54 protein-coding genes (1 of these 54 cut by a window edge) are annotated in these 55,933 nt (G+C 65.9%); 27 read left to right on the forward strand and 27 right to left on the reverse strand.

Annotated features, from left to right (window positions below; genetic code table 11):
• The 3 genes from ACTIF6_RS08475 to rsxB all read left to right on the forward strand — a co-directional run.
• Positions 1 to 429 (forward strand): ATP-binding protein (locus ACTIF6_RS08475; RefSeq protein ID WP_439587528.1); only part of this gene is annotated, 429 nt, incomplete at its 5' end.
• 72 nt (positions 430 to 501) lie between these two features.
• Positions 502 to 699, forward strand: a complete 198-nt coding sequence (locus tag ACTIF6_RS08480) for a hypothetical protein (protein ID WP_439587529.1) — start codon at positions 502 to 504, stop codon at positions 697 to 699.
• Positions 700 to 746: 47 nt separating this feature from the next.
• The gene (gene rsxB / locus ACTIF6_RS08485) at positions 747 to 1,403 is read left to right on the forward strand and encodes an electron transport complex subunit RsxB (protein ID WP_439587530.1); all 657 of its coding nucleotides are present in this window, start codon (positions 747 to 749) and stop codon (positions 1,401 to 1,403) included.
• Here the strand turns inward: rsxB and ACTIF6_RS08490 are convergent.
• The 8 genes from ACTIF6_RS08490 to scpA all read right to left on the reverse strand — a co-directional run bounded on the left by ACTIF6_RS08490 (position 1,400) and on the right by scpA (position 11,321).
• A complete protein-coding gene (locus ACTIF6_RS08490; RefSeq protein WP_439587531.1) occupies positions 1,400 to 2,911 on the reverse strand; it encodes a methyl-accepting chemotaxis protein in 1,512 nt (503 codons plus the stop codon). The genes rsxB and ACTIF6_RS08490 overlap by 4 nt on opposite strands.
• 28 nt (positions 2,912 to 2,939) lie before the next feature.
• Positions 2,940 to 3,227 carry a hypothetical protein gene (locus ACTIF6_RS08495; RefSeq protein ID WP_439587532.1) on the reverse strand — a complete coding sequence of 96 codons (288 nt, stop codon included), beginning with the start codon at positions 3,225 to 3,227 and terminating at the stop codon, positions 2,940 to 2,942.
• Positions 3,228 to 3,359: 132 nt separating this feature from the next.
• Complete coding sequence (locus tag ACTIF6_RS08500) at positions 3,360 to 3,860, reverse strand: VOC family protein (protein WP_439587533.1); 501 nt, start codon at positions 3,858 to 3,860, stop codon at positions 3,360 to 3,362.
• A gap of 3 nt (positions 3,861 to 3,863) precedes the next feature.
• Positions 3,864 to 4,400 (reverse strand): class I SAM-dependent methyltransferase, encoded by a 537-nt coding sequence (locus tag ACTIF6_RS08505; protein ID WP_439587534.1) that lies wholly within the window; start codon positions 4,398 to 4,400, stop codon positions 3,864 to 3,866.
• Between the two features lie 134 nt (positions 4,401 to 4,534).
• Complete coding sequence (locus tag ACTIF6_RS08510) at positions 4,535 to 6,583, reverse strand: acetyl-CoA carboxylase biotin carboxylase subunit (RefSeq protein ID WP_439587535.1); 2,049 nt, start codon at positions 6,581 to 6,583, stop codon at positions 4,535 to 4,537.
• Between the two features lie 19 nt (positions 6,584 to 6,602).
• Positions 6,603 to 8,135 (reverse strand): acyl-CoA carboxylase subunit beta, encoded by a 1,533-nt coding sequence (locus ACTIF6_RS08515; RefSeq protein ID WP_439587536.1) that lies wholly within the window; start codon positions 8,133 to 8,135, stop codon positions 6,603 to 6,605.
• Positions 8,136 to 8,163: 28 nt separating this feature from the next.
• Positions 8,164 to 9,168 carry a methylmalonyl Co-A mutase-associated GTPase MeaB gene (meaB, locus tag ACTIF6_RS08520; RefSeq protein ID WP_439587537.1) on the reverse strand — a complete coding sequence of 335 codons (1,005 nt, stop codon included), beginning with the start codon at positions 9,166 to 9,168 and terminating at the stop codon, positions 8,164 to 8,166.
• Positions 9,165 to 11,321: a methylmalonyl-CoA mutase gene (gene scpA, locus ACTIF6_RS08525; RefSeq protein ID WP_439587538.1), complete on the reverse strand. Its 2,157-nt coding sequence runs from the start codon at positions 11,319 to 11,321 to the stop codon at positions 9,165 to 9,167. The genes meaB and scpA overlap by 4 nt, the downstream gene beginning before the upstream one ends.
• Positions 11,322 to 11,415: 94 nt before the next feature.
• Here scpA and ACTIF6_RS08530 point away from each other — a divergent pair, with 94 nt between their 5' ends.
• Positions 11,416 to 12,051 carry a GntR family transcriptional regulator gene (locus tag ACTIF6_RS08530; protein WP_439587539.1) on the forward strand — a complete coding sequence of 212 codons (636 nt, stop codon included), beginning with the start codon at positions 11,416 to 11,418 and terminating at the stop codon, positions 12,049 to 12,051.
• 9 nt (positions 12,052 to 12,060) lie between these two features.
• Here the strand turns inward: ACTIF6_RS08530 and ACTIF6_RS08535 are convergent, their stop codons facing one another.
• From ACTIF6_RS08535 to phaC, 6 genes are all read right to left on the reverse strand, one after another.
• Positions 12,061 to 13,764 carry an alkaline phosphatase D family protein gene (locus ACTIF6_RS08535; RefSeq protein ID WP_439587540.1) on the reverse strand — a complete coding sequence of 568 codons (1,704 nt, stop codon included), beginning with the start codon at positions 13,762 to 13,764 and terminating at the stop codon, positions 12,061 to 12,063.
• Positions 13,765 to 13,864: 100 nt separating this feature from the next.
• On the reverse strand, positions 13,865 to 14,869 hold the full coding sequence (gene dusA / locus ACTIF6_RS08540) for a tRNA dihydrouridine(20/20a) synthase DusA (protein ID WP_439587541.1): 1,005 nt from the start codon (positions 14,867 to 14,869) through the stop codon (positions 13,865 to 13,867).
• Between the two features lie 11 nt (positions 14,870 to 14,880).
• The gene (ybaL, locus tag ACTIF6_RS08545) at positions 14,881 to 16,593 is read right to left on the reverse strand and encodes a YbaL family putative K(+) efflux transporter (RefSeq protein ID WP_439587542.1); all 1,713 of its coding nucleotides are present in this window, start codon (positions 16,591 to 16,593) and stop codon (positions 14,881 to 14,883) included.
• Between the two features lie 89 nt (positions 16,594 to 16,682).
• On the reverse strand, positions 16,683 to 17,420 hold the full coding sequence (gene phbB / locus ACTIF6_RS08550; protein WP_439587543.1) for an acetoacetyl-CoA reductase: 738 nt from the start codon (positions 17,418 to 17,420) through the stop codon (positions 16,683 to 16,685).
• A gap of 62 nt (positions 17,421 to 17,482) precedes the next feature.
• Positions 17,483 to 18,661 carry an acetyl-CoA C-acetyltransferase gene (locus ACTIF6_RS08555; RefSeq protein WP_439587544.1) on the reverse strand — a complete coding sequence of 393 codons (1,179 nt, stop codon included), beginning with the start codon at positions 18,659 to 18,661 and terminating at the stop codon, positions 17,483 to 17,485.
• Positions 18,662 to 18,696: 35 nt separating this feature from the next.
• Positions 18,697 to 20,490 (reverse strand): class I poly(R)-hydroxyalkanoic acid synthase, encoded by a 1,794-nt coding sequence (gene phaC, locus ACTIF6_RS08560; RefSeq protein ID WP_439587545.1) that lies wholly within the window; start codon positions 20,488 to 20,490, stop codon positions 18,697 to 18,699.
• Between the two features lie 61 nt (positions 20,491 to 20,551).
• Between phaC and ACTIF6_RS08565 the strand changes: the two genes are divergently transcribed.
• The gene (locus tag ACTIF6_RS08565; RefSeq protein ID WP_439587546.1) at positions 20,552 to 20,845 is read left to right on the forward strand and encodes a hypothetical protein; all 294 of its coding nucleotides are present in this window, start codon (positions 20,552 to 20,554) and stop codon (positions 20,843 to 20,845) included.
• Here ACTIF6_RS08565 and pgeF read toward each other — a convergent pair.
• Genes pgeF through ACTIF6_RS08590 form a run of 5 tightly spaced genes read right to left on the reverse strand, consistent with a single transcriptional unit; the run spans position 20,765 to position 24,988 of the window.
• The gene (gene pgeF / locus ACTIF6_RS08570) at positions 20,765 to 21,535 is read right to left on the reverse strand and encodes a peptidoglycan editing factor PgeF (protein WP_439587547.1); all 771 of its coding nucleotides are present in this window, start codon (positions 21,533 to 21,535) and stop codon (positions 20,765 to 20,767) included. The genes ACTIF6_RS08565 and pgeF overlap by 81 nt on opposite strands.
• Positions 21,535 to 22,176, reverse strand: coding sequence for a maleylacetoacetate isomerase (gene maiA / locus ACTIF6_RS08575; RefSeq protein WP_439587548.1), 642 nt, complete (start codon positions 22,174 to 22,176; stop codon positions 21,535 to 21,537). Before maiA ends, pgeF begins: the two co-directional genes overlap by 1 nt.
• 31 nt (positions 22,177 to 22,207) lie before the next feature.
• On the reverse strand, positions 22,208 to 23,314 hold the full coding sequence (locus ACTIF6_RS08580) for an alkene reductase (protein WP_439587549.1): 1,107 nt from the start codon (positions 23,312 to 23,314) through the stop codon (positions 22,208 to 22,210).
• Between the two features lie 18 nt (positions 23,315 to 23,332).
• Positions 23,333 to 24,241 (reverse strand): ribose-phosphate diphosphokinase, encoded by a 909-nt coding sequence (locus ACTIF6_RS08585; protein WP_439587550.1) that lies wholly within the window; start codon positions 24,239 to 24,241, stop codon positions 23,333 to 23,335.
• A 27-nt stretch (positions 24,242 to 24,268) separates the two neighbouring features.
• A complete protein-coding gene (locus ACTIF6_RS08590) occupies positions 24,269 to 24,988 on the reverse strand; it encodes a GntR family transcriptional regulator (protein ID WP_439587551.1) in 720 nt (239 codons plus the stop codon).
• 73 nt (positions 24,989 to 25,061) lie between these two features.
• Here ACTIF6_RS08590 and ACTIF6_RS08595 point away from each other — a divergent pair, with 73 nt between their 5' ends.
• The 7 genes from ACTIF6_RS08595 (at position 25,062) to ACTIF6_RS08625 (ending at position 31,955) form a co-directional block, all read left to right on the forward strand.
• Positions 25,062 to 26,435: a Rieske 2Fe-2S domain-containing protein gene (locus ACTIF6_RS08595; RefSeq protein ID WP_439587552.1), complete on the forward strand. Its 1,374-nt coding sequence runs from the start codon at positions 25,062 to 25,064 to the stop codon at positions 26,433 to 26,435.
• A complete protein-coding gene (locus ACTIF6_RS08600) occupies positions 26,432 to 27,910 on the forward strand; it encodes a glutamine synthetase family protein (protein WP_439587553.1) in 1,479 nt (492 codons plus the stop codon). Before ACTIF6_RS08595 ends, ACTIF6_RS08600 begins: the two co-directional genes overlap by 4 nt.
• Before the next feature lie 12 nt (positions 27,911 to 27,922).
• Positions 27,923 to 28,246 carry a 2Fe-2S iron-sulfur cluster-binding protein gene (locus ACTIF6_RS08605; protein WP_439587554.1) on the forward strand — a complete coding sequence of 108 codons (324 nt, stop codon included), beginning with the start codon at positions 27,923 to 27,925 and terminating at the stop codon, positions 28,244 to 28,246.
• A gap of 35 nt (positions 28,247 to 28,281) precedes the next feature.
• A complete protein-coding gene (locus ACTIF6_RS08610) occupies positions 28,282 to 28,986 on the forward strand; it encodes a fumarylacetoacetate hydrolase family protein (protein ID WP_439587555.1) in 705 nt (234 codons plus the stop codon).
• A 102-nt stretch (positions 28,987 to 29,088) separates the two neighbouring features.
• Positions 29,089 to 30,135 carry a TRAP transporter substrate-binding protein gene (locus ACTIF6_RS08615; protein WP_439587556.1) on the forward strand — a complete coding sequence of 349 codons (1,047 nt, stop codon included), beginning with the start codon at positions 29,089 to 29,091 and terminating at the stop codon, positions 30,133 to 30,135.
• Positions 30,136 to 30,199: 64 nt separating this feature from the next.
• Positions 30,200 to 30,754: an NUDIX hydrolase gene (locus ACTIF6_RS08620; RefSeq protein ID WP_439587557.1), complete on the forward strand. Its 555-nt coding sequence runs from the start codon at positions 30,200 to 30,202 to the stop codon at positions 30,752 to 30,754.
• 22 nt (positions 30,755 to 30,776) lie between these two features.
• Positions 30,777 to 31,955: an MFS transporter gene (locus tag ACTIF6_RS08625; RefSeq protein WP_439587558.1), complete on the forward strand. Its 1,179-nt coding sequence runs from the start codon at positions 30,777 to 30,779 to the stop codon at positions 31,953 to 31,955.
• On the opposite strand, the gene ACTIF6_RS08630 is transcribed toward ACTIF6_RS08625, so the two are convergent.
• From ACTIF6_RS08630 to ACTIF6_RS08640, 3 genes are read right to left on the reverse strand one after another with little or no spacing between them, the layout of a single operon-like run.
• A complete protein-coding gene (locus ACTIF6_RS08630; protein ID WP_439587559.1) occupies positions 31,956 to 32,270 on the reverse strand; it encodes an ATPase with chaperone activity in 315 nt (104 codons plus the stop codon).
• A complete protein-coding gene (locus ACTIF6_RS08635) occupies positions 32,152 to 32,895 on the reverse strand; it encodes an AAA family ATPase (protein ID WP_439587560.1) in 744 nt (247 codons plus the stop codon). Before ACTIF6_RS08635 ends, ACTIF6_RS08630 begins: the two co-directional genes overlap by 119 nt.
• Positions 32,892 to 33,236 carry a TA system antitoxin ParD family protein gene (locus ACTIF6_RS08640; protein ID WP_439587561.1) on the reverse strand — a complete coding sequence of 115 codons (345 nt, stop codon included), beginning with the start codon at positions 33,234 to 33,236 and terminating at the stop codon, positions 32,892 to 32,894. Before ACTIF6_RS08640 ends, ACTIF6_RS08635 begins: the two co-directional genes overlap by 4 nt.
• Before the next feature lie 97 nt (positions 33,237 to 33,333).
• Here ACTIF6_RS08640 and ACTIF6_RS08645 point away from each other — a divergent pair, with 97 nt between their 5' ends.
• Positions 33,334 to 34,011, forward strand: a complete 678-nt coding sequence (locus tag ACTIF6_RS08645; RefSeq protein ID WP_439587562.1) for a DUF1294 domain-containing protein — start codon at positions 33,334 to 33,336, stop codon at positions 34,009 to 34,011.
• A gap of 84 nt (positions 34,012 to 34,095) precedes the next feature.
• Here the strand turns inward: ACTIF6_RS08645 and ACTIF6_RS08650 are convergent, their stop codons facing one another.
• From ACTIF6_RS08650 to ACTIF6_RS08665, 4 genes are all read right to left on the reverse strand, one after another.
• Positions 34,096 to 36,429 (reverse strand): YgiQ family radical SAM protein, encoded by a 2,334-nt coding sequence (locus ACTIF6_RS08650; RefSeq protein ID WP_439587563.1) that lies wholly within the window; start codon positions 36,427 to 36,429, stop codon positions 34,096 to 34,098.
• Positions 36,430 to 36,511: 82 nt separating this feature from the next.
• Positions 36,512 to 36,970 (reverse strand): MarR family winged helix-turn-helix transcriptional regulator, encoded by a 459-nt coding sequence (locus ACTIF6_RS08655; RefSeq protein WP_439587564.1) that lies wholly within the window; start codon positions 36,968 to 36,970, stop codon positions 36,512 to 36,514.
• Positions 36,967 to 37,155: a hypothetical protein gene (locus ACTIF6_RS08660; protein WP_439587565.1), complete on the reverse strand. Its 189-nt coding sequence runs from the start codon at positions 37,153 to 37,155 to the stop codon at positions 36,967 to 36,969. Before ACTIF6_RS08660 ends, ACTIF6_RS08655 begins: the two co-directional genes overlap by 4 nt.
• Positions 37,152 to 38,717, reverse strand: a complete 1,566-nt coding sequence (locus ACTIF6_RS08665) for an FAD-dependent monooxygenase (RefSeq protein ID WP_439587566.1) — start codon at positions 38,715 to 38,717, stop codon at positions 37,152 to 37,154. The genes ACTIF6_RS08660 and ACTIF6_RS08665 overlap by 4 nt, the downstream gene beginning before the upstream one ends.
• A 152-nt stretch (positions 38,718 to 38,869) precedes the next feature.
• On the opposite strand from ACTIF6_RS08665, the gene ACTIF6_RS08670 reads away from it, so the two are divergent.
• The 6 genes from ACTIF6_RS08670 (at position 38,870) to ACTIF6_RS08695 (ending at position 44,631) form a co-directional block, all read left to right on the forward strand.
• A complete protein-coding gene (locus ACTIF6_RS08670) occupies positions 38,870 to 39,784 on the forward strand; it encodes a crotonase/enoyl-CoA hydratase family protein (protein ID WP_439587567.1) in 915 nt (304 codons plus the stop codon).
• A 102-nt stretch (positions 39,785 to 39,886) separates the two neighbouring features.
• The gene (locus ACTIF6_RS08675; RefSeq protein ID WP_439587568.1) at positions 39,887 to 40,450 is read left to right on the forward strand and encodes a bactofilin family protein; all 564 of its coding nucleotides are present in this window, start codon (positions 39,887 to 39,889) and stop codon (positions 40,448 to 40,450) included.
• An 82-nt stretch (positions 40,451 to 40,532) separates the two neighbouring features.
• A complete protein-coding gene (locus ACTIF6_RS08680; protein ID WP_439587569.1) occupies positions 40,533 to 42,224 on the forward strand; it encodes an ExeA family protein in 1,692 nt (563 codons plus the stop codon).
• Between the two features lie 15 nt (positions 42,225 to 42,239).
• Positions 42,240 to 42,899: a general secretion pathway protein GspB gene (locus ACTIF6_RS08685; RefSeq protein ID WP_439587570.1), complete on the forward strand. Its 660-nt coding sequence runs from the start codon at positions 42,240 to 42,242 to the stop codon at positions 42,897 to 42,899.
• Position 42,900: 1 nt separating this feature from the next.
• The gene (locus ACTIF6_RS08690) at positions 42,901 to 43,530 is read left to right on the forward strand and encodes an ABC transporter ATP-binding protein (protein ID WP_439587571.1); all 630 of its coding nucleotides are present in this window, start codon (positions 42,901 to 42,903) and stop codon (positions 43,528 to 43,530) included.
• A 93-nt stretch (positions 43,531 to 43,623) separates the two neighbouring features.
• The gene (locus ACTIF6_RS08695; RefSeq protein WP_439587572.1) at positions 43,624 to 44,631 is read left to right on the forward strand and encodes a catalase family peroxidase; all 1,008 of its coding nucleotides are present in this window, start codon (positions 43,624 to 43,626) and stop codon (positions 44,629 to 44,631) included.
• A 24-nt stretch (positions 44,632 to 44,655) separates the two neighbouring features.
• Here the strand turns inward: ACTIF6_RS08695 and ACTIF6_RS08700 are convergent, their stop codons facing one another.
• Positions 44,656 to 45,819, reverse strand: a complete 1,164-nt coding sequence (locus tag ACTIF6_RS08700; protein ID WP_439587573.1) for an acyl-CoA dehydrogenase family protein — start codon at positions 45,817 to 45,819, stop codon at positions 44,656 to 44,658.
• Between the two features lie 103 nt (positions 45,820 to 45,922).
• Between ACTIF6_RS08700 and ACTIF6_RS08705 the strand changes: the two genes are divergently transcribed.
• The 8 genes from ACTIF6_RS08705 to ACTIF6_RS08740 all read left to right on the forward strand — a co-directional run.
• On the forward strand, positions 45,923 to 47,128 hold the full coding sequence (locus ACTIF6_RS08705) for an acetyl-CoA C-acetyltransferase (protein WP_439587574.1): 1,206 nt from the start codon (positions 45,923 to 45,925) through the stop codon (positions 47,126 to 47,128).
• A 118-nt stretch (positions 47,129 to 47,246) separates the two neighbouring features.
• The gene (locus tag ACTIF6_RS08710) at positions 47,247 to 49,400 is read left to right on the forward strand and encodes a 3-hydroxyacyl-CoA dehydrogenase NAD-binding domain-containing protein (protein ID WP_439587575.1); all 2,154 of its coding nucleotides are present in this window, start codon (positions 47,247 to 47,249) and stop codon (positions 49,398 to 49,400) included.
• 126 nt (positions 49,401 to 49,526) lie between these two features.
• Entirely contained in the window at positions 49,527 to 50,270 is a 744-nt protein-coding gene (gene fabG, locus ACTIF6_RS08715; RefSeq protein WP_439587576.1) for a 3-oxoacyl-ACP reductase FabG, read from the forward strand.
• Between the two features lie 17 nt (positions 50,271 to 50,287).
• Positions 50,288 to 51,124: an IclR family transcriptional regulator gene (locus ACTIF6_RS08720; RefSeq protein ID WP_439587577.1), complete on the forward strand. Its 837-nt coding sequence runs from the start codon at positions 50,288 to 50,290 to the stop codon at positions 51,122 to 51,124.
• 103 nt (positions 51,125 to 51,227) lie between these two features.
• Positions 51,228 to 52,574, forward strand: a complete 1,347-nt coding sequence (locus tag ACTIF6_RS08725; protein WP_439587578.1) for an FAD-dependent oxidoreductase — start codon at positions 51,228 to 51,230, stop codon at positions 52,572 to 52,574.
• Between the two features lie 42 nt (positions 52,575 to 52,616).
• Positions 52,617 to 53,588: a Bug family tripartite tricarboxylate transporter substrate binding protein gene (locus tag ACTIF6_RS08730; protein ID WP_439587579.1), complete on the forward strand. Its 972-nt coding sequence runs from the start codon at positions 52,617 to 52,619 to the stop codon at positions 53,586 to 53,588.
• A 16-nt stretch (positions 53,589 to 53,604) separates the two neighbouring features.
• Positions 53,605 to 55,026 (forward strand): FAD-dependent oxidoreductase, encoded by a 1,422-nt coding sequence (locus tag ACTIF6_RS08735; protein WP_439587580.1) that lies wholly within the window; start codon positions 53,605 to 53,607, stop codon positions 55,024 to 55,026.
• Positions 55,027 to 55,068: 42 nt separating this feature from the next.
• Positions 55,069 to 55,933, forward strand: the 5' portion of a protein-coding gene (locus ACTIF6_RS08740; RefSeq protein ID WP_439587581.1) for an FAD-dependent oxidoreductase. 515 nt of this gene lie beyond the right edge of the window; 865 of the gene's 1,380 nt are visible here — the first part of the coding sequence; its start codon is at positions 55,069 to 55,071; its stop codon lies beyond the right edge, outside the window.

Consider the following 55,933-nt stretch of genomic DNA (forward strand, 5'->3'; position numbering starts at 1 on the left):
TTCTTCTCCACGGTGGAACTGGTCAACGCCCTGGAACTGGAGAAGGCGCAGAACAAGGCCGGTCAACTGGCACACCGGCTGATGTACGTCGATCTGATGATCCTGGATGAGTTGGGCTACTTGCCGTTCACGCAGTCGGGCGGTGCCATGCTGTTCCATCTGCTCTCCAAGCTCTATGAGAGAACGAGCGTGGTGATCACCACCAACCTCACCTTCTCGGAATGGAGCAGCGTCTTTGGCGACGCCAAGATGACCACCGCCTTGCTCGACCGCCTCACGCACCACTGCCACATCGTGGAGACCGGCAACGAGAGCTGGCGCTTCAAGCATTCCAGTGCCGCCGCCGCGGCACCACCAAGGCAACGAAACAAGGCTCAGAAAGGAGATCGAAAAACAGCCGACCCGATAGACTTATCCACACCCGAGTAGCCAGAAAACCCATCAACCCAGTGGCTCAATATTCGACGTGATCACTGGCTCAGTTGTGCTGATGAATCAACAGTGAAGACCTTCATCCTCGCGCATCAGCCGGCCACCACCGGGGCCAAAGCATCGCCCCGGCCTGCCGCCAAGGCGCCGCTGCGCGCCGCGAGCAAGGCAGCACCGGTGAAGAAGCCGGCCCCGGCGAAGCGGGCCAGCACGAAAACCAAGGTTGTGGCCAAGCCGGCCGCCAAGAGCCGCAAGCCCATCAAGGCCTGAGCTCACGACGCGGCCATGGCCGCAGCGCCACCGGTATATTCGCGGGCATGAACGAACTGGCCCGGCGCATCGATGCCGCTCTGCCGCAAACGCAGTGCACCCGCTGCGGTTACCCCGACTGCGCCGGCTATGCGCAAGCCATTGCCGCGGGTGAAGCCGGCATCAACCAGTGCCCGCCGGGCGGTGCCGAAGGCATCGAACGCCTCGCAGCCCTCACCGGCCAGCCCCCTGTTTCGCTGGATCACAAGTTCGGCATCGAAGGCCCGCTGACCGTGGCGGTGATCGACGAGGCCTGGTGCATCGGCTGCACGCTGTGCATCGAGGCTTGTCCTACGGATGCCATCCTGGGTACGAACAAGCGCATGCACACCGTGGTGGAGCCCTACTGCACTGGCTGCGAGCTCTGCCTGCCGGTATGCCCGGTGGACTGCATCTCGCTGGAGGTCGTGAGTGGCGAACGCACCGGCTGGCAGGCCTGGACGCCCGAACAGGCGCGCCAGGGGCGCGAGCGCTACGCGAGCCGCCAGTTGCGCCTGGTGCGCGAAAAGCAGGAACACGAAAAGAGGCTGGAGGCCAAGGCGCGGGAGAAACTGAGCGATCTGGCCGAGCATTCGCAAATCACCGACCCGGCCCTGCTGGACAAAAAGCGCGCCGTGATCGAAGCCGCACTGACCAGGGCGCGCGCTCGGCGAACGGAGCCCTAAGCCAGGCGAGCCGCCACCGTCTTGTACACGCCGCAGCCCACGTAGAGGTCGTCGACCTTCACCACGTAGGACATCTTCCCCTGTATCGCACCAGTGACCGGGTTGGCAATGTCGTATTCCACCCAGCCTGCGGCGGCCTCGGCCTGATCCACGATGGCATTCAGCAAGGCCCCGCCATCGACACCCGGGATGTCCTGCACGCGGCTGCCCACCTTTTCAGGCTTGCCACCGAAGGCCCGGTACACGCCGTCGCGGTCGAGGGCGAACACGTACATGTCGCGATCGTGGAAGCCGCTGGTGGGCTCGGTGATTTCGCGCACGAAAGCTTCGCGGCCGCGCTGAAGGCGCAGGGCCTGCGCACGATCCACCAGCGCCATGGCTTCCTCGGCCGTGCCCTGCTGGAGCATGAAGGAGGACACCGCGCGCGAGAGGTGTGCCGCGCGCTGCTCGAGCTGATCGGCCTGCGCCACTGCCCGCTCCACCATCTGCGCGTTGCGCTGGGTGATGGCATCGAGCTGCGTCACGGCAGACGAGATTTCCTTCAGGCCCGAGCTCTGTTCCGCGCTCGACGCGGAAATGAGTGACATGTTGGCGGCCACGCCACGCACGCCGCTGACGATCTGGCCCATGCTGCTGCCCGCGGTGCGCATGCGTTCCACACTGGTTTCCACCTGTGTGCGCGAGGCCTCGATGAGTTCGCGGATTTCACGTGCCGAGGACGACGAGCGTTGCGCGAGTGTGCGGACTTCGTTGGCCACCACGGCGAAGCCACGGCCCTGCTCCCCGGCCCGCGCAGCCTCCACCGCCGCGTTCAGGGCCAGAATGTTGGTCTGGAATGCGATGCTGTCGATCACGCCGATGATCTCGTTCATCTGCTGGGCACCTTTCTGGATGCCCTCGACGGAATCCACCGCGCGGCCCATGGACTGAGCGCCGGACTCGGCCACATCGCGCACTTGCGCCGCCTGTTGGTCGGATTCGCCAGCGGTGTGGGCGTTCTGCTGGACGGTGCTGGAGAGTTGCTGCACGCTCGCAGCCGTTTGCTCCAGGTTGGCGGCCTGCTGTTCGGTGCGGTCGGCCAGATCCCGGTTGCCTGCCGCTAGGCTGCGACCGGCATGCGCCACCAGCGCCGAATTGCTGCGCACTTCCGCCACCATGGACGAAAGGTTGGTGGCAACGCGCTCGACCAGATGCCCGAGATCGGTCAGTTCATCACGCCCCAGAATCTGCACCGAGGAACGCAGGTTGCCGCCAGCGGTCTGCTCCATCGCATGCCGGACTTTGTGGAAATCGGCCATGAAACTGACGTGAAAGGCCAGCAGGAGATAGGCCAGAACCGCCAGCCCGCCCCCAGCGATCAGCATCACACCCAACCCTTGCGGGCCGACCAGCAACATCGTCTTCAGCGGCCATGCCGCTGCGACCGCCAGCACCAGCAGCTTGCTGCCCAGGCGCAGCCGGCGCATCAGCCAGATGCCGGGAAAAAGCAGGAATTGAAACGCGGACATGCGGGTCGGCTCCTCGTTGGATGGTCGCTCAGTGGACGCCAGCTATGCCGGATCGCTGGCTGACGAAATGCCGGAACAGTTCAACGGCCATGGTCCGCAAGCGGTCGTCGGCCATGTTGTGGCCGTGCGAAATCTGCTCCAGCGCGTAGCGACGGTCGCAGAGCATGAGTGCGCGGCTCACGCACATCCCCTGGCTGGCCATGCGCAGGCAGAAGTTTTCGAGCAAGGCCTCGGGCCAGGGCTCGGCCTGACCGATGCTGCGCCAGCGGGACGCAGCAGTCTGGTCGGTTGACAGTGGCTTGGCGGATGCTTCCATGGCACGCTCCTGCGGCAGGGTGGTAGAGCCCTGCGCACGGCATGGCCCTGAAGCCACAAGCGTAAGTTGCCCGAAAAAGCCGCAATGCGACAAAAAAGCCTGGAAAAGCCGCCCTGCTCCGCGCTTGCGAGATCAGGCTGGCTGGCTCTCCAGCCGGGCAAAAGCGGCCACCACCTCGGGCGGCGCCTGAACCAGCTCCACCAGGACGCCCTCACCAGCGATGGGGAATTCGTCGTTCGCCTTGGGGTGCAGGAAGCAGATGTCAAAGCCGGCGGCGCCCTTGCGGATGCCCCCTGGGGCAAAACGCACACCCTGGGCGCCCAGCCATTCCACCGCTTGGGGAAGCCGGTCGATCCACAGGCCCACGTGATTGAGCGGCGTGGTGTGCACCGCCGGCTTCTTCTCGCGATCCAGCGGCTGCATCAGGTCCACCTCGACCTTGAAGGGACCGCTGCCCATGGCGCAGATGTCTTCGTCGACGTTTTCCTTTTCGCTGCGGAAAGTACCGGTCACTTCCAGGCCCAGCATGTCCACCCAGAGTTTCCGCAGGCGTTGCTTGTCGGGTCCACCGATGGCGATCTGCTGGATGCCAAGGACTTTGAAAGGACGTTGTGAAGACTGCGTCTGGGCCATCGGTCAATGAATTCCGTTGATGATTCCCGGAGTGCGTTCCAGCGACCAGACGGTGGCCGGGGGCAGATTGGCCCAGACCGACGCCGCGCGGCGCCAGTGCCAGCCCGGGGGGATGTGGTTGAAAGGCCGCAGGTGCGGCGCCGCGTAGGTGTACTGGATCAACCTGGAGCCGGGCCGGCGCGCAATGAGCGAGAACATGGCATCGATGCACTTCTTTGCTTCGTCGCGCGGCATCGACAGCAAGGGCAGCGAGGAGACCAGGGTCACCGGTGAGAGCGCTTCAATGGGCAGGGAGCGCAGGTTGGAGGCACAGTGGTTGAGCACCTCCAGCGAGGGGAAGGCCAGCCGCAGCAGGCGGGCAAAATCGGCGTCGCGCTCGATCACCACGAACCGTTCGGGTGTGATTTGTGAGGCCGCCAGCGCCCGGGTGATGGCACCGGTGCCGGCGCCGACTTCGATCAGCACTGAGGGTTGGTCTCGCTGGACTTCATCGGCAATGGCTCGGGCCAGCGCCCTGGAAGCCGGTGCGATGGCACCCATGCGGCGCGGATCGCGCAAACACCCCAGGGCAAAAGCCAGACCATGCCGCATAGACACCCTTCGAAGCCGCAATGGATCGAAGGGTATCCCATTTCGGACACGGCGTCCGTTTCGGGATGTGCCTTGAAAACGCTTCACGCGAACTCGACAATAGGCTGATCCACCACGAGCGAGTCTCCCTTGGCGGCCAGCACCTTGGAGACCACGCCATCGGCTGCCGCAAAGAGCACGTTTTCCATCTTCATGGCCTCGATGACGGCCACGCGCTCGCCGGCCTGCACCTTCTGGCCGGGCTGCACCGCCACGTCGACCAGCAGGCCAGGCATGGGCGAGAGCACGTATTTGCTCATGTCGGCGGGCGCCTTGAACGGCATGAGCGCGTGCAACTCACCCATGCGCGTGGAGACCACCATGGTCTCGATGCGCGTGCCGTTGTGCTGCACCACCAGGGCTAGCGGGTTGCGCGGCGTGCCACGCTCGACCTGGACCGTGAAAGGCTCGGCATTGCAGATACCGGTGACACAGATGTCGTTCAGGCGCGAAGGGCTGGAGATGGCGTAACGCTTGCCGTCCACCATGACCACGGCAGAACCGAGTTGCCCGACCACCTCGTCGACGTGCACCGCGCGGTAGGCGTGCTGGCCGTTCGCATCGAGCACGATCACGCAGTAATCGTGGCCGACCTTCACTCCGTAGCCGGGCAACTGGCCTGAGAGACCCGCAGCGCGTTCGCGCGACTTGCGCCGCACGAAGGCGGCCAGTGCCACGAGGAAATCGGGGTCGCTGTGCGGCACGTCCTCCGCGCGAAAGCCCTGGGCGTAATGCTCGGCGATGAAGCCCGTGTTGAAGTCACCGGCGATGAACTTCGGATGCGCCAGCAACGCGGCCTGGAAGGGAATGTTGCTGCTGATGCCGCGGATCACGAAACCATTGAGCGCCTCGCGCATCTTGCCGATCGCCTCCGTGCGGTCCTTGCCGTGCACGATCAGCTTGGCGATCATCGAGTCGTAGAACATGGGGATCTCGCCACCATCCTGCACACCGGTGTCGACACGAACGCCGTACAGAGCCTCCGCATTGGACTGGAACATGGTCTGCGCCGGTGGCGAGAAGCGCACCAGGCGCCCCGTGCTGGGCAGGAAATTGCGGAACGGGTCTTCCGCATTGATGCGGCATTCGATGGCCCAGCCATCGCGCTTCACGTCGGCCTGCGTCAGCGGCAGCTTCTCGCCCGCCGCCACGCGAATCATCAACTCCACCAGGTCCAGGCCGGTGATGCATTCGGTCACCGGGTGTTCCACCTGCAGGCGGGTGTTCATCTCCAGGAAGTAAAAGTCCTGGTCCTTGCCGACCACGAACTCCACCGTGCCCGCGCTCTGGTATTTCACGGCCTTCGCCAGCGCCACGGCCTGCTCGCCCATGGCCTGGCGTGTGGCATCGCTGATGAAGGGCGATGGCGCTTCCTCGATCACCTTCTGGTGGCGGCGCTGGATGGAGCACTCCCGCTCGTTCAGGTAGATCACGTTGCCGTGCGAATCGCCCAGGATCTGGATCTCGATGTGGCGCGGCTCCTGCACGAACTTCTCGATGAAGATGCGGTCGTCGCCGAAGCTGTTCCTGGCTTCGTTCTGGCAAGCGGTAAAACCTTCGAGCGCCTCCTTGTCGTTGTACGCCACGCGCAGGCCCTTGCCGCCGCCGCCCGCGCTCGCCTTGATCATCACGGGGTAGCCGATGTCCTTGGCGATCTGCACCGCGCGCTCGGCGGATTCGATGGCGTCGTTCCAGCCCGGGATGGTGTTGACCTTGGCCTCGTTGGCCAGCTTCTTCGAAGCGATCTTGTCGCCCATGGCGGCGATGCTGAAGTGGCGCGGACCGATGAAGGCCATGCCTTCGTCTTCCACACGCTTGGCGAAGGCCTCGTTCTCCGACAGGAAGCCGTAGCCCGGGTGGATGGCCTGCGCGCCGGTCTTCTTCGCGGCCTCGATGATCTTGTCGGCCACCAGGTAAGACTCGCGCGACGGCGCCGGACCCAGCAGCACGGCCTCGTCGGCGAGTTGCACATGACGCGCTTCCTTGTCGGCCTCGGAATACACGGCCACGGTGGCAATGCCCATCTTCTTCGCCGTGGCGATCACGCGGCAGGCGATTTCGCCACGGTTGGCAATCAGGATCTTGGTAAACATCTTGTTGTTCTCCTCGGGCTCAGAGTGGGATGTTCCCGTGCTTGCGCCACGGGTTTTCCAGCTTCTTGTCTTTCAGCATCACCAGCGAACGGCAGATGCGCTTGCGCGTCTCGTGCGGCAGGATCACGTCGTCGATGAAGCCGCGCGCACCCGCCACGAAGGGGTTGGCGAAACGCGCCTTGTATTCGGCCTCGCGTTGGGCCAGCTTGGCAGGGTCCTTCTTCTCCTCGCGGAAGATGATCTCTACCGCGCCCTTGGCACCCATCACCGCGATCTCGGCGTTGGGCCAGGCGAAGTTCACGTCGCCGCGCAAGTGTTTGGAGCTCATCACGTCGTAGGCGCCGCCATAGGCCTTGCGCGTGATCACGGTGATCTTGGGCACGGTGCACTCCGCGTACGCGTAGAGCAACTTGGCACCGTGCTTGATGATGCCGCCGTATTCCTGAGAGGTGCCGGGCATGAAGCCGGGCACGTCGACGAAGGTGACCACGGGGATGTTGAACGCATCGCAGAAGCGCACGAAGCGCGCGGCCTTGATGGAGCTCTTGATGTCCAGGCAACCCGCCAGCACCAGCGGCTGGTTGGCCACGATGCCCACCGTTTGACCGCCCATGCGCGCAAAGCCGATCAGGATGTTCTTCGCGTACTCGGGCTGCAGTTCGAAGAAATCGCCATCGTCCACCGTCTTGACGATCAGCTCCTTCATGTCGTAGGGCTTGTTGGGGTTCTCGGGCACCAGCGTGTCCAGGCTCATCTCCATGCGGTCGATCGGATCGCCACTGGGCCGCACCGGCGCCTTCTCGCGGTTGTTCAGGGGCAGGTAGTTGTAGAGGCGACGCAGCATCAACAACGCTTCCACGTCGTTCTCGAAAGCGAGATCGGCCACACCGCTGCGCGTGGTGTGGGTGATGGCCCCGCCCAGTTCCTCAGCCGTCACCTCTTCGTGGGTCACCGTCTTCACGACTTCAGGGCCGGTCACGAACATGTAGGCCGAGTCCTTCACCATGAAGATGAAGTCGGTCATGGCCGGCGAATACACCGCGCCACCGGCCGATGGGCCCATGATCATGCTGATCTGCGGCACCACGCCGCTGGCCATCACGTTGCGCTGGAACACGTCGGCATAGCCGCCGAGCGAGGCCACGCCTTCCTGAATGCGCGCACCGCCCGAGTCGTTGAGGCCGATCACGGGCGCGCCGACCTTCATGGCCTGGTCCATCACCTTGCAGATCTTCTCGGCGTGCGCCTCTGACAGCGCACCACCGAACACCGTGAAATCCTGGCTGAAAACGAACACCAGGCGGCCATTGATCATGCCGTAGCCCGTGACCACGCCATCGCCGGGGATCTTGTTGTCCTGCATGCCGAAGTCGGTGCATCGGTGCTCGACGAACATGTCCCACTCTTCGAAGGTGCCTTCGTCCAGCAGCACCTCCAGGCGCTCGCGCGCACTCAGCTTTCCTTTGGCGTGCTGTGCGGCAATGCGCTTCTCGCCCCCGCCCAGCCGGGCGGCGGCGCGCTTCTTCTCCAGTTGTTCCAGGATGTCCTGCATGGTTGTTTGCTCCAGAAGGGAAAGGGGTTCAATCAAAAAGATCGAGCAGGCGGCGCGCGGCGGTGGAAGCGGGCAACTGCCCTGCCAGTACCTGCTGGGTGATGCCATCGAGCTCAGCGCGCACCTGCGGGTGCGCACGAAAACGTTGCTTCAAACCGGCGTCGATGCGCTCCCACATCCAGGCTCGAGCCTGCTGCTGTCGGCGTGACGTGAGCCGGCCAGCGTCGGTCTGCAGCTTTCGAAAGCGCGACACCTCGGTCCAGAATGCGTCCACGCCACGGCCCAGCAGCGCACTGAGCTGGATCACCTGCGGGTGCCAGAGCGTCTCGTTGTGGTGGGCGTGTTCAGGATGGCCCTGCAAGCCCAGCAGGCGCAGCGACGAAGTGATCTGCGCGCGAGCACGTGTGGCGGCGTCGGGATCCAGGTCGGCCTTGTTGATGACCACGAGGTCGGCCAGTTCCATCACGCCCTTCTTGATCGCCTGCAGATCGTCGCCCGCATTCGGCAACTGCATCAGCACGAACATGTCAGTCATGCCGCTCACCGCCGTTTCGCTCTGGCCCACCCCCACGGTTTCGACGATCACGATGTCGTAGCCTGCGGCCTCGCAGACCAGCATGGCTTCGCGCGTCTTCTCGGCCACGCCGCCCAGCGTGCCGCTGGAAGGGCTGGGGCGAATGTAGGCCTGCTCGTGCACCGAGAGCTTTTCCATGCGCGTCTTGTCGCCCAGGATGGAACCACCCGATACCGTGCTGGACGGGTCGACGGTGAGCACCGCCACACGGTGGCCCTTGTCGATCAGGTACAGGCCCAGCGCCTCGATGAAGGTGCTCTTGCCCACGCCCGGCACTCCGCTGATGCCCAGGCGGAACGCGTTGCCGGTGTGGGGCAGCAAGGCGGTAAGCAACCCATCGCCTTCCGCTCGGTGATCCGCTCGGGTGGACTCCAGCAGCGTGATGGCCTTGGCCATGGCGCGGCGCTGCCCGGCGGGCTCGCCGTGCAGGATGCCGTCCAGCAACTCCGAAGGAATCACCCGATCGCTTTCTTGATCTGTTCCAGCACGTCCTTGGCGCTGGCCGGAATGGGGGTGCCCGGGCCGTAGATGCCCTTCACACCAGCTTCGTAGAGCATGTCGTAGTCCTGCCGGGGAATCACGCCGCCCACGAACACGATGATGTCGTCGGCGCCCTGCTTCTTCAGCTCGGCAATGATGGCCGGTACCAACGTCTTGTGGCCAGCAGCCAGCGTGCTCACGCCCACCGCGTGCACGTCGTTCTCGATGGCCTGGCGGGCACATTCCTCGGGCGTCTGGAACAGTGGCCCCATGTCGACGTCAAAGCCCAGGTCGGCGAAGGCCGTTGCCACCACCTTGGCACCCCGGTCATGACCATCCTGGCCGAGCTTGCTGATCATCACGCGGGGCCGGCGGCCCTGGGTTTCAGCAAAGGCGTTGATCTCGGTCTTGAGGGCATCCCAGCCCTCGGCAGAATCGTAGGCAGCAGCGTACACACCAGTCACCTTTTGCGTATCGGCGCGGTGGCGCCCGTAAACCTTTTCCAGCGCATCGCTCACTTCACCCACCGTGGCGCGCAAGCGAATGGCCTGGATCGACAGATCGAGCAGATTGCCTTCGCCGCTCTCGGCGGCGGCCGTGAGCGCGTCCAGCGCAGCCTGGACCTTGGCCGTGTCGCGCGTGGCCTTGATGTTCTGCAGGCGCGCAATCTGCCCATCGCGCACGGCCACATTGTCGATGTCGCGGGCCTCGATCGGGTCTTCCTTGGCCAGCTTGTACTTGTTGACGCCGACGATCACGTCCTTGCCGGAATCGATGCGCGCCTGCTTCTCGGCGGCAGCGGCCTCGATCTTGAGCTTGGCCCAGCCGCTGTCCACGGCCTTGGTCATGCCGCCCATGGCCTCGACCTCTTCGATGATGGCCCAGGCCTTGTCGGCCATTTCCTGGGTCAGGGTCTCCATCATGTACGAGCCCGCCCACGGGTCCACCACGTTGGTGATGTGCGTCTCTTCCTGAATGATCAGTTGCGTGTTGCGCGCGATGCGGGCGCTGAACTCGGTGGGCAGTGCGATGGCTTCGTCGAACGAGTTGGTGTGCAGGCTCTGCGTGCCGCCAAACACCGCCGCCATGGCCTCGATGGCGGTGCGCACCACGTTGTTGTAGGGATCCTGTTCGGTGAGGGACCAGCCCGAAGTCTGGCAGTGCGTGCGCAGCATCAGGCTCTTGGGGTTCTTGGCGCTGAAGCCTTTCATGATGCGCGTCCACAGCAGGCGTGCCGCGCGCATCTTGGCGATCTCCAGGTAGAAGTTCATGCCGATCGCCCAGAAGAAGCTCAGGCGCCCGGCGAAGTCGTCCACATCCATGCCCTTGGCGGTCGCTGTCTTCACGTACTCCTTGCCATCGGCCAGCGTGAAAGCCAGTTCCAGCGCCTGGTTGGCGCCGGCTTCCTGCATGTGGTAGCCCGAGATCGAGATCGAGTTGAACTTCGGCATGTGCTTTGCCGTGTACTCGATGATGTCGCCGATGATCTTCATCGACGGCTCGGGCGGGAAGATGTAGGTGTTGCGGACCATGAACTCCTTGAGGATGTCGTTCTGGATGGTCCCGCTGAGCTTGTCCTGCCCCACGCCCTGCTCTTCGGCCGCCACCACGTAGCCCGCGAGCACCGGCAGCACCGCGCCGTTCATGGTCATGGACACGCTCACCTTGTCCAGTGGGATCTGGTCGAACAGGATCTTCATGTCCTCCACGCTGTCGATCGCCACACCGGCCTTGCCCACGTCCCCGGTCACGCGCGGGTGGTCGCTGTCGTAGCCGCGGTGCGTGGCCAGGTCGAACGCCACGCTCACGCCCTGCCCGCCAGCCGCCAGGGCCTTGCGGTAGAAGGCGTTGCTTTCCTCGGCGGTGGAGAAGCCGGCGTACTGGCGGATCGTCCACGGTCGCACCGCATACATGGTGGCCTGCGGGCCACGAATGAACGGCTCGAAGCCGGGCAGCGTGTCGGTGTGCGGCAGCTCGGCGGTGTCTTGCGCGGTGTAGAGCGGCTTGACGCGGATGCCGTCGGGCGTGACCCAGTCCAGCGCGCCCACATCGCCCCCCGGTGCGGACTTGCGGGCCGCCTGTGCCCAGGCGTCCAAGGTGGCGGGGGTGAATTCGGGCTGTTTCTGGCTCATGGCGGGCGGTAGGAGGGTATTCAGAACGGTGGCGATTTTACATCATTCATAATTATTGATGCAGAATATTCCGTCTGACTTACAATAAGCGCCCATGTCCGCCCTGTCGCTTTCCCCCCGCGCCCTCTATGAGGAAGTTGCCGAACTGCTGCGCCAGCGCATTTTCAGCCGCGAGCTCGAGCCGGGCAGCTGGATCGACGAACTCAAGATTGCCGAGGAATACGGCATCAGCCGCACGCCATTGCGCGAAGCATTGAAGGTCCTGGCGGCCGAAGGCCTGGTCACCATGAAGGTGCGGCGGGGGGCCTACGTGACCGAGGTGTCCGAAAAGGACCTGGCCGATGTGTACCACCTGCTCTCCCTGCTCGAATCCGATGCCGGCGGCGTGGTGGCTGAACGCGCGAGCGACGAGGAAATCGCTTCGCTGCAGGCCTTGCATGCCGAACTGGAGGCCGCGGTAAGCGAGCGCGACCGTTTCTTCGCCATCAACGAACAGTTTCACATGCGTGTGCTCGAACTCGCGCGCAACCGCTGGCGCGAACAGATGGTGGCCGACCTGCGCAAGGTGATGAAGCTGAACCGCCACAACTCGCTGCTGAAGACGGGCCGGATCGAAGAATCCCTGGCCGAACACCGCGCCATCGTGGCCGCCCTGGCCCAGCGCGACCCTGCACTGACCGTGCAGCGCATGCGCGAACACTTCCAGAACGGCCTGGAAGCCGCTGCCTGAGCGCTGGCCTCAGGCGGCAGCCACCGCCGTGTGCCCGAGCGCCACGGTGTGGGTCGAGGACTTCACCGTGTCGACGAAGTACCAGTCACCCTGGACCGCCTGCGCCGTGAAACTCATCAAGAGGAAGCCGCGCCGCTCGGTGTTGACGAAGTTCAGCATGTCGACCACGTCCGTGAAGATATCGGCCACCACGGTGGGCGACAGCGACCCCAGGTACGCCTCGAAACCTGGTGAAGTGACGCTGGGCGCGGCGAACTCCTGCCCAACCACGGTGCCGTCGGCCAGGCTCAGGTCGCTCTGCCAGGCGTTGTGCGTGTCCCCGGCCAGCGACACCAGGCGCTTGCCCAGACCTGCCGCGGAGGACAGCACCGCCTCGCGGGCGGCCGGATAGCCGTCCCACGCATCGAGGTTGTAGCCGATCTTCGGGTTCTGCACCGGGTCCACCAGCGCCAGTTGTTCGGGTGTCATCAACTGCGGCGCAGAAACCTCCAGTTCCCTGGCCAGCAGGTAATCCGCCACCGCAGCAGCGCCCGCCACGGGATCGGTCGCCGGGTCGATCGACGCCAGCACCGAAGCAGGAAACATCATCCGCGCCATCAGAACCTGTTGGCCCAGAACCTGCCAGGTCGCACTCGACGCCGTCATCTGTTGCGTGAGCCAACCGGTCTGCTCCGCGCCGAGCATCTGGCGTGTGGGCGAATTCAGCGCGGCGAGTGCACTGGCCGAGGTGGCGGGGGCCGTCAACTCGGCGATGGTCAGCGCCGGTTCACGCGCCAGCAGGCGCGTCTCCAGCATGTGCAGAGACAGGAGGCTGCCGAAGTCGAAGCTGCGGTAGGCGCGGCGCAGGTTGCTGCTGTCGGGCGTGCGGATCGGCAACCACTCGTGGTACGCCTGGGCGGCTGCCGCGGCGCGTGCGCTGAATGTTCCCTCGGCACCTTCGGTGTGGTTGATCGAGCCGCTGGCGCTGGCGTTCTCGGCGATCTCGTGGTCGTCCCAGATGGCGATCATGGGCAAGGTCGCGTGCAGCTGCTTCAAGTCCGGGTCGCTGCGGTACTGAGCGTAACGGGCGCGGTAGTCGGCGAGCGTCAGGCATTCATTGGCGGGCACGGACACGCGACCCAGCGTCACCGCGTCCTCGGAAGCGTAGCCGCCGGCCTCGTACTCGTAGATGTAGTCGCCCAGGTGCACCGCGTACTCGGCGCCCACCGACAAGGCGCCACTGTAGGCATGGAAAAAACCGGCGGGATAGTTGGCGCAGCTGAACACGGCCAGTTTCACGCTGGTCGCGCTCATGGCCGGCAACGTGCGCGTGCGGCCCACAGGCGAGATGTGCTCGCCCGCGCGGAAGCGGAAGAAGTAGCCCTGGCCAGCCTGCAAGCCTGCGGCATCCACCTTCGCGGTGTGGCCAGCATCAGGTGATGCCTGGGTCTGGCCGGTGGACACCACCTGCGCGAAGCCGGCGTCGAGGGCGACCTCCCACGTCAAGGCAACCGGGTTCGCATCACCCCGCGTGGCGTGTGTCCACAGGATCACCCGGTCCGCCAAGGGGTCGCCACTGGCGACACCGAAGTCGAACCGCGCCGGCGCCTGTGTGTCAGGAACTGCGTCATCGCCGCCTCCACCGCCGCAGGCCGAGAGCACACCGCCTGCCGACACGGCAGCGGAAACGGACACAAGGCGCACGATGAATGTGCGGCGGCTGGATGTGGTCATCGGGTTCCTTCAGGCAGATCGAGTTGCTGCCCGGGCACCGTATCCCGATGGTCCGGCTGGCGTCGGTGCGGCATCGCACCCTGGGCGGGAGCGGGCCCGGTCAGGCCGAGGTGGCTTCGGCTTCTTCCAGCGCGTGCACACGTGCCATCGCCCAGACCTCGCGCGGTGGCAGAGGCTTCAAGCGGTGATCGCTCCACACCTGGCGCCACTTGCGCGCCCCTCGCAGGCCATGGCGCAAGCCCAGCATGTGCCGCGCAATCGCGTACCAGGGGCAACCATCTTCCAGGAATGCCCGCTCCATGTAGGCCACCATCTGCTCCTCCACCGCTTCGCGTGAGGCGTTGGAGGGCGCGGCACCGAAGAACGCCTCGTCCCAGGTCGTGAGCAACCAGGGGTTGTGGTACGCCTCACGGCCCACCATCGCACCATCGACGTGCTGCAGGTGTTCCGCGATCTGCTCGTTGGTGGTGATGCCACCGTTCACCGCAATGGTGAGCGATGGGAAGTCGCGCTTGAGCTGGTAGGCAAGCGAATAGCGCAGCGGTGGAATCTCGCGGTTCTCCTTTGGCGAAAGTCCTTCCAGCCACGCATTGCGCGCATGCACCAGAAACACCGAACAACCGGCCTCGCTCACCGTGCCCACGAAGTCGCGCACGAAGTCGTAGCTCTCCACCCGGTCAATGCCGATGCGGTGCTTGATCGTGACCGGGATCGATACCGCATCCCGCATGGCCTTCACGCCATCGGCCACCGTCTGCGGCTCCGCCATGAGGCAGGCGCCAAAAGCGCCGCGTTGCACGCGCTCGCTCGGGCAACCGCAGTTGAGATTGATTTCGTCGTACCCCCACTGCTCGCCCAGGCGCGCGGCATTCGCCAGGTCGTCCGGTTCACTGCCGCCCAGTTGCAAGGCCACCGGATGCTCTTCGGCGTTGAAACGCAGGTGGCGCTGCACACTGCCGTGCATCAACGCGCCGGTGGTCACCATCTCGGTGTACAGCAGCGTGTGCCTTGACAGCAGGCGGTGCAGATATCGACAGTGGCGATCGGTCCAGTCCATCATCGGGGCGACGGACAGGCGCCAGGGTGACAGCGCGGTCGCAGACATGCTCGGAGCCTTCAGGCGGGGGCGCGCGCCACGCCGGCCGCCCGTGAGTGTTCGATCACGTAGCGCGTCATCGATTGCGCCAGCTCTTCTTCGCCGATGAAGATCTTTCCGGCGATTTCCTTCTCCAGCAGGCCGGCCTCTTCCTCGCTGTGGGTCCGGATCACGGTCTGGATCTCCGGGTTCAGGGTGCGGGCGATGCCGATCATCTGGCGCACGTCCAGGGTGTCGGGCGTGGCAATCACCAGCATGCCCGCCCGCGCGATGTGGGCCTGGATGAGCACGGCCGGGTCGGCCGCATCGCCAAAAACCGCCGGAATGCCTTGTGCGCGCAAGCGCTCCACGATGTCGCGGTTCTGCTCCGCCACCACATAAGGCAGGCGCTGTTCCTCGAGCGCGGCGGCAATGCGCCGCCCCACCCGGCCATAACCCACCAGCACCACCTGGCGCGAAAGGTACTTCTCGTGGGTGGTCACGGGCAGTTCTGCCAGCGGGTCGTCGCGAGCCTCAAGCCTGCGGGCGAACTCGGAGTTTCTGCGCAGCCACTCCTGCAAGGGATTGATCGCCTTGAACAGCACGGGATTCAAGGCGATGGAGATCAGCGCCCCAGCCAGCACCAGGCTGGTGCCTTCCGGCGGCAACAGGCCCAGCGACGCGCCAAGCCCCACCAGGATGAACGAAAACTCGCCAATCTGCGCGAGGCTTGCGGACACCGTCAATGCCGTGTTGAGCGGATAGCGCATGGCCACCACCAGCGCGGCCGCCGCCACCGACTTGCCGACGATGATGATGGCCACGACGCCGAGCACATGCAGGGGTCGCTCCACCAGGATGGACGGGTTGAACAGCATGCCCACCGAGACAAAGAACAGCACCGCGAAAGCATCGCGCAAGGGCAGCGATTCTTCCGCTGCACGGTGGCTGAACTCGGACTCGCGCAGCACCATGCCGGCAAAGAAGGCACCGAGCGCAAACGAAACACCAAACAATGCCGCAGAAGCGAAAGCGATGCTCACGGCTGCAGCCACCACGCACAGCGTGAAAAGTTCGCGCGAGCCCGTGCGTGTGACTTGCCAGAGCACCCAGGGGAACAGACGCCGCCCCACGACGAGCATCAGGGCCACGAAGCCGCCCACCTGCATCAGGGTGAAGCCCAAGGTGCGCCAGATGGAATCGAGGTCTTCATCGGCGCCCTTGCCCCCCAGGAAGCCCGCGAGCGGCGGCAGCAGCACGAGCACCAGCACCATCGCTAGGTCTTCCACCACCAGCCAGCCCACGGCGATGCGGCCCGTGAAAGAGTCCAGAATGCCCAGGCTCTCCAGCGCACGCAACAGCACCACGGTGCTGGCCACGGAGAGCGACACGCCGAAAACCAGCGCAGCGCCTGGCGTCCAGCCCCACCACAGGGCCAGCCCCATGCCCATGAGCGTGGCCACCGCCATCTGCACCACCGCACCGGGCAGGGCAATCCTGCGCACGGAGAGCAGGTCGGCCAGCGAAAAATGCAGCCCGACCCCGAACATCAGCAGCATCACCCCGATCTCGGCCAGCTGCGCAGCGATGCCTGCGTCGGCAACAAAGCCGGGCGTGTAGGGACCGATGATCACGCCGGCCAGCAGGTACCCCACCAGCGCAGGCAGGCGCACCTTCGCCGCCAGGAAACCCAGCACCAGTGCCAGGCCGAGACCGGCGGCGATGGTATTGATCAGTGAAACGCTGTGGGGCATCGGTCGAATTTACACCACGACCTTGTCCCCAGCGGTCCGACAACAAAAAACCCGCCGAAGCGGGTTGCGGGAACTCAAGGAGCTCACGCTCAACCCATGTGCAGGCCGCCATTCACCGAGAAGTCCGCGCCGGTGGCATAACCGCCTTCTTCGCTGGCCAGCCAGGCAATGATGGAAGCGATCTCGCTGGGTTCACCCAGGCGCTTGACCGGCACGGTGGCAACGATCTTCTCCAGCACATCGGGCCGGATGGCCTTGACCATGTCGGTGCCGATGTAGCCCGGGCTCACGGTGTTGACGGTCACGCCCTTGGTGGCGAGTTCCTGTGCCAGCGCCATCGAGAAACCATGCATGCCCGCCTTGGCAGCGGAGTAGTTGGTCTGCCCGGCCTGGCCCTTCTCACCGTTCACCGACGAGATGTTGACGATGCGGCCCCAGCCCTTTTCCACCATGTCGGCCACGACCTGCTTGGTCACGTTGAACATGGAGTTCAGGTTGGTCTCGATCACGGCGTCCCAGTCTTCACGCGACATCTTCAGGAACATGCGGTCCCGCGTGATGCCGGCGTTGTTCACGAGCACGTCGATGGTGCCGTGTTCCGCTTTGGTCTTGGTGAAGGCTTCCACGGTGGAATCCCAATCACCCACGTTGCCCACCGAGGCGTGGAAGTTGTAGCCCTGAGCCTTCTGCTCATCGAGCCACTTCTTGAAATCCCGCGTGGGGCCACAGCCTGCGATGACCTTGAAACCTTCCTTGTGCAGACGCTGGCAGATGGCGGTACCGATGCCGCCCATGCCGCCCGTGACGTACGCTACTTTTTGACTCATTGTGTGTGCTCCTCTGGGATGTTTTTGCGAATTGCAATGACGGGATGATTAGACCCAATATTTCAGCGTTCGACCGCGAGGGAAACCCCCATGCCGCCGCCAATGCACAGCGCGGCCAGGCCTTTCTTCGCATCGCGTCGCTGCATCTCGTGCAGCAGCGTGACCAGGATGCGGCAGCCGGATGCACCGATCGGGTGCCCGATGGCGATGGCGCCACCATTCACGTTCACGCGCGCAGGGTCGATGTCGAGCGCCTTGTTGACCGCACAGGCCTGGGCGGCAAAGGCTTCGTTGAGTTCGAACAGATCCACGTCACCCGCCTTCCAGCCCGCGCGGGCCAGGGCTTTCTGCGAGGCCGGCACCGGGCCCATGCCCATGGTCGCCGGATCCAGGCCGCTGGTGCCGAACGCGGCGATGCGCGCCAGCGGCTTCAGACCCAGCGCGGCGGCCTTTTTCGCACTCATCACCACCACGCCCGCGGCGCCGTCGTTGATGCCCGAGGCATTGCCCGCCGTGACCGAACCGGCCTTGTCGAACGCGGGCCGCAGGCCGGCCAGGGCTTCGGCGTTGGTTTTCTTGTTGATGAACTCGTCGGCATCGAACACGATGGGGTCACCCTTGCGCTGCGGAATGCTCACGCCGACAATCTCTTCCTTGAACTTGCCGGCGTCCTGCGCGGCGCTCGCCTTTTGCTGGCTGCCCAGGGCCAGAGCGTCCTGCGCTTCGCGGCTGATGCCGTGTGCCTTGGCCACGTTCTCGGCCGTGATGCCCATGTGGTACTGGTTGTAGACGTCCCACAGACCGTCCACGATCATGGTGTCGGTCATCTTCCAGTCGCCCATGCGCTGGCCGTCGCGACTGCCATTGAGCACGTGCGGCGACGCGCTCATGTTTTCCTGGCCACCGGCAATCACGATCTCGCTGTCGCCCCAGGCCACGGCCTGCGCGGCCAGCATCACGGCCTTGAGTCCGGAGCCGCACACGGCGTTGATGGTGAGCGCCGGCGTTTCCTTGGCCACGCCAGCCTTCATCATGGCCTGGCGGGCCGGGTTCTGGCCCACGCCAGCAGCCAGCACCTGGCCCATGATCACTTCACCGATCGCATCCACCGGCAAACCAGTGCGCGCGAGCAGTTCCTTGATGACGATGCTGCCCAGCTCGGTGGCGGGCGTCTTGGCAAGCGAGCCGCCGAACTTGCCCACGGCGGTGCGGGTGGCGGCGACGATGACGATGTCTTCCATGTGAGGTCTCCAGAGAGGTCAAGAAAAAAAATGGTTCAGGCTTTGGCCTTGACGTAACGACCCGGTGCAGGCTCGATCGCGGTGTAGGTCTTGCCCTTGCCATAGGCCTTGGGCGCGGTGATCTGCTTGCCAGCCTGCGGCTTGAGCCACGCGGCCCAGTCGGTCCACCAGCTGCCGGGGTGTTCGGTGGCGCTGTCGATCCATTCCTTCACGTCCTTCGGGAACTTGCCCGCAGGTCCGATCCAGTGGCTGCGCTTGTTCTTGCTGGCGGGGTTGATCACGCCCGCGATGTGGCCCGATGCGCCCATGACGAAGCGCTTCTTGCCGGGGAAGAGTTGCGTGCTGCCGTAGGCACCACCGATCGGCACGATGTGGTCTTCACGCGAACCATAGATGTAGACCGGCAACTTGACCTGGCGGAAGTCGATCTTCTCGCCGCAGACCTTGACCTTGCCCGGCTTGACGAGGTTGTTCTCCAGGTACATCTGGCGCAGGTACCACGCGTAATACGGTCCAGGCAGGTTGGTGCTGTCGGAGTTCCAGTACAGCAGGTCGAACGGCGGCGGCGTCTCGCCCTTGAGGTAGTTGCCCACCACGTAGTTCCACACCAGGTCGTTCGGGCGCAGGAAGCTGAAGGTGGTGGCCAGGTCGCGCCCGGGCATGAGGCCGCCGTCGTTGAACTGCATCTCGCGGTACTTGACGAAGTTCTCGTCGATGAACACGTCGAGGATGCCGGTGTCGGTGAAGTCCAGCAGCGTGGTGAGGAAGGTGGCGCAGTTCACGGGCTCCTCGCCGCGTGCGGCCAGCACCGCCAGCGCGGTGCCCAGCATGGTGCCGCCCACGCAGAAGCCCAAGGCGTTGATGGTCTCGGCACCGGTGATGTCCTGCGTGACACCGATGGCCTTGATCACGGCGTTTTCGATGTACTCGTCCCAGGTCTTCTTCGCCAGCGATTCGTCGGGGTTGCGCCAGCTCACCACGAACGTGCGGTGGCCTTGCTCCACGCAGTAGCGGATCAGCGAGTTCTCGGGCTGCAGGTCGAGGATGTAGAACTTGTTGATGCACGGCGGCACCAGCAGGAACGGCCGTTCGTAGACCTTGGCGGTCAGGGGCTTGTATTCGATGAGCTGGAACAGCTCGTTCTCGAACACCACGGCGCCTTCGGTGGTGGCCACGTTCTTGCCCACCTCGAACACGCTCTCGTCCGTCATCGACACGTGGCCCTGCTTCATGTCGTGCAGCAGGTTGGCCACACCTTTGGCGATGCTCTCGCCCTGCGTTTCAATGGCCTTCTTCTGCGCCTCGGCATTGAAGGCGAGGAAGTTGCTGGGCGCGCTGGCGTCGATCCACTGCTGCACCGCGAAGCGCACGCGGCTGCGGGTCTTGGCGTCGCCCTGCACTGCTTCGGCCATGGCCATGAGCGTGCGCGCGTTGAGAAGATAAAACGCCGCCGCAAAGGCCGCCACCGGGTTGCCCGCCCAGGCATCCGACGCAAAGCGCCGGTCACCGGCGGGTTTGACATTCGGACCCTGATTCCACAGGCCCGAGACGTCCTTGAGGTACTCGTTCTGGATTTCGAGCAGCCTGGCCGGATCGAAGCTCACGCCCTGTCCCGCCACCTGGGTAAACATGTCACCGATGCCGGCCACGCCTGGCACGGCGGACGGCATGCCCATGGCGCCAGGCATCGGCATGGCGAACGGATTGGATGCCCCAGCGGCGGCGCCCGGCATGGCTTGCGCCAGCTGGGTCCATTGGCTGATGAGGTTTTGCTGGAACTGCTGGGCGGACTCCAGCCAGTTGGGAGGGTTGTTCTTGCCCGATGTCATGCTGGTCTCCGTGGATGTGGCCTGCGGCCTATGATGGCCTTTTCAAACTGCGGGGACGGCCGTGTATCTGGTGGTGATCGGGTGGATGTATGTGGTGCTGATGATGTCGGTGGCCGAGGCGACCAACACCAATGGCACCGTGCTTGGGGCCATTGTGACCTTTTTTCTTTACGGTTTGCTGCCGGTCGCACTGGTGGTTTACCTGATGCGCACGCCCCAGCGGCGCAAGGCCATCAAAGCGCGCGAAGCGGCCGAACTGCGCCAGGCGCAGGCATCACTCGATCCAGACGCAGGCAGCCATGCGCCCGGTGCTGCCGAGGCGGGCGGCATCGCGCCGGTGCGAAAAGAACCTTGAGGCATCGGCCACGGTGCACCAGGCTTCGCTGCCGTCGTTGCCGTGCAGGTCGGTGACGCCTGCAGACCGAAGCATGCGCCGCGCCAGCGCGGGCAGATTGGCCAGGAACTTGCCCTCGCCGCTGGGCCAGAAGTGCGCCACAGCATCGGGGTCCACGCTCACGAAGGCATCACACACTTCGGGACCCACCTCGAACGCCTGCGGCCCGATGCAGGGTCCCAGCCAGGCCATCACCTCGCCCTCACCCGCCGTCTCGCGCAAGGCCTGGGCAGTGGCCTGGATCACCCCGGCGGCCAGGCCGCGCCATCCCGCATGCGCGGCCGCCACGGCCGTGCCCGAGGCATGTGCAAACAGCACGGGAAGGCAGTCGGCCACCATGATGGTGGCGGCCACGCCGCGCCCGTTCACCACGCAGCCATCGGCTTCGGTGCCGTCTGGCGTGTCAGGCGCCAGGCGAACCACCCGCGTGCCGTGCACCTGCTGCAGGAACACCGGGCGTGCGGGCGCGGTGAATGCGGCCAGGCGCTCGCGGTTGGCCACCACGGCCAGAGGCTCGTCGCGCACGTGATCGCCCAGGTTGAAACTGTCGAAAGGCGCCACCGACACACCGCCTGATCGGATCGTGCAGACGGAGCGCACGCCCGGCGGCGCAGGCCAGTCAGGCACGATGCCGTCGGCGGCCAGCAGCATCAGGCCTCGGCGTCGGGGCAGGCCGACGGTTGGGACTTCTGGAAGGCCTCCAGCTTCATGCAGGCTTCGAACGCCGCCATGGTGCGTGGCAGGCCACTGAAGTCGGTGTTGAAGCGCTGGCCGTTGAAGATCTGTGGCACCAGGCAACAGTCGGCCAGCGTGGGCGTATCGCCAAAGCTGTAGGTGGACGCGGGCAGTTGCGCAAGCTGGCCTTCATACGCCTGCAGCCCGGCGCGAACCCAATGGCGGTACCAGACGTTCTTCGGCTCCTCTTCCACTTTCAGTTCTCGCGTGAGGTACTTGAGGATGCGCAGGTTGTTCACCGGATGGATCTCGCAGGCCACGATCTGCGCCAGCGCCCGCACGCGCGCACGGTCGATGAGATTGGCTGGCACCAGCGACGGCGTGGGGTGCACCTCGTCGAGGTACTCGATGATCGCCATCGACTGCGTCAGCCGCGTGCCGTCGTCCAGTTCAAGCACCGGCACCAGCCCTTCGACCGAGATGTCGCCGAACGCGGGCAGCTTGTGATCGCCACGCGCGATGTGCACGGGCACGTAGTCGTAGGGCATGCCCTTGAGCGCGAGCGCGATGCGCACGCGAAAGGAAGCGGAGGAGCGGAAGTAGTTGTAGAGCTTCATGGGCACCGAGGATAAACCGGTACGTCCCGATTCACGAGGTCGCCAGCACGGGGTAGTCGGTGTAGCCCTTTTCACCACCGCCGTAGAAGGTGGCGCGATCGGGTTCGTTGAACGGGCCGCCCCGCTTCAAGCGCTGCACCAGATCGGGGTTGGCGATGAACAGCTTGCCGAAAGCCACGAGGTCGGCCCCTTCGCGCAGCGATTTCTCGGCCAGCGCCCGGTCGTAGCCGTTGTTCGCCATCCAGGCTGCGCGGCCACCGGCGGCGCGGTAAGCCTCCTGCAAGGCGGCGTAGTCGAACGGACGATCGGGAATCTCGCGCGAGCCCCCGGTGGCGCCCTCGATGAAATGCACGTAGGCCAGGTCCAGCGGGGCGAGCTGGCGCATCACGTGCTCGAACAGTGGTTGCGGGTCGGCATCGAGCGCGTCGTTGGCGGGTGTCACCGGAGACAGCCGGATGCCGGTGCGCTCGCCACCAATGGCACCCACCACCGCCTTCGTCACCTCCAGCAGAAGGCGCGCCCGGTTCTCGATGGCGCCGCCGTAGATGTCGGTCCTCTGGTTGCTGCCGGTCTTGAGGAACTGGTCGATCAGGTAGCCGTTCGCGGCGTGGATTTCCACGCCATCGAAACCGGCCTCGATCGCTGCGAGCGCGGCGCGCCGGTAGTCCTCGACGATGCCGGGCAGTTCACCCAGCGCCAGCGCGCGCGGTTCGGATGTCTCCACGAAGGTCGGCACGCCGTTCTTGATGAGCACGGTCTTGGTCCTGGCGCGAATGGCCGAGGGCGCTACCGGTGCGCCACCAGCGGGCTGCAGCTCCGTGTGCGAGACGCGGCCCACGTGCCAGAGCTGCACCACGATCTTGCCGCCGGCGTCGTGCACGGCCTGGGTGACGCGTTTCCAGCCCGCGATCTGCTCGGGTGCATACAGGCCAGGCACGTCGGCATAACCCTGGCCCTGGTGGCTGATGGCGGTGGCTTCGGTGATCAGCAGGCCGGCGCTGGCGCGTTGCCGGTAGTAGGTGGCCATCAGGGGCGTGGGCACGGCGCCGGGGGCCCGGTTGCGCGTGAGCGGCGCCATGACGATGCGGTTGGCCAGTTGCAGGCTGCCCGCGGAGGTGGGTTCGAAGAGGGTGTTCATGCCCCCATTGTGCGCAGCTCAGGGTTTACCCGTGACCAGCGAGCGCAATGTCCCCGCCACCACGGGGACGATGCTCACCGCGTTGCTCGCGTGCGCAATGCAGTCGGTGCTCCATATCTCGCGCACACCGGCCGCGCGCACAAGCTGCACAGCCCCGGGCGCAAACAGCGCATGCGTCACCGCCACATCCACCGACGCAGCGCCCGCGGCAAGCAGCTGTTGCGCGGCGCGCGCCAGCGTCTGGCCCGAGCTGGCCACATCGTCTATCAGCACCACGGCGCGGCCGCCCACCGGCAGGACCGGCAGCGAGATGTCGACGTCGCGGTCTCCATGGCGCGTCTTGCGGCACACGGCGTGATCCCAGCCTTTGCGCCGCGCTGCGAGCGCCACCCACTGCAGGGCTTCCTCGTCGGGTCCGATGAGCAATGCGTCGACGCGCTGCGAGGCGATGTGGTCGGCAAGCAGTGGTGCCCCGCTGAGCGCAATCGCGTGCTCGAGCGGAATCGCCTCGCTCAGGGTGTCGATGCGGTGCAGGTGAGGGTCCATGGTGATCACGGCGTCGAACAGGCTGGCCAGGAAGCCGCCCACGATGCGCTGGCTCACCGCCTCGCCCGGATTGAAGGCCATGTCTTGCCGCATGTAGGCCAGATAAGGCGCCACCAGCGTGAGGTGCCTGGCGCCGAGCTCGCGCGCAGCGCGGGCCGCAATCAGCAGTTCGACCAGTTTCTCGTTGGGCTGGTGCAGGCTGCGCCAGAGCACGACGCGCTCGGGCAGCAACTCCGGCAGGCGCAAGCGCCATTCGCCATCGGGAAAACGGTGGCGCTCGATCACCGCCACCGAGAGTCCAGACGCCTCGGCGGCGGCCCGGGCAATGGCCTCTTCGTCGTCAAAGCACAGCAGGATGCCCTGCCCGGTTCCGTTGTTCATGCCCGGCACGATACACCGGGCGAACGGTCACCCCACCACGAGCCGGATGGCGGGCAGCACGCGTTCGGAGTCTGCGCGGCGCTCCAGAGCCAGGCGCATGTTCATCTGCGCCACTTCGGTGTGCTCCACTGCCAGCGCTTGCGCGCGGGCGCCCTCGCCCCGCACCAGCGCATCGAAAAGCATGTGGTGCTGGCGGTGGGCATAGAGCATCCAGTCGCGATCCATGGCGAGCGTGCCCTGCATGGGCAGCATGGCGGAGGCCGGCGCAAAGGGCAGCTTGTCATTCAGGGCCACCGCACGCTGCAGGGCCCGGTTGCCGCAGGCTTCGAGCAGCAAGGCATGGAAGCGGTCATTCATCACCGAGTAGGCCGCATAGCTCTCGATGTTCAGCGGGTTGTCGGCCAGCAGGCGGTCGCCTTCTTCCAGGCAGGCCTGCAGATGACCCTGCAACTGCCGCGAGACCCCATGCTCGGCCACGAGGCGTGCCGCCATGCCTTCGAGGTGGCCCCGGACGGCGATGGCATCGCGCACCTCCTGCGCCGTGAATTGCCGTACCAGGTATTTGCCGGTGTCGTTGGCCTCGACCAGGCCTTCCTGCTCGAGCGTGACCAGCGCAGCACGCACGGGCGTGCGCGAAGCGCCCAACCGTTCGGCCAGTTGCTGCTCGGCCAGGCGCTGGCCTGGTTCGAACCCGCCGCTCAGGATCAGGTCGCGCAATTGCATCAAAACGGTTTCTTGCAAGCTCATGCCGCAAACTGTACACTGAAAATAGAAAACGGTATACCGTTTGAGATTCTCATCCCACATTGGAGCCCCGCACATGAAAGCCGAACTCAATCAACGCCTCACTCAGGTAGGCCCTGGCACCCCGGGTGGCGAAATGTTGCGCCGCTACTGGCAACCGGTCGCGCTGCTCGACGAGTTCGACCCCGCGCTGGACCCACGCATGGGGGTGCGCCCGGTCAAGGCGGTGCGTTTGCTGGGACAGCATTTCGTGCTGTTCCGCGATGCACAGGGTCAATACGGCCTGCTCGACCGCGATTGCCCGCACCGGGGCGCCGACCTCGCCTTCGGCCGCAACGAGGGCGACGGCCTGCGTTGCCCCTTCCACGGCTGGAAGTTCGACACCACCGGCCAGTGCATCGAAACGCCGGCCGAGCCTGCGGGCAGCACCCTGTGCACCCGCATCCGCCAGCGCAGTTACCCACTGCAGGTCGCCAGCGGTGTGCTGTTCGCCTGGCTCGGGCCCGAAGGCCAGACGCCGCCACCGCTCCCGGCACTGGATTGCTTCACCGCGCCAGGCTCGCACACCTTCGCTTTCAAGGGCTTGTGGCACTGCAACTGGCTGCAGTCCTTCGAAGTGGGCATCGACCCGGCGCACGCGTCCTACCTTCACCGGTTTTTCAACGATGCCTCGCTGGAAGACAGCTACGGCAAGCAGTTCCGCGGCGCCAGCGCGGGCGACGTGGGCGGCGAGCGCTGGCCCATGACACGGGTGATGCGCGAGTTCGGCCAGCCGCATATCTCGTTTGAGTCCAGACCGTATGGCCTGCAACTCACCGCGCTGCGCCCCATGACGGACGAACTCACGCACGTGCGCATCACCAACGCGGTGTTTCCACAGACCTTCGTGATCCCGTTGTCGGAGACCATGACCATCACCCAGATGCACGTGCCCGTGGACGACACGCACAACTACTGGTACGCGTTTTTCACCAGCTTCGACGGCCCGGTGGACAAGGAGGCGATGCGCAACCAGCGCCTGCCCGCCGTCACCCTGCCCGACTACATCCCGAAGTCCGGCCGCGGCAACAACTGGGGGTTCAATGCCGAGGAGCAGCAGACACGCACCTACCTGGGCATGGGCGAGGACGACATCAACGTGCACGATCAATGGGCCTGCGAGAGCATGGGCCCCATCCAGGACCGCACGCGCGAGCACCTGGGCACCACCGACCGCGTGATCATGGCCAACCGGCGCCTGCTGCAACAGGCCATCGACACGGTGGAGCAAGGTGGCACACCGCCCGGCATCGCCGACGCGGCCCTGCATGGCGCGATTCACGGCCCCGACACGGTCGACGGCATTGCGCCCGCGAAAGACTGGCAAACCTGGTGGCACGACAGCATGCGCACCAGGCGCGAGAAGGCGCCCTGGCAGGCGAAACACGACGAGACGGCGGGCGCGAAATGAAGCATTTCGCCGAACGCTGCGGCCTCCACAGCGCCGCACGCGAGGAAGCCTGCCTGCGCCTGGCCCGCGTGATCGAAGCCAGCGGCATCGAACTGGTGCGATTCGGCTGGTGCGACACGCACGGCATGCTGCGCGGCAAGACGCTCACCGCCGCCGCTGCCGTGCGTGCGCTGCGTGACGGCGTGGGCATGGTGGGCACGCTCATGCTCAAGGACACGGCCGATCGCACGGCCTGGAAAGTGTTCGAACCCGGCGCCGCCGACAACCTGCCGGGCTTCGCGGGGGCTGCCAACCTCATGCTGATGCCGGACCCGGACAGCTTCACCACCCTGCCCTGGCTGGAGAGCACCGGCTGGTTGCGTTGCCAGCCCTGGTTCGTCGATGGCACGCCCGTGCCGCTGGACACGCGGCGCGTGCTGCAGATCGCGCTGGATCGTCTGAAGCAAGCGGGCTTCGGCATGAAGACCGGGCTCGAGGTCGAATTCCACATCTACCGCATCACCGGCACCCAGCCCCAACTCGATCCCGAGCTGGCCGCCTGGCCCGGCCTGCCACCGGCCGTGGAGATGATCCACCCCGGCTACAACCTGCAGGCCGAGGCCATGGCCGATCTGGCCGACGAGCCCCTGCGCATCGTGCAGCGCACCGCGCAGGCCATGGGCCTGCCGCTGCAGTCGCTGGAAATCGAGCTCGGCCCCAGCCAGGTGGAGGCCGTGTTCGACGCCACCGATGCGCTCACCGCCGCCGACCAGATGGTGCTGTTCCGCAACGGCGTACGCCAGGCGCTGCGCCGCGCCGGCTACCACGCCACGTTCATGTGCCGACCGCCGTTCCCGAACATCATGTCCAGCGGCTGGCACCTGCACCAGTCGCTGGTGGATCTTCAAACCGGCCGCAACGCTTTCGTGCGCGACGCACCCGGCGGCGACACCACCAAGGCCGATGCCGCGCACACGCTCTCGGCCACCGGCGCGCACTGGCTCGCCGGCCTGCTGGCCCACGCGCGCGGCATGACCGTGTTGTGCACCCCCACCATCAACGGCTTCGCCCGCTTCCGTCCCAACGCGCTCGCGCCACAGGCCGTGCTGTGGGGGCAGGACAACCGGGGCGCCATGCTGCGCGTGGTGGGTGCGGCCGGCGACAGCGCCACCCGCGTCGAGAACCGCGTGGGCGAGCCAACGGCCAACCCCTACCTCTACATGGCCGCGCAGATCCACGCCGGGCTCGACGGTCTGGCGCGCGGCCTGAATCCGCCACCCGCCTGTGAAGCCCCGTATGCCGAAGGTGGGGAGAAGATTCCCACGTCTCTGGCAGAAGGCATCGCCGCGCTGCAGGCCGACGCCGCGCTGTGCGGCGACCTGGGCCATGATTTCGTGGGCTACTACAGCCGCATCAAGCAAAGCGAGGTCGACCGCCATGCACAGGCCGAGGACAAGACCGATTTCGAGCGTCGCGAATATTTCAGCCGAACCTGAACCCACACACCCATGATCACGATCCGCTTCATCCACGCCGACGAGCGCGTGCAAGACATCCAGACCGAACCCGGACAAAGCCTCATGAAGGCCGCCGTGGACGCCAACGTGGGCGGCATCGAGGCCGACTGCGGCGGTTCCCTGACCTGCGCCACCTGCCACGTGATCGTGGCGCCTGAATGGGCCGACCGGCTGCCACCCCCCGTTGCAGACGAGGTCGACATGCTGGATTTCGCCTCCAGCCCGGTGGAGCCACAAAGCCGGCTGTCCTGTCAGATCCGGTTGCTGCCCGAGTTCGATGGCCTGGTGGTGCGGCTGCCAGCCACGCAACACTGAGTACACTGAATTCCTCGTTTTCCTCGCCACACACCATGACCGACCCGACCTACGCCTTCGCCCCTCCAGCCGTCGTCAGCGTGCCCGTGCTGGGCCGCGCCGAGCGTTTCCCCGTGCACCGCATCTACTGCGTGGGCCGCAACTACGAGGATCACGCCAAAGAAATGGGCTTCACGGGCCGCGAGCCGCCCTTCTTCTTCATGAAGCCGGCCGATGCCATCGTGGTGGCCGAAACCGGGCAGACCGCAACCATCCAGTACCCCACGCTCACCGCCAACCTGCACCACGAGATCGAGCTGGTGGTCGCCATCGGCGTGGGCGGCAAAGGCATCAAGGCCGCCGATGCGGCAAAGCACATCTACGGCTACGCCGTGGGCCTGGACATGACGCGGCGCGACCTGCAGACCGACATGAAGAAACAGGGCCGCCCCTGGTGCATCGGCAAGGCCTACGACCAGTCTGCGCCCATCGGGCCCATCACGCCGGCCGCGCAGGCGGGTGAAGTGAACAACGCGGCCATCTGGATGCAGGTCAACGGCACGGATCGTCAGCGCAGCAACTTGGCCAAGCTCATCTGGAACGTGGCCGAAACCATCGAGCACCTGTCGCAGGCCTGGGAACTGAAACCCGGCGATCTCATCTACACGGGCACTCCCGAAGGCGTGGCTGCGGTGGTGCGAGGCGACACCATGACCGGTGGCGTCGACGGCCTCACACCGATCTCGGTCAAGGTCGCCTGACGATCCCTGTCGGCCCGCAATGAGGGTTAGACCTCTCAAGAAGCCGCGCCCCTCGGCGTATCCTTGCTCCACTTTTTTCACAGCACCCAGGAGACCTCCACCATGATCCAACGCAGAACCCTGCTCCAGTCCGGCGCCGCCGTGGCCCTTGGCGCACCCGCCTTCGCCGGCCTGGCGCAGCAAAGCGTCACGCTCAAGTTCCACACCTTCATGGCCCCGCAATCCAATGTGTGGCTCAACATGCACAAGGCCTGGATGGACAAGGTCGAGAAGGATTCCGGCGGCCGCATCAAGTTCGAGGGCTATCCCGCCATGCAGCTCGGTGGTTCACCGGCCCAGTTGTACGACCAGGCGCGCGATGGCGTGGTCGACATCGTCTGGACGCTGCCAGGCAACACCCCGGGCCGCTTCCCCCGCATCGAGGCGTTCGAGCTGCCGTTCATGATGAACAACGCCGAGGCCACCTCCAAGGCCTACTGGGAGTACGTGCAGACCGTCGCCAAGGACGAGTTCAAGGACACCCACCCCATCGCCCTGCAGGTGCACGGCCCCGGCATGTTCCACATGCGCAACAAACAGATCAAGACCGCCGAGGACCTGCGCGGCTCCAAGGTGCGCGGCCCGACCCGCCAGATCACCAAGATGCTGGGCTACCTGGGCGCCACGCCCGTGGGCATGCCGCTGCCGCAGATTCCCGATGCGCTGTCCAAGGGCGTGATCGACGGCTGCGTGATCCCCTGGGAGGTGGTGCCCTCGGTGAAGGTGCACGAGCTCACCAAGTTCCACAGCGAATTCGACCCCGCCGGTGGCGCGCTCTACACCACCACTTTCGTGATGGCGATGAACCGCAACAAGTACGCTTCGCTGCCCGCCGATCTCAAGGCCGTCATCGACAAGAACTCCGGCCTGGAAACCTCGGGCTGGCTGGGCAAGGTGCAGCAGGCTGGCGATGCGCCCGCCCGCGAGCAGGCTGTCAAGCAAGGCAACACCATCTACACCATCCCCGCTGCTGAGGCACAGGAATTCCGCCGCAAGGCTCGCCTGGTGGAAGTGGAGTGGGTGCAGGACATGGACAAGCGCGGCTTCAATGGCAAGGAATTGCTGGAGACCGCAAAGGCCCTGATCGCCAAACATGGCAAGAAGGCATAAGGTCTTCCGACCAGAAATGCCGGGCCGCGAGCCCGGCATTTTTTTGTGACCTAAACTGCCCCTGATGCTCCGCACACCTGCCAAACACTGCCGCAACTGCGGCACCGCTGTGCAACTCAGGCTTCCCGACGATGGTGACACCCGGCCGCGCGCCGTGTGCCCGGCCTGCCTGACCGTGCACTACGACAACCCGCTCAACGTGGTGGGCACGGTGCCAGTGTGGGGCGATTCGGGGCAGTACGTGCTGCTGTGCAAGCGCAACATCGAACCGCGCTGGGGCAAGTGGACCCTGCCCGCCGGCTTCATGGAACTGGGTGAAACCACCGCCGAAGGCGCGGCCCGCGAAACCGACGAGGAAGCCGGTGCGCAGTTCGAGCTGGGCGAGATCTTCACCCTCATGAACGTGGCCCGCGTGGGCCAGGTGCACATCTACTACCGCGCGCGCCTGCTGAGCGATCGCTTCGACCCCGGCCACGAAACGATCGAGGCACGGTTGTTCACCGAGGAAGAGGTTCCCTGGGACGAGATTGCCTTTCGCACCGTCAAGGAAACGCTGGAACACTACTTCGCGGACCGGCGCCGCGGCGCGTTCGGCTTTCACGCCTTCGACATCGGCTGAAGGCCGCAGCGACAGCGTGCCCATGAGCCATCCGCACCACTGGCCCCTTGTGCTGCGGCTGGGCAGTGCACAGACCCTGGCCTGGGCGTCCTCCTACTACTTGCCAGCGCTGCTCGCAAGGCCCATGGCGCAGGAGCTGGGCATTCCCGTCACGCAGGTCTGGACGGCATTCAGCGTCGCCTTGTTGCTATCGGCGGCATTGGGACCCTTCGCAGGCCGGGCCATCGACCGCTGGGGCGGGCGTCCCGTGCTCATGGGCACCAGCCTGATATTTGCCACCGGGCTGGCCGGCATGTCACAGGCACAAGGTACGACCAGCCTGATGCTGGCGTGGTTGCTGATGGGCGTGGCCATGGGCGGCGGTCTCTATGAGGCGGCCTTCGCCGCTCTGGTGCGCCTGCGAGGCACCGACGCACGGGCGTCCATCACCGGCATCACGCTGCTGGCCGGTTTTGCCAGCACCGTGGGCTGGCCGCTGAGTGGTTGGTGGGAAGCCGAATGGGGCTGGCGCGGCGCCTGCCTGATGTGGGCCGGCCTGCACCTGCTGGTGGGCCTGCCGCTCAATGCGAGCATCCCGCGCGCCGGTGCACTGCCCACGCCACAAGCCGTTCAGCCGGAGCGCAGCGACGCCTTTGACACACCTGCCGAACCCGCACCCAGGTACGCCGCGTGGGTGCTGGCCTACGTCTTCGCCGCGACCTGGTTCGTGAGCACCGCCATGGCCACACACCTGCCGCAACTGCTCGTGGCCAGTGGCGCCACGCTGGCCGGCGCGGTGGCCATCGGCGCACTCGTGGGCCCGGCACAGGTGGCGGGCCGTTTGCTGGAGTTCGGCTTCCTGCGCCGCCTGCACCCGCTGCTGGCCGCTCGCGCCGCCACCCTGGGCCATCCGTTGGGTGTCGCCTGCTGGATGCTGTTTGGCCCGGTGGCGGGTCCGGTGTTCGCGGTGCTGCACGGAGCGGGCAACGGCATCCTCACCATCGCCAAGGGCACCCTGCCACTGGTGCTCTTCGGGCCCAGGGGCTATGGCCAGCGGCAGGGCCTGATCACGGCACCCTCCCGCGTGGCGCAGGCGTTCGCGCCCCTGGTGTTTGGCGCCTGCATCGAACGCTGGGGGGCGGGGGCGCTGTGGATTTCCAGCGCGCTCGGCCTGAGCGCGGCGGGCGCGTTGCTGTGGTTGCGCACCGCGCCGCGCCGCTGATCAGCCGGCATCGGCCGGTGCCGGCCAGTTCAGCAACTCGGCCAGGCGTGTGATCACCCAGGTGGATTCGGCCTTCGTCACCACCGCTGGTTCCACCCGCAGGCCCTGCAGGCAACGCGCCAGCACGTCCGCTTCAGTGATGCCCAGGCTGAACTCCATCTGACGCGCAGTCTCGGTCAGCATCTGTGCCATGTCTTCACAAAGCTCGTAGCGCCCGGCCAGCTCGGCGCGCTGCAGGGAAGGCTTCTGGCGCCCCGGTGCCAGGTACAGCGCCACGAAGGACTGCGGGATATCGATCTGGGATTCGTCGGACATGCCCCCGATCATGCCTGCTGAGAGCCCAGCACCCGCACCAGCCAGTCGGGTGGCGAGGTGGCGTCTCGCCGACCACCTGTCCGCGCCTGCAGCACCCCACGAGTCGCGGCGGCTGGACCACACGGTTGCGGGGACGCGAGGTGTCGTACAGCAAGGCCAGGTCGGCCAGCAGAACGGCTTTCGATAGATTCGCCACGGTTCTGGGATAGCGGGCGAGGATGCGATCGGTGGGGACTCCATGCCCACCCTCCTGTTCGCGCTGCCGAACGCGTGTCAACAATTGCCTCGGGTCGTCCACGCACACCACCAGCAGCACCACCGTGAAAGACGCCGCCTGTGCGGCAGAGATCAGGGCCAGCTTGGAAGGGTGCGAGAACACGGTCTCGCTCACGAGAGTCGTCCCCTCATGCAAGCATTGGGTTCGCCGCTGGTCGGCCCATTGCCGCGCTTGCTCCGAACGCCTCTGGAGATCGCGCACCTGCTGCAGGTGCGTGGCCTCGTGAAGATCGGCATTGACGAACTCGGCCTGCTCTGGAATCAAACCGGCAGCGACCGCAGACGCATACAGTGTGGACTTGCCGGCCCCGTTGGGACCGGACAGCAGGTAAAAAACGGGCGGGGTCACGCCGCGCGACGAGTACCTGGCGCCTTGCTGCGCTTGTCCATCACGCTGTGTCGCACCGCTTCGGCCAGGACGCCGCTGGACTCGGCGGCAAGAAAACGGGCCTCGATCGCCTCGACCGAATCGGGGACGATCGCCTGCCGAGCGGCGGCGTCGTAGCGGGAAATGGCCTCTCTCGCTTCCTGCACCGTGAGACCCGTCTCTTCGGCAATGCGACCGAGCGTGGCCCAGTACTCGATCTGGCCGGCAACCGACCGGCGTTGTGGCTGGGCCGCCTCACGGGCTTGCTGAACCAGCCCGGCGGGCAGCTTGACCGAGGAAAATGCACTGCTGGAGGACGACATGGCAAAAACTCCTGTTTGGCGCATTTTGCGCCATTCGGGATACCATGGCAACCGGCTGGCCTTTGGCCTCATTCCTTGAAACCTTTCCGATACCGCCATGAGAAAACAGGGAACCGTGGTGCGCTGGGACCGCGAGCGTGCGTTTGGCTTCATTCGCAGCCCGGAAATTACCGCGGACGTCTTTTTCCATACCCGGGATTTCAGCGGCCACAACCCGCCTGCCGAAGGCATGGAAGTGACCTTCGAGGAAATTCATGTCGGCGGCAAGGGGCCGCGAGCCCTTTCGGTGGAGCCGGTGCGCAACGCCGTGGCATCGCCACTGGATGCAACGCCCCTGCCCTTGCCAGCCGAGGCCGAGATCCTGCCCAAGGCCAAGCCGGCCCAGCGCTCGCGCACACCGCGCGAGAAGCGCCGCGAGGAGCTGCCACTGTGGATCGGCCTGGGCCTGATCGCCTTCTGGCTGCTGCTCTGGCTGGTCGGCATCGGTTTCGGGCGCTTTCCGTGGGTGATCCTGACCGCCGTGGTCATCCTGAATCTGGCCACCTTCTACATGTACTGGCGCGACAAGGACGCTGCCATCACGGAGAGCCCGCGTGTCCCCGAAGACTGGCTGCATGGTCTGGGTGTCGCGGGTGGCTGGCCAGGCGGCTGGTTTGCCCAGCACATCCTGCGCCACAAGACCGCGAAGACCCGCTTTCAGCTGATGTACTGGGTCACGGTGGCGCTGAACTTTGCGGCGCTGCTGGCCTGGATCTGCTGGCCGCTGATTCAATGAACACCCCCGCGCCGCCTTCGGCGTCACCCCCTCAAGGGGGCGCACCCAGCGGCCCGGCAAAGCCGGTTCCGCGGGTACCCTGGTTCAGCGCGGCTTGCGCTTGCCCGCACCCACCGGCGAACCCGGTCGGGCGGCACCGGTGACACGCGGCGGCAGTCCGGTGTGCTGCGTGAGCAGGCGACCTTTCGAAGGCGCTGTTCCCACGGGCGTGCTGTTCTTGCGTCGCGCACTCTGGTAACTGCCGTCGGTGAGCGGCTGGAACGTGGGAATGAGGTGGTGCTTGCCGTTGCCGATGAGGTCAGAACGCCCCATGGTCTTGAGCGCTTCGCGCAGCAGCGGCCAGTTGTTCGGGTCGTGGTAGCGCAGGAACGCCTTGTGCAGCCGGCGGCGCTTGTCACCGCGCACGATGTCCACACGCTCAGCCCGCTCGTCGCGATGAATGCCTTTGAGCGGATTCAGGTTCGTGTGGTACATGGCCGTCGCCGTGGCCATGGGGCTGGGATAAAAGGTCTGCACCTGGTCGGCGCGGAAGCCGTTCTTCTTCAGCCAGATCGCGAGGTTCATCATGTCCTCGTCGCTGGTACCGGGGTGCGCCGCGATGAAGTACGGAATGAGGTACTGCTTCTTGCCGGCCTCTTCGCTGAACTTCTCGAACAACTGCTTGAACTTGTCGTAGCTGCCGATGCCGGGCTTCATCATCTTCGACAGTGGCCCGCCTTCGGTGTGCTCGGGCGCGATCTTCAGGTAGCCCCCCACGTGGTGCTGTACCAGTTCCTTCACGTACTCGGGGCTCTTGATCGCCAGGTCGTAGCGCAGGCCGGAGCCGATCAGGATCTTCTTGATGCCGCGCAGCTCGCGCGCCCGCTTGTAGATCTTGATGAGCGGACCATGGTCGGTGTGCAGGTTGGAGCAGATGCCGGGATACACGCAGCTCGGCTTGCGGCAGGCGGCTTCGATCTCGGGGGTCTTGCAGCCCAGGCGGTACATGTTGGCCGTGGGGCCGCCGAGATCGGAGACCACACCGGTGAAGCCTTCCACCTTGTCGCGGATGTCTTCCACCTCCTTGATGATGGATTCTTCCGAGCGGCTCTGGATGATGCGGCCCTCGTGCTCGGTGATGGAGCAGAAGGTGCAGCCACCGAAGCAGCCGCGCATGATGTTCACGCTGAAGCGGATCATTTCCCAGGCCGGGATCTTCGTGGCGCCATCGTGCTTGCCGTGTTCGTCGGCGTAGGCCGGGTGCGGGCTGCGCGCGTACGGAAGGTCGAACACGTGGTCCATCTCCGCCGTGGTCAGCGGGATGGGCGGCGGGTTGATCCACACGTCGCGCGCGGTGGTGCCTTCGCCATGCGCCTGCACGAGTGCTCTCGCATTGCCGGGGTTGGCTTCGACATGCAGCACGCGGTTGGCGTGGGCGTAGAGCACGGCGTCGCTTCTGACCTGCTCGTAGCTGGGCAGGCGGATCACGGAACGGTCGCGCGGCGGCACCTTCAGTTTTCCCTTGCCCTGCAGGGCAGGGTTCGGCATGAACTTGAGTGGCTGGATCGCCGGGTTGGTCTCCACCGCGGCGGCCGTGCCGTCCTCCTTCGAACAGCTTTGGCCTTGCGCCTGGGCCTGCTCGCTGGTGGTGAGATAGGGGTTGATGTGGCTGTCCACACGGCCGGGGGTGTCGACCTCGCTCGAGTCGATCTCGATCCAGTCCGCAGCGGTCGGATCGCCTGGGCGGCGCACGAAAGCCGTGCCGCGCACATCGGTGATCTGTTCGATGGGCTCGCGCGCCGCGATGCGGTGCGCCACCTCGACCAGCGCGCGCTCGGCATTGCCGTACAGCAGGATGTCGCACTTGCTGTCCACCACCACGCTGCGGCGCACCTTGTCGCTCCAGTAGTCGTAGTGGGCGATGCGGCGCAGGCTGCCCTCGATGCCACCGAGCACGATGGGCACCTCCTTGAAGGCCTCGCGGCAGCGCTGGCTGTAGACGATGGCCGCGCGGTCGGGCCGCTTGCCGCCCACGTCGCCTGGCGTGTAGGCGTCGTCACTGCGGATCTTGCGGTCCGCCGTATAGCGGTTGATCATAGAGTCCATGTTCCCGGCCGTCACGCCCCAGAACAGGTTGGGCTTGCCCAGGGCCTTGAAGGCCTCGGCGCTGGTCCAGTCGGGCTGGGCGATGATGCCCACGCGAAACCCCTGCGCCTCGAGCACGCGGCCCACCACCGCCATGCCGAAGCTGGGGTGGTCCACATAGGCGTCTCCAGTCACCAGGATGATGTCGCAGCTGTCCCAGCCCAGTTGCTCCATCTCGGCGCGGCTCATCGGCAGGAACGGCGCTACGCCGAACCGCCTGGCCCAGTACGGCCGGTAGCTGGTGATCGGCTTGGCGGCGCGCGCGAAGAAGGAGACGTCGAGGGGGGCGTTCATGGGGCTGGCACAGACCCGGAGCGCGGGTGGGTGGAAAACCCGTGATTTTACCGGGCTACCCCCTTTTCATGGGCCAACAGGGTCACCGCTCACCGCTGTCGCTGGATTGCGCATGGGCAATCAAGCGGTCAAAAAATGTTTCAAGCTGTCGCTGCTCGCTGACTGAAAGGCAACCAAAAATGTCGCCGTTGCGTTGCGCGATGAGGCGCATCACGCGCTTCCACAGCTGCTTGCCGCTGCGCGTGGGCGTCAGCACCACGCCGCGAGCGTCGGTGTCGCTGGGCGCCTTCTGCACCAGATCACGCTCCACCAGCATCTGCGCCGCGCGGCTGGCCTGGCCTTTGTCGAGGTTGGCGCGCGCAGCCAGGTCGTTCACCGACAGCGGGGCAAACTGCCCGATGGCTGCCAGGCAGCGCGCCTCACCCACACCCAGGCCCAACTCGGTGGCGTAGGCATCGCTGCTGTGGCGATCGGTCAGCTTGTTGAGCTTGTGCAGGCGGTAGGTCAGGAAATCCTGCAACGAGGGCAGTTCCGTGCTCATGGCTTCCCCGCATCGCTTTGCGCCAGCGCATTCGCGATCAGCGGCAGCACCTGGTCGGCCCGCTCGAAACGGCTCATGAGCGAAAGGCACAGCATCGAGAGGAACATGGGCGCTCCGGCCTCACCCACGCGCGTCAATGCCTCGCACACAGCGCTGTAGCTCTGGTCGAGATCGGTATCGGTCATTCAGACACCTCCATGTCGTTCAAGGCGGCGCGAAGCGGCGCCGGGTCCAGGCCATGCCAGCGACCCATCACATAGCCATCGGGCCGCACCAGCACCAGCGCGGGTTCGTCGGGCCTCTGCAGGCCAAAACGCTGCCAGGCCTGACCTTGCACGTCCATCGCCTGGGTGATGACCAGCACCTCCAGATCGGGCTGGTCCAGCACGAGATCGCCGCCAAAGACCAGCACCAGGAAGCGATGACCGAAGCGGCTGCTCAGGTGGAATGGGCCGTGCGACCCTTGCAACAGCGCCTCAGGCGCTGGCGCGCCCGGCGCGGCCTGCTCATGGGCCCACACACCCTGCTGCTGAGCATTCAGGGGCGATCCCACATAGGTGATGGGCGAGGACTGGCGTGGATTGATCAGCGATCGCACCTGCGCGTCGCTCACCGCCAACCGCAGCGTGGCTTCGCGCATGAGGCGGTAAGCGAAGTTGGGGGGCGCCATGAACTCGGTGCTCTTGGCACCGTAGGCGATGTTCTCTCGCGTGGCATGCACACGCTCGACGGAATAGGAGTCGAGCAGTTTCTCGGGCGATCGACCCCGGATCACGCGTGCAAGCTTCCAGGCCAGATTGCCCGCATCGTCCAGCCCGGAGTTGAGCCCGCGCACACCGAAGATGGGCACCAGATGGGCCGCATCACCGGCAAAACACACGCGGCCGTGCCGGTAACTTGGCAGCGTGAGGCACTTCGCGTTGTAGATCGAGATCCAAAGCGGCTCCCAGGGCTCGGTCTCACCGATCATGTCCAGGTGGCTTTGCACGCGCGGCAACACGTTCTCGGGCTTCACCGCTTCCAGCGGGTCCTCGTCGTCGCGGATCTGGTAGTCGATGCGCCAGACGTCGTCGGGTTGGCGGTGCATGAGGATGGTGGAGCCTGGGTTGGAAGGTGGATCGAACCACGCCAGGCGCTCCACTTCACGCCGGGTCTTCTGCACGATGTCGACGATCACGTACCGGCCTTCGTACTGCGTGCCTTCAAGTTGAAGGCCGAGCTGCTCGCGCACGGTGCTGCGCCCGCCGTCGCAGGCCACCAGCCAGTCGGCATTCAAGGTCTGCATGCCCTCAGACGTCTCCACGTCCACCGCCACGCCATCGGCGCGCGCTCGCACCGCGTGCACGCGGCTGGCCCAGGCCATTCGGGCTTCTGCCCCTCCGGCTTGAGCGGCCTGGTGGGCGAACTCCTCTACGTAGAACTGCTGGATGTTCACCATGGGCGCGAAACGCTGCGTGGGCTCGCTCGGCATCTGGAAATGCAGCACCTCGGTGTTGCGCCAATGGCTGCGGCCGCCCACCCAGCTCAAGCCTTTCTCCACCAGCGGGCGATCGGCCCCCACCCAGCCGAGAATTTCCTGCGAACGGCGCGAGATGCAGATGGCGCGGCTACCGCTGCAGTAGCCCTCGTCGGCCTCGACGACGAGGTTGGCGATGCCCTGGCTGGACAGCAACGCCGACAGCGTCAGACCCACAGGGCCACCGCCGGCGATGAGCACCGGGATGGCGGGAGGCAGTAAATTCTTCATGTCATTCCATTTGGTTGCGTGCGCAACTTTAATGAAAAATGGTTGCGTACGCAACATTAGCCTTCATACCAGATCCGACACGGGTGTCGCCAGTGTGGCGCATCAATGGCACCCGCCTCTCTATGATGAAAATTCCATTCGAGGAGACACCCATGCCCACATTCACCACCCTGCGCATCGAACAGGACACCAGCAATCCGCGCGTGGCCCGGTTGCTGCTCAACCGGCCCGAGCGGCTCAATGCCATCAACGATGACATGCCGCGCGAAATACGTGCCGCGGTGGAATGGGCCAACGCCGAGAACGAGGTGCACGTGATCGTGGTCGAAGGCGCGGGCAAGGGCTTCTGCGGTGGCTACGACCTGTCGATGTTCGGCGAGGGCGAGATCGACCACCCCTGCCAGCAGGAGCGCCATCCCTGGGATCCCATGGACGACTACGCCTTCATGAAGCGCAACACCGAGGACTTCATGGCGCTGTGGCGCAGCGCGAAGCCGACCATTGCCAAGGTGCATGGTGCGGCGGTGGCCGGGGGCAGCGACATCGCACTGTGTTGTGACCTGCTGGTGATGGCGGAGGACGCGCGCATCGGCTACATGCCCACGCGGGTCTGGGGCTGCCCCACCACCGCCATGTGGACCTACCGGCTCGGTGCCGCACGCGCCAAGCAGATGATGTTCACCGGCAACGTGATCGACGGGCGCACCGCAGCCACCTGGGGCCTGGCCAACGAGGCCGTGCCCGTGGATCAACTGGAGTCTGCAGTGATGGCCCTGGCCAACCGCATCGCCGGCGTTCCGAGTTCCCACCTGGCGATGCACAAGATGGTGGTCAACCAGGTGATGCTCACCATGGGCCTGGAGCAGGCACAGACCATGGCCACGCTTTTCGACGGCATCACGCGCCACAACCCGGAAGGCCTGTGGTTCCGACGCCATGCACAGGAGGCGGGCTTCAAGGATGCCGTGCAATGGCGCGACAGCGGTCGATCCATTCCTGAGGGCGACGAGGCGCGAGCCCTCGTACAGGAAATGGAAAAGCGCAAGAGGAATGCTGTCCAAAAATGAAACCGCATGTACGGTTCATCTCGTTACCCCTCTTACGGAACGGACCTGAATGTAAGACACACCACGCTTAGCATGACCGCTTCACTTTTAGAAGGAGCTGGCATGGCACTGCATTTTGGCAAGCGCGAAACCGAACAACCCAAGTCCCTCAACTCCGGCATGACCACGCCGCGTTACGGCCAGTCGGCCACCGGCGCATCGGGTGGCAGCCAGGCGCAGACGCCTTCCCAGCCCAGCGCCTCGACGCCCGACCTCGACCTGTCTTCGTCGGCTCCTGAAGCAACCAAGGTGCCGGAGGGTGGCAGCAAGCTCACCGTAGGACCCAACATCAAGCTCAAGGGCGTCGAGATCACCGACTGCGATACGCTGGTGGTCGAAGGCCTCGTTGAAGCCACCATGGACTCGCGCGTGATCCAGATCGCGCAACAGGGTGCGTTCAAGGGCTCGGTGGAAATCGACATCGCAGAGATCCGCGGCACCTTCGAAGGCAACCTCACCGTGCGGCAAAAGCTCGTGATCTATGCCACCGGCAAGGTCACCGGCAAGATCCGCTACGGCAAGGTCGTGATCGAGGAAGGCGGCCAGCTTTCGGGCGATATCGAGTGCACGGTCGTTTCCACGGCCAAACCGGCGAACAAGCAGCACGCCATGGCACTGGCGGCCTGATACCCGCCCCGCACGCACGAGCGGTCCCGCACGGACCCGCTCGGCGTTGCCCGCCCCAGACGGCACCGTTATGCTCTGGGGCATGTACGCCGAATTCTTCGGGTTGAAGCAGGACCCATTCTCGATCGCGCCGGACCCGCGTTACCTCTTCATGAGCGAGCGCCACCGTGAGGCCCTGGCGCACCTGCTCTACGGCATCCGGGGGGGTGGCGGCTTCGTGCTGCTCAGCGGCGAGATCGGCGCGGGCAAGACCACAATCTGCCGCTGCTTCCTGGAGCAGATCCCCGAGCGCTGCCGGGTCGCCTACATCTTCAACCCCAAGCTGACCGTCGGCGATCTGCTCAAGACCATCTGCCACGAATTCAACATCGAGGTGAAGCACGAGGGCATCGGGCCAGCCACCATCAAGGACTACCTCGACCCGTTCAACGAGTACCTGCTCAAGAGCCACGCGGCTGGCGAACGCAACGTGCTCATCATCGACGAGGCGCAGAACCTCACGCCGCATGTGCTGGAGCAACTGCGCCTGCTGACCAATCTGGAGACCAGCGAGCGCAAGCTGCTGCAGATCATCCTGATCGGCCAGCCCGAGCTGCGCACCGTGCTCGCGCGGCCCGAACTCGAACAGCTCGCCCAACGCGTGATCGCGCGCTTCCACCTCGGAGCGCTCAACGAGGCCGAGACCCGCCAGTACATCCAGCACCGCATGCAGGTGTCCGGCCTGCGCGGTCCATTGCCGTTTTCCAGCCAGGCCATTCAGCGCATCCACGAGATCGCGCGCGGCGTGCCCCGGCGCATCAACCTGCTGTGCGATCGCGCCCTGCTCGGCGCATACGCCACCAACCAGCCACGCGTGGACCGTGCGGTGGTGGACAAGGCGGCACGCGAGGTATTCGAGACCGATGCACCGGCGCCGGTGGTGCGCCGTCGCGCCGCGCGAGCTCAGGCGCGCACGGCATCCCTGGGGTTGCTGGGTGTGGGTCTGCTGGTCGGGGTGGTGCTGGCAGGCGCCGCGTTCTGGTTCTGGAACCAGAACCAGATTCGTCCTGCTGCCGTCGTACCCGTCGACACGCCCGCCGTTGCCCAGGCGGCACCTGCGGCGCCCCCAGCCAGCCAGCCGGTGGCCACGCCAGCACCTGCCGACCCGGCGACCGCGCCTCCCGCTGCCTCCCTGCCCAGCGGTCCACCACCGGTTGCTGCTCTGCACACCACCGAAGTGGCGGCGCTGCGCGAACTCGGCCCCTTGTGGGGGCAGGCGCTGGATGCAGGCGAGCCCTGTGCCACTGCGCAACGGGCCGAACTGCAGTGCTACCGCACCGATCGCCTCACGCTCAGCGGCATGCGCCAGCTCAACCGCCCCGGCATCGTGACCCTGCGCCTGCCCGAAGGGTCCGGCCTCGCGCTGGTCACGGCCCTCACGGGCGACACCGTGGTGCTGCAGTCCGGGGGCCTGCGCTGGCTGATGCCGCTGACGGCGCTGGCCGACGTCTGGCGCGGCGACTTCACCACCCTCTGGCGCACGCCACCCGGCCAGAAAGGCCGCCTGGTGGACGGGCGCACCGGTCCCGCCGGCGAATGGCTCGGCAGCCGCATCGCCGGTCTGCAAGCCATCGGCAAGGTGCCTCCCACCTCCAACAACCTGACCGCCCGCATCCAGGCCTTCCAGCGCGTCAACGGCATCGACCCCGCCGGCCTGGCCGGGCCCATCACGTTCATGCAGGTGAACCTGTCCAGCGGCGTCGACGAGCCCCGACTGTCCGCACCCGGCTCCTGACCCCACAAGCCCACCATGTCCTACATCCTCGATGCCCTCCAGCGCGCCGACGCCGAGCGCGAGCGCGGTCACGTGCCGGGCCTCAACAGCCAGCGGGTACCACCGGCCAGCCGGAAGCCTGTGCAGGCGCGGCGCCTGCGCCCCTGGCATGTGCTGCTGGCGGTGGCCATCGGCCTGTGCGTGGTGCTCGCGCTGTGGTGGTGGCAGCCACCTTCGGTCGAACCTGCGCCCGCGCCCGCTGCAGAACGCCCTGCCGCGCCCGTGAGCGAAACACCGGCTCCTGCCGAGGCAGCGATCCGAACCGAACCGGTGCTGCCGATCCTCGCGCCACCCCGCCCCGAACCCGTCGCCCCGGCCAGAACCGCTACGGCACCCGCTCCTGCCGCCAGTTCGGCAGCCTCTGTGCCGCCGGCCACGCCGGTTCCGGCCGAGACCGCTTCCACCACGGCGGTGCGCAGCTTCGCCGAACTCACACCCGAAGTGCGCGCGCAACTGCCCACCGTCAACGTGAGCGGTGCCACGTACTCGAAGGACGCGGCCGTGCGCATGCTCATCGTCAATGGCAAGGTGGTGCAGGAAGGCCAGGAAATCGCGCCCGGCCTCAAGCTGGAGACGATCGGCCAACGCAGCGCGGTGCTCAACCACCAGGGTCTGCGCTACTCGATCGGATACTGAAGTGAACGCCGATCCTGTCGATCCCGTGCTGCAGGCCAGAGGCCTGTGCTTCGGCTGGCCTGGGCGTCCCCTCTTCCGAGACCTGTCGTTCGATCTGCCTCCAGGGGTGAGCCTGGTGCGGGGCGACGACGGCTCTGGCAAGAGCACCTTGCTCGCCCTGATCGCCGGTGCGCTGGTGCCCGACGCAGGTACGCTGGCTGTTCAGGGCGTTCCCCTGCACAGCCAGCACGACGCCTACCGCCACCGTGTGTTCTGGATCGACCCGCAGACCGAGGCGCACGACGCGCTGGCCGCCAGTGGCTATCTGGAGAGCCTGAGTCGCCACTACCCGAAGTTCAGCACCGAGACCATGGATGAACTGGTGGATGGCTTCGGGCTGCGACCCCATCTGGGCAAGCCCATGTACATGCTGTCCACCGGCAGCCGACGCAAGGTCTGGCTCACCGCCGCTTTCTCCGCGGGCGCGCCACTCACCCTGATCGACCAGCCCTTCGCCGCACTGGACGCGCCATCCATTCGCTTCCTGCGTGAGCTGCTGCAGGAAGCCGAAGGCGATGCCGCGCGCGCCTGGCTGCTGGCCGATCACGAGGCGCCAGACGGTGTGGTACTGGCCAGGACCATCAAAATCTGACGGGTTTCTGTAAGAAGTTGCGACCGGGCGCGACCACTGCAAAGGTGGTCGCGACTTGCGCCACCGCAATCCTCCACAGAAAAGGTCGACACGATGAAACCCTTGCTCCTTGCTGCCGCCGCGTCTGCGGCCTTGGGCAGCTCACTCCTCGCCCCGCCCGCCCTCGCCCAGGGTTCGCCCGCCGAAGCACAGGTCAATGCGCTGGAAGGACTCGCCGGTCCACAGCCTGGCTTCCGGCGCTCCGGCGCCAAAGGCATCTGCGCCAGCGGCCATTTCGTGGGCAACGCGGCCGGGCGCGAGCTCTCTCGTGCCAGTGTGTTCAAGGGAGACAAAGTACCGGTGGTGGCGCGTTTCTCGGTGGGCGGAGGCAACCCCAAGGCGAGCGACAAAAGCAGATCCGTTCGCGGGCTGGCCCTGCAGTTCCAGTTGCCTGGCGGCGAGCAATGGCAGATGGCCAACATTTCTGCGCCGGTGTTCTTCGTGAGCAAGCCCGAGCAGTTCGCGCCGTTCGTGCAGGCGCGCACTGCTGACCCGGCCACCGGCAAGCCCGACCCGGAAAAACTCAAGGCCTTCAACGCCGCCAACCCCGATACCTTGCGACAGGGCGCCTACCTCGCGCAGGCACCGGTGCCCGCCAGCTACGGGACCGTCAACTACTGGGGCGTCAACGCGTTCGAATTCGAAGCCTCGCCCGGCAAGAGCCGCTTCGCGCGCTGGCAGTTCGTGCCCGAAGCGGGCACGCTCGGCCTCACCGAAGATCAGCTCAAGAGCATGGGCGACGAGTTCCTGGCCAGCGAATTGCGCGAACGCGTGGCGAAAGCACCCGTCAGTTTCGACTTCCGCCTGCAACTCGCGGAAGCGGGCGACAACCTGCTGGATCCCACCCTGACCTGGCCCGATGCGCGCCAGGTGGTCTCCGCCGGCAAGCTGGTGATCGACAAGGTCGCCGATGGCATGGGCGGTGCTTGCGATGCCATGACATTCAACCCGGTGGTGCTGCCGGCGGGCATCAAGCCTTCGGCCGACCCGGTGCTCAATGCGCGCGCCGCACCCTACGCTCTCTCGCTCGGCCGTCGGCTGAGCGAAGCGGCAAAGAAATAGGAAGCGCAGGGCATGGGCGGGCGCCTACCGGCTGCCCAGTCCCATGCCGCGCGAGATCACCTCCTTCATGATCTCGTTGGTGCCACCGTAGATGCGCTGCACGCGCGCGTCCGCGTAGGCCCGGGTGATGGGGTATTCCCACATGTAGCCGTAGCCGCCGTGCAGTTGCAGGCACTCGTCCATCACCTTGCACTGCAGGTCCGAGCACCAGTACTTGGCCATGCTGGCCGTGGCGGTGTCGAGCTTTTCGCCCACGATCAGTTCGCAGCATTTGTCGACGAACACCCGCGCCACCTGCACTTCGGTCTGCAGTTCGGCGAGCTTGTAGCGCGTGTTCTGGAACGCAGCCACGGTCTGGCCGAACACCTTGCGGTCTTTCGTGTATTGCACCGTCCAGTCGATCGCGGCCTGCGCCGCCGCCACCGCGCCGATGGCGATCTGCAGACGCTCCCAGGGCAGTTGCTCCATCAGGCAGATGAAGCCACGGCCTTCCATGGCCGGGCCACCGAGCAGGTGGTCGGCCGGCACCTTCACGTTGTCGAAGAACAGCTCGGAGGTGTCCTGCGCTTTCATGCCCAGTTTCTTCAGGCGCTTGCCCTTCTCGAACCCGGGCATGCCGCGCTCGACGAGGAGCAGGCTGGTGCCCTTGGCGCCGGCGGAAGGATCGGTCTTGGCGACCACGATCACCAGGTCGGCATGCCAGCCGTTCGTGATGAAGGTCTTGCTGCCGTTGAGCAGGTAGGTGCCATCCGCCTGCTTGATCGCGGTGGACTTCACGCCCTGCAGGTCGCTGCCGGCGGCGGGCTCGCTCATGGCGATGGCGCCCACCATCTCGCCGCTGGCGAGCAGAGGCAGGTACTTCTGCTTCTGCGCCTCGGTGCCATAGTGCAGGATGTAGGGCGCCACGATCTCGCTGTGCAGGCCGAAGCCGATGCCGGTGAAACCGGTGCGGGCGATTTCCTCCATCTGCACCACCGAATAGAGCTTGTCGGCGTCGGAGCCGCCATACGCCTCGGGCAGGCTCATGCAGAGGAAACCGTTTTCACCGGCCTTGCTCCATACCGCACGGTCCACATAGCCCTGCTCCTCCCAGGCCTCGTGGTGCGGAGCGATTTCCTTCTCCACAAATTTGCGGAAGCTGTCACGGAAAGCCTCGTGGTCGGCGTTGAAGAGCGTGCGGTCGATCATGGCGGTGTCACCTATCAGACTGGGTGCAGGGAATTACAGAAAGCATCTGCTTGGCAAAAGTCTATACTGGTTCGCGGCATCCGCATTCCCCCAGGAGACACCCATGAGCGAAGCTTTCGTTTTTGATGCCGTGCGCACGCCGCGCGGCAAGGGCAAGAAAGACGGCAGCCTGCACGAGGTCAAGCCGATCGACCTGCTGGCCGGCGTGCTGAACCGCCTGCAGCAGCGCAACGGCTTCGACACCGGTGCGGTGGACGATGTCGTGATGGGCGTGGTTTCGCCCATCGGCGAGCAGGGCTCGGTGATCGCCAAGGTGGCCGCGCTCAAGGCCGGCTGGGACTGGCGCTGTTCCGGCGTGCAGCTCAACCGCTTCTGCGCCTCCGGCCTGGAGGCGGTGAACATGGCCGCCATGAAGGTGAAGAGTGGCTGGGAAGACCTCGTGGTGGCCGGCGGCGTGGAGAGCATGAGCCGCGTGCCCATCGGCTCCGACGGTGGCGCCTGGGCGCAGGACCCGCAGACCAACAGCGACACCCTGTTCGTACCGCAGGGCATTGGCGCCGACCTGATCGCCACGCTCGAAGGCTTCAGCCGCGAAGACGTGGACGCGTTCGCGCTCGAATCGCAAAAGCGCGCCGCCGCCGCGCGCGCAGCCGGTCACTTCAAAGGCTCGGTGGTGCCGGTCACCGACTTCCTCGGCCAGACCATCCTGGAAGAAGACGAGTTCATCAAGCCCCACACCACCCTGGAAGGCCTGGGCTCGCTCAAGCCGGCCTTCGACCAGCTCGGCGGCATGGGCTTCGATGCGGTGGCCATGCAGCGGTACCCGCAGGTCGAACGCATCCACCACGTGCACCATGCCGGCAACTCTTCGGGCATCGTCGATGGCGCCACCGCTGTGCTGATCGGCAGCGAAGCCGCCGGCAAGACACACAACCTCACGCCGCGCGCGCGCATCGTCTCGGTGGCGCTCTCCGGTGCCGACCCCACCATCATGCTCACCGGCCCGATGCCGGCGGCACGCAAAGCCCTCGCCAAGGCGGGCCTCACCATCGACCAGATCGACCTGTTCGAGGTGAACGAAGCCTTCGCCGCCGTGCCCATGAAGTTCATGAAGGAAATGGGCGTGCCGCACGAGAAGGTGAACGTGAACGGCGGCGCCATTGCCCTGGGCCATCCGCTGGGCGCCACGGGCGCCATGATCCTGGGCACGCTGGTGGACGAACTGCACCGCCGCCAGTTGCGCTACGGCCTGGCCACTTTGTGCGTGGGTGGCGGCATGGGCATTGCCACAGTCATCGAAAGGGTCTGACGACCCACCCCCGCGCCGCGCCTTCGGCGCGTCACCCCCTGAAAGGGGGCAACACCAGCGGCCCGGCAAAGCCGGTTCCGCGGTGTTTCTGGACAGGAAGACATTTGGAAGCGACCGCATGAAAACCATCCGCTACGAACTCGCCGACGGCATCGCCACCCTCACCTTCGACGAGCCCGACTCGCCGGTGAACACCATGTGCGCGGACTGGCAGCGCGACCTGACCGAGGCCACCGCACAGGTGATGCGCGATGCCGCCGACATCAAGGGCATCATCCTGGCGTCGGCCAAGTCCACCTTCTTCGCCGGCGCCGATCTCAAAGGCGCGATGCGCCTGAAAGCGAGCGACGCGCCGCGCGTGTTCGCCGAGATCGAGCAGACCAAGAAAAACTTCCGCACGCTGGAGACGCTGGGCGTGCCGGTGGTGAGCTGCATCAACGGCGCGGCGCTGGGCGGTGGCTGGGAAGTGGCGCTCGTGGGTCACTACCGTGTGTCCGTCGACAACCCGAAGACCCAGCTCGGCCTGCCGGAGATCACGCTCGGCCTGATCCCCGGCGCCACCGGCATCACCAAGATGACGCGCCTGCTCGGCATCCTGGGCGCCCAGCCTTACATCTTGGAAAGCAAGCTCTTCAACCCTCGCGAGGCGCTCGACCTGGGGCTGGTGCACGAACTGGTGTCGGCCGAGGGCGACGTGCCCGCCGCCTTGCGCGATGCAGCGCTGGCCTGGATTGCCGCCAACCCGCGTCCACGCCACCCCTGGGACCAGAAGGACTACAAGATGCCCGGCGGCACGCCGGCCAACCCGAAGATCGCCGCCATGCTGGCCGTGGCGCCTGCCATGCTCAAACAGAAGACGCGCGGCCTGTACCCAGCACCCGAAGCCGCACTGGCGGCCATGGTCGAAGGTGCGCTGGTGGACTACGACACCGCGCTGCGCATCGAGAGCCGCTACCTGGCCCGGCTCATCGTGAGCCCGGCGGCGAAGAACATGATCAATACGTTCTTCTTCAACATGAACGCAATTCGCAGCGGGCACTCGCGCCCCAAGGGCATCCAGCGCTACATCCCCCGCCGCGTGGGCATCCTGGGCGCCGGCATGATGGGCGCGGGCATTGCCTACGTCCAGGCCAGCCGAGGCATCACCACCGTGCTGGAAGACGTCAGCCTGGAGAACGCCCAGCGAGGCAAGGCCTACAGCCTGAAGATCACCGACCCCCGCGTGGAAAAGGGCCAGATGAGCCCCTTCGAGCAGAAGGCGCTGCTGGACCGCATCACGGCCACCGAGTTTCCGGTCGATCTCAAGGGCTGCGACCTGATCATCGAAGCCGTGTTCGAAAACCGCGAGCTCAAGGCCGCCGTCACGCGCGAAGCCGAGCCCATGCTCGCCGCCGGCGGCTTTTTCGCCAGCAACACCTCCACGCTGCCGATCTCCAGCCTGGCCAAGGCCAGCACCAAGCCGCAGCGCTTCGTGGGGATTCATTTCTTCAGCCCGGTCGACAAGATGAAGCTGGTGGAGATCATCCGCGGCAAGCAGACCGACGACGAGACCGTGGCGCGCGCCTACGACTACGTGCAGGCCCTGGGCAAGCTGCCCATCGTGGTGAACGACTCGCGGGGCTTCTACACCAGCCGCACTTTCGGCACCTTCGTCATGGAGGGCGCGGCCATGCTGGGCGAGGGCATTCCCGCGCCGGTCATCGAAAACGCCGCCATGCAGGTCGGCATGCCGGTGGGACCGCTGGCCGTGCTCGACGAGACAGCCCTCTCGCTCTCGGTGCACGTGCTGGACCAGACGCGCGCCGACTTTGCACGCGAGGGCCGGACCTACGAGGCCTCGCCCGGCGAGCGGCTGGTGGAGCGCATGGTCAAGGAATTCAAACGCCCCGGCCGCACTGGTGGCGGTGGCTTCTACGACTACCCCGCCGGGCAGAAGAAGCACCTCTGGCCTGAGCTCAAGGGCCGCTTCGAAAAGCCCACGCTGGTCTGGAACCTGCAGGACATCAAGGACCGGCTGCTCTACCGCCAATCGGTGGAGACCGTGCGCTGTCTGGCAGAAGGTGTGCTCACCAGCGTGCACGACGCCAACATCGGCTCACTCTTCGGCATTGGCTTCCCCGCCTGGACAGGTGGTGCCATGCAGTTCATCTACGGCACCGGCATCGATGCTTTCGAGCAGCGCTGCGCCAGCCTGGCGGCCACGGATGGCAAAGGCTTTGAATTGACCCAGGCCGACAAGGACGCCATCCGGATGCACCAACCCGCTTATTGAGAACCACCCCCTGCGTCGCCTTCGGCGCCTCCCCCCTGGAAGGGGGGCAGCACCAGCGGCCCGGCAAAGCCGGTTCCGCGGTGCTCCTGGGTGGGGTCGCCGCAGTCACCAACAAACGATCTGGATATGAAACGACTCGAAGGAAAAGTCAGCCTCATCACCGGCGGGGCACAAGGTATCGGACTGGCCACCGCGCTGAAGTTTGCCCAGGAGGGATCGACCGTGGTGGTCTGCGACGTGAAGCAGGCCGGCGTGGACGAAGCCGTCAGGCAGTGTGAAGCCCTTGGCGTGCACGCACTGGGTTTCGTGATGGACGTGACGCAGCGTGCGATGGTGGACGACGTGGTGGCGCAGGTGCAGCAGCGCCTGGGCCGTATCGACGTGCTGGTGAACAACGCCGGCATCACGCAGGACGCACGCCTGCAGAAGATGACGCTGGAGCAGTTCGACCGCGTGATCGATGTGAACCTGCGCGGTGTGTTCCATTGCGCGCAGGCGGTGGCCGACGGCATGACCGCGCAGGGCAGCGGCGTGATCCTCAATGCCTCCTCGGTCGTCGGCATTTATGGCAATTTCGGCCAGACGAACTACGCTGCGAGCAAGTTCGGCGTGATCGGCTTCACCAAGACCTGGAGCCGTGAACTTGGACCCAAGGGCGTGCGCGTGAATGCCGTGGCACCCGGCTTCATCACCACGCCCATCCTCTCCACCATTCCCGACAAGGTGATCACCGAGATGGAGCACCGCGTGCCCCTTCGCCGCCTGGGCCGCCCGGAGGAAATCGCCAACGTGTATGCCTTCCTGGCCAGCGACGAGGCCAGCTACGTCAATGGCGCGGTGATCGAGGTGTCTGGCGGCATGTCGGTCTGACGCCCGCCGTTCCCGCCATGCCTGAACGCGAGCGGAAGAAGCGAACCGCCGCCCCCGGGCCGTCGCCGGGCAAGGTTGCAGCGCCGCGGCCATCCAGCGTCAAGTCGGCCGATCGCGTGCTGGATCTGCTTGAACTGCTGTCCGGCACCGGCCGGGCCATGAGCCATGCAGAGCTCTCGCGCCGCTCTGCCATTCCCAAAGGCAGTCTCACACCCCTGCTGCGCAATCTGGTCGCACGCGGCTACGTCGAGCATGCGGAGCCCACGCAAGACTACCGACTGGGCGAGCGCGCCTACGCGCTGGCCAGGCGCGGCGCGCACAACCGGGACCTTGTCAAGCTCAGCCAGCAGTGGCTGGACCGCCTGGTTCAGGTCACCGGCGAGTCGGCCTTGTTGAGCGTGATGCGAGACGACATGGCCGAGCGCATTGCCGCGGCGGAGACCAGCCGCGCCGTCCTCTACGCCACCCACGTCGGTGTCCTGTCACCGTTGTACGCAACCTCGGGCGGAAAGATCCTGCTGGCATGGCTCTCGCCCGCGGAGCGGGAGGCCTATTTGAGAAAGGTGCCGCTGCGCCCGAGGACGGAGAAGACGATCCGCTCGGTCAACGTGCTGCGACGTCAGTTGCAGGTCGTGCGCAATGAGGGCATTGCCTGGTCGTGGGGCGAATTCACCGCTGGCATCGTTGGCGTGGCCGTGCCCGTGCTTGACGTGCACGGCCGAGCCATCGCAGCACTTGGCGTCGCGCTGCCAGAGAGTCGGCTCGACGACGAGCGCAAGTCCGCGCTGCTGGCGGCGCTTCGGTCGACAGCCGCAGAGATTGCGGACGCGGTGAGCGCCGCCGCCTCCAAATAGCGTTCACATACGCAAACATCGTCTGGCTGGAAGTGGCTCGCCGCGGCCACACTGCGCGTCTTTATCAGCAACCTGTTGACAGGTGCTCCAGGAGACAAAGCAGATGGCACATCCAGCCACGATTCAAGAATCACTCACGACGCCAGTGGCGGGCGCGTTCGACGTGATCGTCGTCGGCGGCGGCGCCTCGGGCACCGTGGCGGCCATCGCCGCCGCGCGCTGCGGTGCACGCACCCTGATCCTGGAGCGCAGCGGTTGCCTCGGCGGCGCCGCCACCACCAACCTCGTCGCTCAATGGGTCGCGTTCTTCCACGGCGACACCCGCGTGGTCGGTGGCATCCCGTTCGAACTGGCGCAGAAGGTGCAGGAGGCGGGCGGGTCCGATGGCTTCCACACCTACGTCATGGGTGAAGCGGCCGGTACGCCCTTTCCGCTCAGGGTTCTGCCCTTCAACCCGGAGAAGGTCAAGACGGTACTGGACACGGCCGTGGCCCACGCAGGCGCGCAAGCGCTGCTGCACACGACTTTCGCGCGCGCGCTGATGAACGGAAACCGTGTCGATGGCGTCGTCGCCGAAACCATCCAGGGGCGCCAGGCCTTCCTGTCCCGGGTCGTCATCGATGCGTCGGGCGATGCGCTGGTCTGCAAGAGCGCCGACGTGCACTGCCATGGCGCCCATGAGCAGGACGCCGGTGAACGCCAGCCCTGCACCCTCTCCTTCCGCCTGTCCAATGTCGACGTCGTCCGTTTCAGGGCCGTCCCTGCCCAAGAGCGGCGCCGCCTCGTGCTGGGTGGCCTGGCGCGCGGCGAGTTGTTCTGGGAAAGCCTTTCGTTCGTCAGCACACCCGGCGGCACCGACGCGATCTGCCTCATGAGTCGCATCAATGGCATTGATGCCCTCGACGCGGCAGACGCTTCGCGGGCCGAGCAGGAAGGCCGGCGCCAGATCGAAAGCATCGTGTCCTTTCTGAACCGGGAGATCCCCGGGTTCGAACAGGCGCTGCTCGCGGGCATTGCCGAACGCGTGGGCGTGCGCGAGACGCGCCGCATTGCGGGCCGCTATACGCTGACCGAGGAAGACATCATGGGCGAAAAGGCCTTCGACGACAGCATCGCGCTGGGCGCGGGCCCGATGGATCAGCACCAGCCCGGCGGCACTGGCATCCGCTTGTACGCGCCACCCTCGCCGTTCGAGATTCCGCTGCGCTGCCTGATCCCGGAGACGGCCGAGGCGCTGCTGGTCTGCGGGCGCACCCTGGGCGCGACCCGTGAGGCAATGGCAGGCGCCCGCCACATGGCTACGTCCATGGCCATGGGCCAGGCGGTGGGCACCCTCGCAGCCCTGGCCGCTGGCAGCCAACGCATGCCCAGCGAGATCCCCGCTGCCGAACTGCAGCAACGGCTCGTCGAAGCCGGCGTGCTGCTCAGGCGCTCGCAAGTGGGCACCTGAGCAGCCATCACCCGATTTTTTCCATTCATAAAGGAGACCGACATGGCCAGACGATCGAGCCTGAATTTCTTGATGGGCGCCGCACTGTTGCTGGGTGGCACCGCCGCCGCGCAGGACTGGCCGAACAAGACCACCACGGTGATCAACCCCTTCAGCGCAGGGACGACCACCGACGCCGTGGCCCGCGTGGTCGCCGACGGACTGCAGAAGAAGTCCACCCAGAGCTTCGTCGTCGAGTCGCGCCCCGGCGCGGGCGGCATGATTGGCACCTCGATCGTGGCGCGTGGTCCAGCGGATGGCAGCTTGTTCGGCGTCAGCATTGCCGGCCCGCTGGTCAACAACACGCTGCTCTACAAGAGCATGGCCTACGACCCGGCCAAGGACCTCGTGCCTCTCACACTGGGTGTGCACCAGCCCTGCCTGATGATCGTCTCGAAGTCGCTGGGCGTCAGCACCCTGCCCCAGCTGGTCAACCTGCTGACCAGGAATCCAGGCAAATACAACTACTCCTACGTGGGCGCCGGCTCGCTCGGCCATCTCGTGATGGTCATGCTGGGCAACAAGAGCGGCACGGAGATCGTCCCGGTCATGTACCCGGGCGCCGTGCAGGCGACCACCGCGGTGATGACGGGGGAAGTTCAGATGGGCTGCCTGCCGGCGCAGGCCACGATCACGCAGGTGCGGGCCGGCAACGTCGTCCCCGTCGCGGTGTCCACCGCCCAGCGCGCCCAGCTCTTGCCCGACGTGCCATCCCTGAGCGAGTTCTACCCCGAGATCGTGGGCAGCGCCTGGATGGGCTTCGTGGCACCGGCAGGCATCTCCCCCGCGCTCGCGCAGCGCATGAGCGCGTCCATCGGCGAGGTGCTGCGACAGCCCCAGGTGGTCGAGCAGTTGCGCCAGCAATTCATGGAGCCTGCCGCAGGCACGCCCGAGGAATTCAGGGCCTTCATGAAAGACGAGCTGGCCCGCTGGAAACCGGTGATCGAACAGAACCGGATCACGGTAGACAAGTGAACGAACGGACACATGCATGAAGGAATCGATGAGCAAACCCAATCCACTGGGCACCGTGCGGCAACACATTCCCGTGACGGCGCAGGCCGACGTGGTGGTGATCGGCGCCGGGCCAGGGGGCTTTGCTGCAGCCCTGCGGGCGCGCCGGGAAGGCTGCAGCGTCGTCGTGCTGGAGCGCTTCGACATGCCGGGAGGCGTGCACACCTCAGGTCTGCAGGGTGCTGCCAACACCGGCATCGGTGGCATACACACCGAACTGATGGAGCGTTTCGCCGAAGCCGGCTGCATCTACACCGTCACCGAGCAGGACCTGCCCGATTGGGCGGGCAACCCGCTTTCGCACTACGACCACTACCTGCAGCCGGGCAGCGCGTTCCAGCGCAGTTCGTTCAATCCCGATGGCGCCGGCAACGTCATGATCGCCATGCTCGAAGAGGCGGGTGTCACGGCGATCTACGGCGCGGCCTTCACGGACGTGGAAATGGTCCAGGAGGGCGATGAACGCCGGATCACCCACGCCATCTTCGAAACGGTCGAAGGCCGCCAGGCGATCGCGGGGCGCGTGTTCGTCGACGGATCCGGAACCTCGGAAGTCGTGGCCCGGTCCGGCGCGCCGTTCGTGCGCGGCGGCGGCCGCCAGCCGGAGACCGTCGAGAAGGATCCCCAAAGCCGCCCTGTCCCGGGTGGACTGCTGTGGATCATGGGCGGCATCGACTTCGCGCGGACGGCGGCCTACCAGAAGAGGGAGAACGACCCCACCCTGCGCAAGCTGATCCAGAAGGCGCGCGAGGCCGGCGACATCCCGGATCTGCTCTACCGGCCACGCCTGGCGGAGTCGGGCGTGTACGGCGACCACTACATCGGACACCCGACGGTGGACATGAGCCCGATCCAGGGACCGGGCACCTTCATCCTCTGGCAGAACGTTCCCTACGAGTGGGCACTGCACATGGACGACGACGCCGAACACGCCACCCGCGCCAAGAAGGCATTGCGCGGCCTCATCGATTCGGAGGCGCGCTTCCTGATCAAGTACGTGCCCGGCTTCGAGAAGGCCTTCATTGCGCACGTGGGCCGCTACGTCGGCGTGCGCGACGGACGCCATCCCGTTGGCGAGTACGTCTTCTCCATCGACGACGCGCGAACCGGCCGCCACTTCGAGGATGCCGTCACCCGGCCGATGACAAAGACGTTCTTCTGGGACGCCTACCAGCGCCACACCTTCGAGATTCCCTACCGCTGCTTCCTGCCCAGGCAGGTCGACAACCTGCTGCTGACCGGCGCGTCGCTCTCGTTCACCTTCGAGACGATCTTCATGGTGATGCGCAACTTCCCATGGTGCACACAGACCGGCGAGATCGCTGGGGTGGCCGCGGCGCGCTCGATCCAGCAGGGCATCCCGCCCAAGCAGTTGCGCTGGACCGAGCCGCTCTTTTGACCCGTTGAACCCCTCTCGCCGACTTCAGAAAGGACAGGAGACATGACCGCCATCCCCTCCATCATCGAGAACATCACGACCCCGGTTCTGGCCGAGTACGACGTCGTCGTGGCAGGCGGGGGCGCCTCCGGCCTGACGGCCGCCATTGCGGCAGCACGCACGGGCGCTCGCACCGCGCTGGTGGAGCGCTCGGGCTGCCTGGGTGGTACAGCCACGTCGGGCATGGTCGCGCAGTGGGTGGGCTTCTTCAATGGAGACATCCGCTGCGTTGGCGGCATTGCCTACGAGCTCGCCATGCGCGTGCAGGCCATGGGCGGCAGCGATGGTTTCCGGCGGTACACGATGGCCGAGGCCAGCGCCAGCCCGGTGACGATCACCAACTTCCCGTTCAACCCGGAAATCGTGAAGATCGCCGCCGACGAGATGGCTCGCGAGGCGGGAGTCGACGTGCTCCTGCACTCGCGCATCGCCCGGCCGATCGTCAACGGCGCGCGCGTGGGCGGTCTGGTCATGGAAAGCGTTTCGGGCCGCCAGGCCCTGCGCGCGGGAATGCTGGTGGATGCCACCGGGGACGCCGCCCTGGCCGCTGCGGCCGGAATTCCCTGCGTGGGTGAGGAACCCGAACTGCGCCGCCAGCGACAACCCTGCACGCTGGTGTTCCGCATGTCCAACGTGGATGTCGGCACCTTCAGGGCACTGCCGCGTGAAGAGAAACGCGCCCTCGCACTCTCGGGCCTGCAGGAGGGAAAGCTGGCCTGGGAAAGTCTTTCCTTCTGCAGCACGCCTGGCGAGCGCGACGCCGTGTGCCTGATGAGCCGCATCCCGGACATCGATGCGCTCGACGTCCACGACCTGACCCGGGCCGAACAGATCGGGCGCCAGCAGATCAAATCCATCGTGCAGTTCC

The sequence above is a fragment of the Hydrogenophaga sp. genome (assembly GCF_051860785.1).
Classification (GTDB): Bacteria; Pseudomonadota; Gammaproteobacteria; order Burkholderiales; family Burkholderiaceae_C; genus Hydrogenophaga.

Coding starts and splice junctions, on each gene's coding strand:
- ACTIF6_RS08625 (WP_439587558.1), top strand. CDS start 30,777: ATGAGCCATCCGCACCACTGGCCCCTTGTGCTGCGGCTGGGCAGTGCA.
- rsxB (WP_439587530.1), top strand. CDS start 747: ATGAACGAACTGGCCCGGCGCATCGATGCCGCTCTGCCGCAAACGCAG.
- ACTIF6_RS08725 (WP_439587578.1), top strand. CDS start 51,228: ATGGCACATCCAGCCACGATTCAAGAATCACTCACGACGCCAGTGGCG.
- maiA (WP_439587548.1), bottom strand. CDS start 22,176: ATGAAGCTCTACAACTACTTCCGCTCCTCCGCTTCCTTTCGCGTGCGC.
- ACTIF6_RS08660 (WP_439587565.1), bottom strand. CDS start 37,155: ATGACCGATACCGATCTCGACCAGAGCTACAGCGCTGTGTGCGAGGCA.
- ACTIF6_RS08495 (WP_439587532.1), bottom strand. CDS start 3,227: ATGGAAGCATCCGCCAAGCCACTGTCAACCGACCAGACTGCTGCGTCC.
- ACTIF6_RS08720 (WP_439587577.1), top strand. CDS start 50,288: ATGCCTGAACGCGAGCGGAAGAAGCGAACCGCCGCCCCCGGGCCGTCG.
- scpA (WP_439587538.1), bottom strand. CDS start 11,321: ATGAGCCAGAAACAGCCCGAATTCACCCCCGCCACCTTGGACGCCTGG.
- ACTIF6_RS08530 (WP_439587539.1), top strand. CDS start 11,416: ATGTCCGCCCTGTCGCTTTCCCCCCGCGCCCTCTATGAGGAAGTTGCC.
- ACTIF6_RS08695 (WP_439587572.1), top strand. CDS start 43,624: ATGAAACCCTTGCTCCTTGCTGCCGCCGCGTCTGCGGCCTTGGGCAGC.
- ACTIF6_RS08655 (WP_439587564.1), bottom strand. CDS start 36,970: ATGAGCACGGAACTGCCCTCGTTGCAGGATTTCCTGACCTACCGCCTG.
- ACTIF6_RS08630 (WP_439587559.1), bottom strand. CDS start 32,270: ATGTCCGACGAATCCCAGATCGATATCCCGCAGTCCTTCGTGGCGCTG.
- ACTIF6_RS08675 (WP_439587568.1), top strand. CDS start 39,887: ATGGCACTGCATTTTGGCAAGCGCGAAACCGAACAACCCAAGTCCCTC.
- fabG (WP_439587576.1), top strand. CDS start 49,527: ATGAAACGACTCGAAGGAAAAGTCAGCCTCATCACCGGCGGGGCACAA.
- ACTIF6_RS08595 (WP_439587552.1), top strand. CDS start 25,062: ATGAAAGCCGAACTCAATCAACGCCTCACTCAGGTAGGCCCTGGCACC.
- ACTIF6_RS08730 (WP_439587579.1), top strand. CDS start 52,617: ATGGCCAGACGATCGAGCCTGAATTTCTTGATGGGCGCCGCACTGTTG.
- ACTIF6_RS08685 (WP_439587570.1), top strand. CDS start 42,240: ATGTCCTACATCCTCGATGCCCTCCAGCGCGCCGACGCCGAGCGCGAG.
- ACTIF6_RS08665 (WP_439587566.1), bottom strand. CDS start 38,717: ATGAAGAATTTACTGCCTCCCGCCATCCCGGTGCTCATCGCCGGCGGT.
- ACTIF6_RS08645 (WP_439587562.1), top strand. CDS start 33,334: ATGAGAAAACAGGGAACCGTGGTGCGCTGGGACCGCGAGCGTGCGTTT.
- phaC (WP_439587545.1), bottom strand. CDS start 20,490: ATGACATCGGGCAAGAACAACCCTCCCAACTGGCTGGAGTCCGCCCAG.
- ACTIF6_RS08615 (WP_439587556.1), top strand. CDS start 29,089: ATGATCCAACGCAGAACCCTGCTCCAGTCCGGCGCCGCCGTGGCCCTT.
- phbB (WP_439587543.1), bottom strand. CDS start 17,420: ATGAGTCAAAAAGTAGCGTACGTCACGGGCGGCATGGGCGGCATCGGT.
- ACTIF6_RS08600 (WP_439587553.1), top strand. CDS start 26,432: ATGAAGCATTTCGCCGAACGCTGCGGCCTCCACAGCGCCGCACGCGAG.
- ACTIF6_RS08505 (WP_439587534.1), bottom strand. CDS start 4,400: ATGGGTGCCATCGCACCGGCTTCCAGGGCGCTGGCCCGAGCCATTGCC.
- ACTIF6_RS08620 (WP_439587557.1), top strand. CDS start 30,200: ATGCTCCGCACACCTGCCAAACACTGCCGCAACTGCGGCACCGCTGTG.
- ACTIF6_RS08490 (WP_439587531.1), bottom strand. CDS start 2,911: ATGTCCGCGTTTCAATTCCTGCTTTTTCCCGGCATCTGGCTGATGCGC.
- ACTIF6_RS08585 (WP_439587550.1), bottom strand. CDS start 24,241: ATGAACAACGGAACCGGGCAGGGCATCCTGCTGTGCTTTGACGACGAA.
- ACTIF6_RS08580 (WP_439587549.1), bottom strand. CDS start 23,314: ATGAACACCCTCTTCGAACCCACCTCCGCGGGCAGCCTGCAACTGGCC.
- ACTIF6_RS08555 (WP_439587544.1), bottom strand. CDS start 18,661: ATGGAAGACATCGTCATCGTCGCCGCCACCCGCACCGCCGTGGGCAAG.
- ACTIF6_RS08670 (WP_439587567.1), top strand. CDS start 38,870: ATGCCCACATTCACCACCCTGCGCATCGAACAGGACACCAGCAATCCG.
- ACTIF6_RS08640 (WP_439587561.1), bottom strand. CDS start 33,236: ATGTCGTCCTCCAGCAGTGCATTTTCCTCGGTCAAGCTGCCCGCCGGG.
- ybaL (WP_439587542.1), bottom strand. CDS start 16,593: ATGCCCCACAGCGTTTCACTGATCAATACCATCGCCGCCGGTCTCGGC.
- ACTIF6_RS08610 (WP_439587555.1), top strand. CDS start 28,282: ATGACCGACCCGACCTACGCCTTCGCCCCTCCAGCCGTCGTCAGCGTG.
- ACTIF6_RS08515 (WP_439587536.1), bottom strand. CDS start 8,135: ATGCAGGACATCCTGGAACAACTGGAGAAGAAGCGCGCCGCCGCCCGG.
- ACTIF6_RS08735 (WP_439587580.1), top strand. CDS start 53,605: ATGAAGGAATCGATGAGCAAACCCAATCCACTGGGCACCGTGCGGCAA.
- ACTIF6_RS08650 (WP_439587563.1), bottom strand. CDS start 36,429: ATGAACGCCCCCCTCGACGTCTCCTTCTTCGCGCGCGCCGCCAAGCCG.
- ACTIF6_RS08510 (WP_439587535.1), bottom strand. CDS start 6,583: ATGTTTACCAAGATCCTGATTGCCAACCGTGGCGAAATCGCCTGCCGC.
- ACTIF6_RS08705 (WP_439587574.1), top strand. CDS start 45,923: ATGAGCGAAGCTTTCGTTTTTGATGCCGTGCGCACGCCGCGCGGCAAG.
- ACTIF6_RS08680 (WP_439587569.1), top strand. CDS start 40,533: ATGTACGCCGAATTCTTCGGGTTGAAGCAGGACCCATTCTCGATCGCG.
- ACTIF6_RS08500 (WP_439587533.1), bottom strand. CDS start 3,860: ATGGCCCAGACGCAGTCTTCACAACGTCCTTTCAAAGTCCTTGGCATC.
- ACTIF6_RS08590 (WP_439587551.1), bottom strand. CDS start 24,988: ATGAGCTTGCAAGAAACCGTTTTGATGCAATTGCGCGACCTGATCCTG.
- ACTIF6_RS08700 (WP_439587573.1), bottom strand. CDS start 45,819: ATGATCGACCGCACGCTCTTCAACGCCGACCACGAGGCTTTCCGTGAC.
- pgeF (WP_439587547.1), bottom strand. CDS start 21,535: ATGCTGCTGGCCGCCGACGGCATCGTGCCTGACTGGCCTGCGCCGCCG.
- ACTIF6_RS08535 (WP_439587540.1), bottom strand. CDS start 13,764: ATGACCACATCCAGCCGCCGCACATTCATCGTGCGCCTTGTGTCCGTT.
- ACTIF6_RS08605 (WP_439587554.1), top strand. CDS start 27,923: ATGATCACGATCCGCTTCATCCACGCCGACGAGCGCGTGCAAGACATC.
- ACTIF6_RS08710 (WP_439587575.1), top strand. CDS start 47,247: ATGAAAACCATCCGCTACGAACTCGCCGACGGCATCGCCACCCTCACC.
- dusA (WP_439587541.1), bottom strand. CDS start 14,869: ATGTCTGCGACCGCGCTGTCACCCTGGCGCCTGTCCGTCGCCCCGATG.